Source organism: Roseovarius sp. (genome assembly GCF_030373445.1).
Taxonomy (GTDB): Bacteria; Pseudomonadota; Alphaproteobacteria; order Rhodobacterales; family Rhodobacteraceae; genus Roseovarius.
On record NZ_JAUCYU010000007.1, the window covers coordinates 164,487 to 219,259 of the forward strand.

Consider the following 54,773-nt stretch of genomic DNA (forward strand, 5'->3'; position numbering starts at 1 on the left):
TGGTGGTCTCTTCGGATGGCGAGGCGGCCGAGGGCATCCTGTCAGAGCGCGACATCGTCCGCTCGCTGGCCGCCCGCGGCGCCAAGTGCCTGCAGGAGACCGTCGACCAGATGATGACCCCGGACCCGGTCTGCTGCTCCAAGCAGGACAGTTCCGACGCCGTGCTCACCCGCATGACCGAAGGCCGCTTCCGGCACATGCCCGTTGTCGAGGATGGCAAGCTGGTCGGAATCGTCACCATCGGTGACGTGGTCAAGGCCCGGCTTCAGGAGCTTTCGATGGAGAAATCCGCCCTCGAAGGCATGATCATGGGCCACTGACGGCGGCTGACGGCGCTGGCCCTCACGGCTTCCGCCGCTTCGGCACGGCGCTGCCACCCTTCCCACGCACCCCGCCCCGGGGCTTGGCCGGCTTGCCCGGTTTCCCCGGCGGCGTGAACCGTTTCGAGGTATCCGAGGCATTGACCCTGGGCTTCGGCTTGCCCGCACCGACCTTCGCGTCAGGCTTCCCCACAGGCTTCCCTGCCGGCTTACCGGCCTTCGGCCCCTTGCTGCGCGGCTTGCGCGTATCCTGCGGCGCCGGTGCCCCGGCCTCCGCAGCCGGTTTCGGCCTGCGCGGCTCGTAGGGTTTCTTTGGCTTGCCGCCCGGCGCAGCCCTCTCGAACGCCTTCCCCGGTTTCTCCCTCGGCGCTTCCGCCTTCCGCTCAGGCCGGGGCCCACGCTCCGCCCGCTCCGCCGTCTCGCGCCGCTCGGGCTTCGGCCCCCTCGGCCGCGTATCCTTCTTCTCCTGCCACGGCTTGCCCCCGCCGCGCTTCGGCGCGCCGCCCGCCGGACGCGCCGGACGCTCGGACTGCTCGGGCCGCCCGAACTCCGGCACACCCTCGACGGCCCGCACGCTCACGCCCTTCTCCAGCACGCCGCCCTGCTCCAGCGACGCCATGAAATTCTCCGCCGCCCCTTCCGCGATTTCCACGAAGGTCTCCGTATCCTGCACCCGGATCGCGCCCACATCGGCCTTCTCCAGCGCCCCCGCCCGCAGCATCAGCGGCAACAGCCAGCGCGGCTCCGCCCCCTTGTCGCGCCCCACCGACAGCGAGACCCAGACGCTCGGCCCGAACTCCGGCCGCGGCTTGGGCTCCGGCCGCGACGCCACGTCCGACAGCTCCTCCGGCACCGAATGTCGCGCCCGGAAGAGGCGCAGATAGGCCGCCGCCACCGCCTCGGGCGACTGCTCCGCCAGAAGCCGCGCGGCAAACTCCGCCTCCGCCTCGCTGGCCGCCTCGCCCCACACCGGATCGGCCAGCAGCCGCTCCTCGTCGCGGCGCAGGATCTCCTCGGCGCCCGGCGGCACTGTCCACTCGGCCTGCACTTTCGCGCCCTTCAACAGCCGCTCGGCCTTCTTGCCCACTTTGGGCGGCACGATCAGCGCGGAAATCCCCTTCCGCCCCGCGCGCCCCGTCCGCCCCGACCGGTGCAGCAAGGTCTCCGAATTCGACGGCAGCTCGGCATGCACCACCAGCTCGAGGTTCGGCAGGTCGATCCCCCGCGCCGCCACGTCCGTCGCCACGCATACCCTTGCCCGCCCGTCGCGCATCGCCTGCAGCGCGTGGCTCCGCTCCGCCTGGCTCAGCTCGCCCGACAGGCACACGACCGAGAACCCCCGGTTCGCGAACCGTGCCGTCAGCCGGTTCACCGTCGCCCGCGTGTTGGCAAAGACGATGGCGTTCTGCGCCTCGTGGAACCGCAGCACGTTGATGATCGCGTTCTCGGCATCCTGCGGCGCCACGCGCAGCGCCTGGTAGGTAATATCCGCGTGCGGGCTCTTGTCCGACAGGGTCGTCACCCGCACGGCATCCCGCTGGTAATGCTTGGCCAGCGTCACGATCATCGGCGGCACCGTGGCCGAGAACAACAGCGTCCGCCGCTCTTCCGGCGCCTCGCCCAGCATGAACTCGAGGTCCTCGCGAAAGCCGAGGTCCAGCATCTCGTCCGCCTCGTCCAGCACCACCGCGCGCAACGCGCTCATGTCGAGCGACCCGCGCCGGATGTGATCGCTCAGCCGCCCCGGCGTGCCCACCACAATATGTGCGCCCCGCTCCAGCGCCCGGCGCTCGTCGCGCATGTCCATGCCGCCCACGCAGGAGGCGATCCGCGCGCCCGCCTTGGCATAAAGCCAGCCCAGCTCCCGCGTCACCTGCAAGGCCAGCTCCCGCGTCGGCGCGATGATCAGCCCCAGCGGCGCCGCTGCCGGCCCGAAGACGCCCGCCTCGTCCAGCAGCGTCGGCCCGATCGCTAGCCCGAACCCCACCGTCTTGCCCGAACCCGTCTGCGCCGAGACCAGCAGGTCGGCCCCCGCCAGCTCCGGCGCCGTCACCGCCTCCTGCACGGGGGTCAGAATGTCGTAACCGCGCTCGGCGAGCGCATCGGAGAGGGACTGGATCATCAGGAAAACCGTTCTGTTTGAGCACGCGGCGCCACCGGCACCGCCCCCTGTCGCGCGACAGGTCTGGAAGGCGCCCTCCTACCCTGCCTTGCGCGCCCTGTACACGGGAAAAAACACCGCTGCGGCCGTCGTGCAACCCCTGCTTCTTCTTGGTCACAAATATCCCTGCACCGCGCCCTCCGCCCGCGCAACGCCCCCGGCGGAACACCGAGCCTGCAAGACGCGTTAATCATGGCGCTTGTTCAATCGGTTAACCCCCGTATCATACCCTCCGGTCCCCAAGACAAAGGATGTCACCCCACGTGCCGCCAGAAGACTTCTTCGCGTTCAGCTCCTACCACATCGCCCTCGCCGTCGTCGGCGCCATCGTCATCCTCGCCCAGTGGCTGCCCCGGCTCGTGTCCGACCGCGAACCCGCCTCGGCGCCGCTGATGATCCTGTTCGGCGCAGGCGCGGCGCTGCTGGTGCCGAACCTGCCCACCCTGCCCGACCCGCGCGAGGCGCCGCGCATCTGGGAACTGGTCAGCGAACTGACGGTAATCATCGCGCTCTTCGGCACCGGCATGCGGATCGACGCGCTGCGCCCCTGGCGCCGCTGGACGCCGACTTTCCGCATGCTCGGCATTGCCATGCCGCTGACCATCCTCGCCGTGGCGCTGCTGGGCATCGGGCTCGAGGGGCTCACGGTCGCCGGGGCCATCCTGCTGGGCGCGGTGCTTGCGCCCACTGACCCGGTGCTCGCCGCCGACGTGCAGGTGGGGCCGCCACAGGAAGGCGTCGAGCATCCCGTCCGCTTCACGCTGACGACAGAGGCCGGGCTCAATGACGGGCTGGCCTTTCCCTTCGTCTATCTGGGCCTGCTCGCCGCCGCCGGCGGGCTGACGGCGGGCGAGTTGCTGATGGAATGGGTGCTGTTCGACGTAATGTATCGCATCGCCGTGGGCGCGGCGATGGGCTGGGCCGGGGCGCGGGTTCTGGGCTACGTCCTCTTCTCCGTCCCCAAAAGTGCGATCCTTGCCGAAACCGGCTCCGGCGTGGTGGCACTGGCAGGGGTCTTGCTCTGCTATGGCTCGACCGAGCTGGTCGAGGGCTACGGCTTCATTGCCGTCGCCGTCATGGGCCTTACCCTGCGCCGGGTCGAGCAGGACCACCATTTCCATCGCCGCCTGCACGATTTCTCGGAATCCATCGAACACGCCCTGACCGCGGTGCTTCTGGTCGGGCTTGGCACCGTGCTGCCGCTATTGCTGACCGATCTCAACTGGGTTCACGTGCTCTTCGCGCTGCTGCTGATCGTCGTGGTGCGGCCCCTGTCCGGCTGGATCGGCCTGCTGGGCAGTTCCATGCCATACCGCGACCGGGCCGTCGTATCGGTCTACGGCGTGCGCGGCATCGGCTCGATCTACTATCTGTGCTACGCCGGCAGCCACATGGAATTCACCAACGAAAGCCAGCTCTGGACGCTCGTGGGCCTCGTTATCCTGCTGTCCACCATCCTGCACGGGTTCAGCGTCGGCTGGGCGATGGAGCGGATCAAGGACGACTGAGCCGGGCCCGGCCTAGCCCCTCAGCGCCCGGTCGAGATCGTCCAGCAGGTCGCCCGCGTCCTCGATCCCGACCGACAGCCGCAGCAGGTTGCCGGGAATGCCCGTATGCGGCTCGATCGTCGCGCGATGCTCCACAAGGCTCTCGACCCCGCCGAGCGACGTCGCCCGGTGGATGAGCCGCAGCCGCCCGGCGACCGCCAGCGCCTCCTCGGTGCCGCCCCGGACCAGCACCGACATCAGGTAGCCGAAGCCGCCCGTCATCTGGGCCCTGGCCAGCGAATGCGCCGGATGCTCCAGCAGGCCCGGGTAGAGGACGCCCTCGACGCGCTCATGCGCGTCCAGCGCCTCGGCCAGCACCTGCGCGCTGCGGCACATCCGCTCCATCCTGAGCGGCAGCGTGCGCATCCCCCGCAGCAGAAGCCATGCCTCGAACGCTCCCAGGATCGCGCCTGCCTCCATGCGGTCGGCGCAGATCGCCTGCCAGACATCGCTGTCGGCATCCCGGCACGACAGCACCCCGGCCAGAACATCCGTGTGCCCGTTGATCGCCTTCGTCGCCGAGTGCATCGAGATATCCGCGCCGAGATCCAGCGCCTTCGTCAGCACCGGTGTCGCCGCCGTCCCGTCGACCGCCAGCAACCCGCCGCTGTCATGGGTCAGCTTGGCAATCGCCCCGATATCGGCCACCTTCAGCCAGGGGTTCGACGGCACCTCGATCCAGACAAGGTCCACCTTCTCCACCAGCGCCTTGCGGATGGCCAGCGGGTCGGCGGCGTCGATCTCCTCCAGGCGGATGTTGCGCCGCGCGCAGAACTTCCGCACCCAGGCCAGCACGCCCCAGTAGATACCCGACTGCATGACCACGCGCGCGCCGTCCGGCAGGGTCCGGAACAGCGCCGCCACCGCCGCCATGCCCGAGGGGAACAACCGCGTCTGCGCCGCGCCTTCCAGCTGGCGCAGCACCTCTTCGGCCTGTGCCACGTTGGCATTGTGGTCCCGGCCATAGCTGCCGCCCGACTGCAGCGCATAGCTTTCATCCCGCCGGAAGGTCGTGGTCGGCTGCACGCCGGGCACCACGCCGCCGTGCGCATCATCCACGGCCCCCGCCGCCCGTGCGGCGATCGTCGCGGGGTCGAGAGGTTTCTCTGCACTCATGGCTGGTCCTCCTTGTCTAGCGCCGCATCCACGGCCTGCAACAACAGCGCGTTGCCCCGCGGCCCCAGATGTACGTTGTCGATGAAAAGCGGCACGCCGCCCTGCGCATGATGACAGGTCTTGTCGTCGCAGAAAAGCTCCGCCGGTGCGACATGCACCGCGCCATTTTCCTCCGCCGCCGCACGCACGGCCTCCACCGTCCGGCCCGTCCGCGCCTCGAACTGCGCCACCGTCAGGTTGAGCGGCGCCGACCCGAACCGCATCGTCCTCAGCATCGACTTCGGCACCGAGCTGGAGAATTCCGGCACGTGGTTGATCACGACCACCCGGTGTTTCTCCGCCAGCTTCGCCACCGCCGCCCCAAGGCTGTCGGCAAACAGCGGGAAGTTCTCCTCCGCCGCTGTCCCGTCGGGCGCCAGCAGGGCCACCTGCCCCGGCCTGTCGCCCCGGTGGCCATAGCCTTCCGCATAGAAAGACCACCGGGCGAACAGGAACACGTCCATCGGCGGTGCGCCGGCGAGATACTCGAAAATCCTGTCATTGAAGGCGATGCAATCAGGCTTGGTCCCGGCGCCCATAAGCGGGGCGCAGGCTGCCTTGGTGATCATGTAACCGGCTTCGCCCCGGTCCTTGCCATATTGATCGAACGCCTCGAAAGCCGAATTCGCCATGCTGTCGCCCCAGAGCACGTAAGCAGGCTCTTCGGCCTCAACCCCCAGCTTGCAGAACGTCTCGGGGCTGTCCTGCCCCCAGCACGCATCCCACCCCGGGTGCACGTTCATCACCTCGGCCTTCAGCGCCTCCAGCCGCGCATCCTCGCCCGCGCCCGCCTTGCCGGGCTGGTACAACAGGTAGACGGCGAGCCCGAGCAGCACCAGCGCCTGCCCCGCAAACAGCATGTAAAGCCGCCGCTTCCCCTCGCCCCGCACGGAGATCCGCCGTACCGGCATCTCGACGAGATGATAGGACAGCGCCCCGAGGCCCAGCGACACCAGCACCAGCACCGCCCGGATCTCGTCGGTCAGGGTCACGCCGTAATAGAGCGCCCCGACGATCACCGGCCAATGCCACAGGTAGGTGCCATAGGAAATCCGCCCGATATAGGCCATGGGCCTGACCGCCAGCGCCTTTGCCACCCAACTATGCCCCGGTGCGGCAAACGCGATCAGGATCACCGTGCCCAGCACCGGCAGCACCGTCGCCCAGCCGGGATAGAGGTAACTGGCATCGAGCACTCCCACTGGCACGATCACCAGCGCCAGCCCCACCAGCGGCGCCAACGGCAATTTCGCCGGAATGAGCCGGTGATAGGTTACCAGGAAGATCAAGCCGCCCGCCGCCAACTCCCACACCCGGAAGCTCGACGCGAAGAACCGCTGCTCCCGGTCATAGATCAGGTCGCCCGAAAACAGCGTCAGCCCCAGCGACACCACGAACAACATCCCCAGCAGCCACGCGAACACCGCCCGGTTGCGCCGCGTGAGAAGGATGAGCATCGGCAGCACGATGTAGAACTGCTCCTCGATCGACAGCGACCAGGTGTGCAGGAACGGGTTTTCGTGCGCAGGGGTTGAGAAATAGCCTACCGAATTCAAAAGGTTGTAGTTGTTCGCGAAGGTGATCGAGCCCAAGAACCCATCCGCCACCACGGCCATCTCGGATCTCAGGAAGAACGCATTCGCCAGAAGCGCGGTCACGAGGAAACACAAGGCATAGGCCGTCGACAGCCGCCTGATCCGCCGCGCAAAGAACTCGGTCACCGAATAGGTGCCCTGCTCCAGCCGCATATAGGTCTGCCCACAGATCAGGTAGCCGGACAGCACGAAGAAGATGTCGACGCCGACATAGCCGCCCGTCATGTCCGGATACCCGACATGGAACAGCACCACGCTCAGCACGGCAATGGCGCGCACGCCGTCGAGTTCCCTGCGGTAGGCGAGATCGCTCATCCCGGTAATCTCACGCAGCTTCGCGGCCAAAGAGCCGCCCCGGCCCCCAGCCCACCGCCGGCTGCCCCGCCAGCGTCAATAGCCGCCACATCAGCGCGGAATTCGAGCTGATCACCGGAATGCCCAGCTCCGCCTCCGCCGCACCGAGTATCCCGAAGGTCCGCAGATTGGTGCAGCTGGTGAACACCGCCTCGACGCCAGGCTTCCGCGCCGCCTCGACAATCGCCCGCCGCGTACTCGCCTCGGTGATCCGCGCCACCGTCCGGTCTTCTTTCTGGCCGAAGCTGAATTCGCTCACCGTCTCGACACCATGCGCCGCCAGCGCCGCGCGCATCGGCCCGGTCACCTCTTCCACGTAGGGCGTCACCATCGCGATCCGGCTCATTCCCAATTCACCCAACGCGGCCACCACTGCGCTCAGCGGATTGGTCACCGGCACACCCGGATGCGCCATCTGCACCAGCGCTTCGACCCTGTCCGGCCCGATGATCGTGGCCCCCGACGTACAGGCATAGGCCACCCCGTCCAGCCCTTGCGGCAACAGCGCGGCTGTCGCCGTCATCTCGCCCGCCATGGTCGCCAGGTCCTCGGGCGTCACATCCGCCCGCGCCGGAATGCGCGTGTGCAGAAGGTTCACCTCCCGCCCGGCAAGCACCTGCCGCGCCTCGTATTCCAGCGTCTCGTCCGTGCTCAGCAGGATCAGCCCCAGCCGCAGCCCCGCCCCGGCCCCCTGGTCAAGCTCATACGTCATCCCATCCCCTTCGACCGGCTAATTCGTGCCCTCCGGCCGGCTGATCGTGCCGCCGCACACCGCCGCGCGCACCCCCGTCGTGCCCGGGCCCGAGGTCGGCCGCCCCCGCGCCACGCGCACCGCGAGATAGGCAAACGCCTGCGCCTCCAGCATGTCGCCGTCCAGCCCGGCCGCCTCGACCGGCTCCACCGGGCAATCGAGCGCCACCCGCAACATTTCCATTAGCACCGGATTATGCCGCCCGCCACCCGTGACAAGCAAGCGCTCGGGCGGCTCCGGGCAATGCTCCATCCCCCGTAGCACCGCCGCGGCACTCATCCCCGTGAGCGTTGCCACCGCATCGGCATCGCTCAACTCGTTGACCAAACCGATCATGTCGGAAAACTCGTTCCGGTCCAAAGACTTGGGCGGCATTCTCGAGAAATAGGCGTCGTCAAGGAACAGCTCCAGCGCACCGTCCTCGACCTGCCCCCGCCGCGCCAACGCGCCATCCTTGTCATAGGGCAGCCCAAGCCGCCGCATCATCACGTCATTGATCGGCGCATTCGCGGGACCGGTATCGAAGGCCAGCAAGGCCCCCTCTGCCTCAGGCCTGTCTTTGCGCGGGTCCACCCATGTCAGGTTCCCCACGCCCCCGAGGTTCAGGAAACACAAGGGCCTCTCCGCCCCGATCCACTTCGCACAGGCGAAATGGAAAAACGGCGCCAGCGGCGCCCCCTCGCCGCCCAGCTCCACATCGGCCGACCGGAAATCCCACACCACCGGCACGCCCAACGCCTCCGCCAAGGCCGCGCCATCACCGATCTGGTAGGTCCCCCGCCCCCGCGGCTCATGCGCCAGCGTCTGCCCGTGAAAGCCCACCAACTGCGCCCCCTCGAACCGCGACAGCAACTCGGCATGGGCCATCTGCACCACCGCCTCGGCCTCGGCCACGTCGTCTCCCGGCCACTTGCCCAACGCACCCGCCAGAACCGCCTGCTCGCCCTCCGAATATCCCCGGTAATCCGACGCCCCGAAGGCGAATATCTCCTCGCCATCGGTCTCGACCATCGCCGCGTCGACCCCGTCAAGCGACGTTCCCGACATCGCCCCGAGCGCCCATATGCGCCCCGCCTTCAACATGCTCTTTTCCTTCGCCCGAACCATGCCTATACATGCCGCGCGAAAAACCCGGGAACAAGCGATATGACCTACCACCCCAAATCGGACTTCATGACCGTCATGATCGAGCGCGGCTTCCTCGCCGACTGCACCGATTACCAGGGCCTCGACGAGGCGCTGAGCACGGGCGTGGTTCCGGCCTATATCGGGTTTGACGCGACCGCGCGCTCGCTCCACGTGGGCTCGCTCATCCAGATCATGATGCTGCGCTGGCTGCAGAAGACCGGCCACAAGCCGCTCACGCTGATGGGCGGCGGCACCACGAAGGTGGGCGACCCCTCCTTCCGCGCCGACGAACGCCCGCTGCTCGACGATGCCGCCATCCAGGCCAATATCGACGGTATCCAGCAGGTCTTCGCCGCCTATGTCGACTACAACGACAGCCCCACCGGCGCGCTGATGCTCAACAACGACGAATGGCTCAGCGGCCTGCAATACATCACCTTCCTGCGGGATATCGGGCGGCATTTCTCGGTCAACCGGATGCTCAGCTTCGAATCGGTGAAATCCCGGCTCGACCGCGAACAGTCGCTCAGCTTCCTCGAATTCAACTACATGATCCTGCAGGCCTACGACTTCCTCGAGCTGAACCGCCGCTACGGCTGTCTGCTGCAGATGGGCGGTTCCGATCAGTGGGGCAACATCGTCAACGGCATCGACCTCACCCGCCGGGTGATCGACACCGAGGTCTTTGGCCTCACCTCGCCGCTCCTGACCACGGCCGACGGCCGCAAGATGGGCAAAAGCGCCGATGGCGCGATCTGGCTCAATGCCGAGATGTGCTCGCCCTACCAGTTCTGGCAGTTCTGGCGGAACACGATGGATGCCGACGTGGGCCGCTTCCTCAAGCTCTACACCGAGCTGCCGATCGAGGAATGCGACCGCCTCGGCGCGCTGGCGGGGTCCGAGATCAACGACGCCAAAATCATCCTCGCCAACGAGGTGACGACCCTGCTGCACGGGCGCGAGGCCGCGCAGGCCGCAGAGGCCACCTCGCGCGAGGTGTTCGAAAAGGGCGGCGTGGGTGACGACCTGCCCACCGTGACGCTCACCGCTGCCGATATCGGCGAGGGCATCGCCAACACGGCGCTCTTCGTGAAGGCCGGGCTCAGCCCGTCCGGCAAGGAAGCCAAGCGCCTCTTCGCCAGCGGCGGCGCCAGCATCAATGACGAGGTGGTGAAGGAGCCGCGCCTGATGACACCCGACGAGTTTGCGGGAGACCTCAAGCTTTCCGCCGGCAAGAAGCGCCACGCCTTGGTGAAGATCGCCGGCTAACCAACGGCATTGCCCCGGAAAATTCGAATTTTCCGGGGCGTTTTCTTCCAAGAAAACGTCTGCCTTACCAATGAGGCCCCTGCGGAATTTTCGAAAATTCCGAGCCGGATAATTCCAATTTTCCGCACGTCAACTTCCCCGTTGACTCCTTCTCTATATATCAATATTTCACGATATATGGATAAGACTCACGCCCTCACCGCCTTCTCGGCCCTGTCACAGCCCACACGGCTCGACGTCTTCCGCCTGCTCCTGAAGGCCGGCGAGACCGGCATGGCCGCCGGTGAAATCTCCGACGCGCTGAACGTCCGCCAGAACACCATGTCCGCCAACCTTTCCGTCCTCCACCAGGCCGGCCTCGTCCGGAATGAACGGCAAGGCCGCTCCATCCGCTACTTCGCCGATCTCGACGGCACCAGCGGTCTGCTCGCCTTCCTGATGGAGGATTGCTGCGGCGGAAACCCCGACCTCTGCCAGCCCCTGATCTCGAAACTCGCCTGCGCCTGCTAAAGGAGGCCCCTCCCATGCCCGACGACCGCAAGAACGTTCTCTTCCTCTGCACCGGCAACTCCGCCCGGTCGCTCATGGCCGAAGCCATCATCGAACGCGAAGGTCTCGGCAAGTTCCGCGGCTTCTCCGCCGGCTCCCAGCCCAAGGACGCGCCCCACCCGCGCACCTTGGAGCTTCTCAAGCACCTCAACCACGACACGTCGCAGATCCGCTCCAAAAGCTGGGAAGAATTCGCAGGCCCCGACGCCCCGCAAATGGATTTCGTCTTCACCGTCTGCGATCAGGCCGCATCCGAGCCCTGCCCCATCTGGCCCGGCCAGCCGATGAGCGCCCATTGGGGCGTCCCCGACCCGGCCGCCGCCACCGGCACCGAGGCCGAGATTGCCTTCGCCTTTTCAGATGCCTACCGGATGCTCCGCAACCGCATCTCGATCTTCGTCAACCTGCCCATGGCCCAGCTCGACCGGCTCTCCCTCCAGAAAGAGCTCGACCGCATCGGCCAGACCCAGAACGACACAACCCCCGCCTGATCCACCCCGCCTGACCCGCAAGGACACGACATGACCGACACGAACCTCTCCGCCAAGGACAGCGGCCTTGGCGTCTTCGAACGCTACCTCTCCGTCTGGATCGCGCTCGCCATCGTGCTGGGCATCGGCATCGGCGCCATCGCCCCCGGCCTTGTCGAGGCCGTCGCGGCGGCCGAGGTCGCTTCGGTCAACCTCGTCGTCGCCGTCCTGATCTGGGCGATGATCTATCCGATGATGGTCGGAGTCGATTTTTCCACCATCTCGGGCGTCGCCAGACAGCCCAGGGGCCTGATCGTCACGCTCATCGTCAACTGGCTGATCAAACCCTTCACCATGGCCTTCCTCGCCGTGCTCTTCTTCGAGTACATCTTCGCGCCCTGGATCTCTCCCGAAGACGCCGCGCAATACACCGCCGGCCTCATCCTGCTGGGCGCCGCCCCCTGTACGGCGATGGTCTTCGTCTGGTCGCAGCTCACCCGCGGCGACGCCACCTACACCCTCATCCAGGTCTCGGTGAACGACATCATCATGGTCTTCGCCTTCGCCCCCATCGTGGCCTTCCTTCTCGGCGTCACCGACATCACCGTGCCGTGGCAGACGCTCGTTACCGCCACCATCCTCTACGTGGTCCTGCCGCTCGCCGCGGGCCTCCTCACCCGCCGCGCCCTCGGCTCCAAGCAGGCCATCGACGCCTTCACCGCCCGCGTCAAACCGTGGTCGATCATCGGCCTCATCGCCACCGTGGTCATCCTCTTCGGGCTCCAGGGCGAGCTGATCCTCGCCAACCCCTTCGTCATCGCGCTCATCGCCGTGCCCATCCTGATCCAGAGCTACGGCATCTTCGCGCTGGCCTATGGCGCGGCCTACGCCATGCGCGTGCCCCACCGCATCGCCGCGCCCTGCGCGATGATCGGCACGTCGAACTTCTTCGAACTGGCCGTCGCGGTGGCCATCAGCCTCTTCGGTCTCAACTCCGGCGCCGCGCTCGCCACCGTAGTCGGCGTGCTGGTCGAGGTACCGGTGATGCTCTCGCTCGTGGCCTTCGCCAACCGCACGCGTGCGAAGTTCGCCTGACCGCCATGGCCGTCGTCATCCACCACAACCCCGCCTGCGGGACGTCGCGCAATGTCCTGCAGATCATCCGCGACGCAGGTTACCAGCCCACCGTGATCGACTATCTCGAGACCGGCTGGACCCGCCCACAGCTCCTCGCCCTCTTCGCGGCAGCAGACCTCACCCCGCGCACCGCGCTGCGCACCACCAAGTCCCCGGCCGAGGAACTCGGCCTCCTCGACCCCTTCACCAGCGACGAGACCCTCCTCGACGCCATGCTCACCCACCCGGTACTGGTCAACCGCCCCATCGTCTGCACGCCCAGGGGCGTCCGCCTCTGCCGCCCCTCGGAAACCGTGCTCGACCTGCTGGAAACCTGGCCGCAGGGCCCCTACACCAAGGAAGACGGAGAGCTCATCCTGACCACCAAAGGAACCCGCGTTGCCTGACACTACCACCCCGAACCTCGTGAACTCCGCCTTCGAACCCATTGACGAGAATAAACTCTTCCCAACCGATCACCCCACCCATGCGCCCCGTATCCTGCTCCTTTACGGCTCCCTGCGCAAACACTCCTACTCCCGCTTCGCCGCCGAGGAAGCCGCCCGTATCCTCACCCGCCTCGGCGCCGAGTGCCGCACCTTCAACCCTTCCGGCCTGCCGCTGCCCGACGACGCCGACACCACCCACGCCAAGGTGGCCGAGCTGCGCGATCTCGTGATGTGGTCCGAGGGCATGGTCTGGTCCACCCCCGAACGCCACGGCGCCATGACCGGCATCATGAAAACGCAAGTCGACTGGATCCCGCTCGCCCCCATCGGCGGCATCCGCCCCACTCAAGGTAAAACGCTGGCGGTGATGCAGGTCTCCGGCGGCTCGCAAAGCTTCAACGCGGTCAACCAGTTGCGCATCCTCGGCCGCTGGATGCGCCTTCTCACAATCCCCAACCAATCCTCGGTCGCGAAAGCCTGGGACGAGTTCGACGAAAACGGCCGCATGAAACCCGGGCCTTTCTACAACCGCCTCGTCGACGTGATGGAAGAACTGATGAAATTCACCCTGCTGACACGCGGGCAAAGCGCCTATCTCACCGACCGCTATTCCGAACGGGTGGAAAGCCTCGAAGAGCTCTCGAAACGGGTTAACATGCCCAAGGCAACCGGCGGCTAGCGCGCGTCCAACACCTCCTGCAGCAGCCCGCGCACCATGTCGCGGTCCACATCCGAAGTCACGAACGCCTCGCCGATCCCGCGCGCCAGGATGAACCGCAGCTTGCCGTCCACCACCTTCTTGTCCTGCGCCATCAGGTCGAGCAATCCATCCGCATCCGGCAATTCCCCCGGAATATCAGACAGATCGACCTTCATCTTCATGTCGCGCAAATGCGCACGAACCCGGCTCGGCTCCTCCTGCGAACACAGCCCAATCCGCGCCGACAGCTCGAACGCCAGCGCACAGCCAATCACCACGCCCTCGCCATGCAGCAAGCTATCGGAATACCCCGTAGCCGCCTCCAGCGCGTGACAGAACGTATGGCCGAGGTTCAACAAAGCCCGGTCGCCCTGTTCCGTCTCGTCCCGCACGACAATCTCGGCCTTCATCTCGACCGACCGCCGCACCGCGTGAATCCGCGCCGCCTGGTCCCCTCCGGCAGCAGATGAACCCTGCGCCTCAAGCCATTGAAAGAACTCCGAATCCCCCAACAGCCCGTATTTTACCACCTCGCCGTACCCGGCCAGGTAATCCCGCTCCGTCAGGGTCGACAGCACATCCGTATCCGCCAGAACCAACGATGGCTGGTGAAACGCCCCGATCAGGTTCTTGCCCTGCGGCGCATTGATCCCGGTCTTGCCGCCGACCGAGCTGTCGACCTGCGCCAGCAGGCTCGTCGGCACCTGCACGAACCGCACCCCCCGGCGCAGCACGGCGGCCGCAAAGCCAACCAAATCGCCGATCACCCCGCCGCCCAATGCAACGACCACGTCGCGCCGCTCGACCTTCTGCTCCAGCAGCCATTCCACCGTCCTCTCGAACTGTGGCCAGCCCTTCGTGCTCTCCCCGGCCGGCAATGTCAGCGAAACGGCGGAAATCCCCTCCGCCGCCAGACCGGATTCCAGCGCCTTCAAATGCAGCGGCCCCACGTTCTCATCCGTGACGATCGCCACCCGCTTCCGCGCCAGCAAGGGCGCCACCATGGCCCCCGACCGCGCCAGCAGCCCGCTCCCGATGTGAACGTCATAGGCCCGCTCGCCCAGGGGCACATGCACGGTCTCGCTCATTCGCTCTCCTCCAGCACGTCCGGCCGTGTCAGCAGCGTCTCGATCACCTTTTCCGCCATGGTCTCGATCGCGTAATCCGACTGCGCCTTCACCGACAGATCCGCCGTCGCATAAACCGGCACCCGCGCCTCGTAGAGCGCCTTCAGCGTCGCATGAGGTTTATCCGTGCGCAGTAACGGCCTGGTATCCTTGTGTTTTACCCGGTTCCAAAGGATCGACAGCTCTGCATCCAGCCACACCGAAACCCCCTTCCGCGAAATCAGCTCCCGGTTGCGCTCGGCCAGGAACGCCCCGCCGCCGGTCGACAGCACCCCGCGCTTGTTCTCCAGCAGACGGTTGATCACCTGCGTTTCGCGGTCGCGAAAGAACGCCTCTCCGTCGCGGGCGAAAATCTCGGCGATCGACATGTTCGCCGCCTGCTCGATCTCCGCATCCGAATCGAGAAACGGCACCCCGAGCCGCGCCGCAAGCGCTTTTCCCACGGCGGTCTTGCCAGCCCCCATCATGCCCACCAGAACCACGGTCTTGTGTAGTTTCCAATGCCTTACGGCGGCCAATGTTCGGCGCTCCCATGCCAATTGCCAAATCGTTTGCACTGAATGACGTGATCTTGTTCAAAAGGCCAGCTATAAAGTCGGTAACGAACAAACCTACGAGCAAGAGGCAATATGGCGCGCCTGATCAAGTGGCTTTTCTACCTGGCCGTGTTGGCCTTCCTGGCTCTCGTGGCCTATGCCTATGTCGGGCCGTTCTTCGGCGCGGATTTCTCCCCGCCCGAGGAAGAGATTCGGCAGGATATCCTTCTTGAGACCGAATAGGCTCTCCCTCGCCGCCCTGCTGGTGCCGGGCATGGCCTTCGCCGAGGAACCGCTGTCGGCCATCGACTGGCTCAACCAGCCTGCCCCCGTCAGCGTGGCCCAGCCGCTGGTCCAGCCACTGGCCAACCCGCCGGTGACCGAAGGGGTAACCGTACCCTCCGTCACGGTCATGCCGCTCGACGACGTGCGGCCCGACGCGGTGGGCCTGCTGCCGTCGTCGACCACCGGCCTGCCCCGCTCGCTCTGGTCGGCCAGCGAGACCGACACGCTGGTGGCCCAGCTCTCGCGCCTCGGCGACGCGCCCCTGCCGGCGATCCAGGCGCTCTATTACACGCTGCTCCTGGCCGAGGCCGACCCGCCCTCCGACGCCGCCGACAATGCCCGCTTCCTGCGCGCCCGGGTCGATGTCCTGCGCCGCTACGGCGCGGTCGACGCGGCGCTGGCGCTGCTCGAACGCGCGGGCGCCGGCACGCCGCTCCTCTTCGACGAATGGCTCGACCTCGCCCTGCTCAAGGGCACCGAGGACGACCCCTGCCAGGCCCTGGCCGACACGCCCGACCTGTCGGAAAGCTACGCCGCACGCATCTTCTGCATCGCCCGCGCCGGCGACTGGTCGACCGCGGCACTGACCTATGACACCGCCAACGCCCTGGGCTCGCTCGACGCCCATGAATCGCAGCTTCTGGCCCGCTTCCTCGACCCCGAAACCGCCGACGGGGCCGACCTGCCCCCGCCGCGGCACATGACCCCGCTGATCTTCCGCCTGTTCGAGGCGAACGGCATGCCCCTGCCCACCCGCAACCTGCCGCGCGAATACGCCGTGGCGGACCTGCGCGGCACCATGGGCTGGAAGGCCGAGGTCGAGGCCGCCGAACGCCTCGCCCGCACAGGCGCCCTGCCCGCCAACCGCCTGCTCGGCCTCTATACAGACCGTGAACCGGCCGCTTCAGGCGGCGTCTGGGAACGGGTCCGCGCGGTGCAGGCCTTCGAGGCCGCCCTCGCCTCGGGCGACGACGATGCCATCGCCCGCGCCCTCCGCGACGCCTGGCAACTGATGCGCGAGAACGGCCTCGCCGTGGCCTTCGCTGCCCTCTACGGCGCCGATCTTGCGGAACTCGACGACCCGTCCGGTCTGGCCCACGAAGTGGCGCTCCTCTCGCCCGTCTACGAAAGCGCCGCCAGGGCCCCCGGCGAACAGACCCGCCGCCTGAACTTCCTCGAAGGGCTGGCAAGGGGCGCACCCGAAGCCTCGCTCGCCGCGAATGCCACGGAATCCGCCATCGCCCGCGCCTTCGCCGCCCGCAAGGTGCCGCCGGACCATGCCGGCCCCCTGAACGAAGGCCGGCTGGGCCAGGGCATCCTCGCGGCGGGAATGCAGCTTCAGGGCGCCACCCCCGGCCAGACCCGCGATCTCGAAGCGGCGCTCGCCACCCTGCGGGTCGTCGGGCTGGAAGACGTGGCCCGCCAGGCCGCGCTCCAGATCCTCCTGCTGGCGGAGGCGGAATGACCCCCGGCCGCGGCTGGATCGAGCCCTTTCTCGAGGCCCGCGCGGCGGAACTGGGGGCGGCGGCCAACACGCTCGCTGCCTATCGCCGCGACCTCGACGATTACGCCGGCTGGCTCGACGGCAAGGCGCTCTCCCTCGACGGCGCCACCCAGGCCGATATCGAGGCCTACCTCGTCGACCTCGATGCGCAAGGGCTGGCCACCGCCACCCGGGCCCGGCGCCTTTCGGCGATCCGACAGCTTTACGTCTTCGCCTTCGAGGAACGCCTGCGCGACGACAACCCCGCCGCCCGCATCCGCGGCCCGGGCCGCACCAAGCGCCTGCCCAAGACCCTGTCGGAGGCGGATGTCGACCGCCTGCTCGCCGCCGCCCGCGATGTCGGCCGCAATGCCGCCGACCGCGGCCGCAACACCTGCCTGATGGAACTGCTCTATGCCACTGGCATGCGCGTCAGCGAACTGGTCACGCTGCCGGTCGCGGCCGCCCGCGGCAAGCCCGAGATGCTGCTCGTCCGCGGCAAGGGCGGCAAGGAACGCATGGTCCCGCTCTCCACCCCCGCCCGCGCGGCGCTGGCCGACTGGCTCGCACTGCGCGACCGCGCCGAGGAGGCCGGGCGCGCCGAGGGCAAGCCGCCCTCGCCCTTCCTCTTCCCCTCGCGCGGCAAGCTGGGCCACCTGACCCGCAACCGCTTCTACCTGCTGGTCAAGGAAATGGCCGTTGCCGCCGGCGTCTCGCCGGCAAGCGTCACGCCCCACACGCTGCGCCATGCCTTCGCCACGCACCTGCTGGCCCACGGCGCCGACCTGCGCGCCATCCAGGTGCTGCTGGGTCATGCCGATGTCGCCACGACCGAGATCTACACCCACGTGCTCGACGAACGCCTGCGCGCACTGGTCGAAGATCATCACCCGCTGGCGCGCGCCGCCGCGGCCCGCGGCACACCCGGCGCCTCGGGCGAGGACTGACCGCACCATACCGCACATTCCGCGCCGATGATCCCTTGATCGCCGCCCCCCGAGACCCCATAACCCGAGGGGCTGAAAGGATAACGACCTGAATGGAACCCTCATCTTCGCTGCTCGACGCCGCCTTCTGGATCACGGGCGGTGCCATCCTCCTGCTTCTCGTGCTCTCGGCCTTCTTCTCGGGCAGTGAAACCGCGCTCACCGCCGCCTCCCGCGGCAAGCTCCGCGCCCGCGCCGACAAGGGCGAAAAGGGCGCCGCCAAGGCGCTCGAGATCACCGAGGACAACGAGCGCCTGATCGGCTCCGTCCTTCTGGGCAACAACCTCGTCAACATCCTCGCGGCGTCGCTTGCCACGGCTCTCTTCACCCGCATCTTCGGCGAAAGCGGCGTGGCGCTCGCGACCCTGGTGATGACCCTCCTCGTGCTGATCTTCGCCGAGGTGCTGCCCAAGACCTACGCCATCACCAATGCCGAGGCCGCCGCAGCCCGCACCGCGCCGCTGATCACGCTGGTGATCAGCATATTCTCTCCCGTCGTGTCGGCAGTGCGCGTCTTCGTGCGGATGGTGCTGCGCCTCTTCGGCGTCCGGATCGACCCCGACAGCCATATCCTCGCCGTGCGCGAGGAAATCGCTGGTGCGCTCTATCTCGGCCATTCCGAGGGCGTCGTCGAAAAGGAGGACCGGGACCGGATCCTCGGCGCGCTCGACCTCGGCGACCGCGCGGTCGAGGAGATCATGCTCCACCGCTCCGGCATCGAGATGATCGACGCCGAGCTGGAACCCCAGGCGATCCTCGACCAGTGCCTCAAGAGCAGCCACACCCGCCTGCCCGTCTACCGCGACGACCCCGACAACATCATCGGCGTGGTCCACGCCAAGGACCTGCTGCGCGCCATGTACAAGCTGGTCAGCGAAGGCGGGCTCTCCGACGAGGTGCTGAAGAATTTCGACATCGCCGACGTGGCAATGAAGCCCTATTTCGTGCCCGAGACCACCACGCTCGACGACCAGATGCGCCAGTTCCTGCGCCTGCGCACCCATTTCGCGCTGGTGGTCGACGAATACGGCGTTCTGCAGGGGCTGATCACGCTCGAGGACATCCTCGAGGAAATCGTGGGCGAGATCGCCGACGAGTTCGACCCCGACGCCGACCACCCGATCCGCCGCAGCGACGACAACCAGTTCCTCGTCGACGGCGCCATGACCCTGCGCGACCTCAACCGCGCCACCGACTGGAACCTCCCCGACGACGAGGCCAACACCGTCGCGGGGCTCGTCATCCACGAGGCCCAGATCATCCCCGAGGTGAACCAGGTCTTCAACCTCCATGGCTTCCGCTTCGAGGTCATGGCGAAAGACGGCAACCGCATCACCAAGCTGAAGATCCGGAAGTTGTAGGCCCGCGTAGGCCGGGCTTCAGCCCGGCATCCGTCGATCATCGCTTGTTGGCCGAAAAGCGATTGCCAGCGTTCTCGCGTCGCTTCGCCTTTGAGCGCGAAAAAAGGGTCATAGCCCCCGAAACCTCTATGCCGTCAACGTCTTGCAAGGGGTATGGGGGCCATGTGGGGAATGGCGGAGGGGATGGGTCTCAGATCCAACCTTCTCTGCCCTAAGATATTGCATAGATTGATACTGAGTCGCGGCAATCGAGCCGTTCGCCACGCATCTCATAGATCACCGAGGAGCGGACGAACCTTTAGCACCTTGCTGAGGGCACTGCGCATCGCCCGACTGCTGCTCGTATTCCTATGTGCACTCATGACGTCTCGGCCGCACCTACCCTTAGGCCCGAACCGGGGAGCGGCCACACCCGGCCCTCCCCCGTCTTTGCTTTTCTTTACATCGCTTAACTCGCCGTGCGGATCGAAGTGGGTCATCCTTCCCTAAGGTCACCACTTGCCCCGATGGCACAGGAAAATCCGATGTCTGAGAGCACATTCCCATCTCCCCTGCACGCCTCGCGGCGCGAAGTCCTCATGGCCGGAGGCCTGGGCTTTGCCGCGCTGACGTTGCCGACCCGCCCGTTTGCTTCCACCGATCTTTCCAACAACCCCGAAGGACGCCGCATCATGTCATTTGTCGAAACTCAGGACGGTACCCTCATCTTCTTCAAGGACTGGGGACCGCGCAATGCGCAGCCCATCGTCTTCCACCACGGCTGGCCGCTCTCGGCCGACGACTGGGATGCCCAGATGATGTTCTTCCTCGATCAGGGCTTTCGCGTGATCGCTCACGACCGGCGCGGTCACGGTCGCTCGACCCAGACTTGGGAGGGCAACGAGATGGACACTTACGCCGCCGATGTCGCCGCGCTGACCGACCATCTCGACCTCCGGGACGCAATCCATGTCGGGCATTCGACCGGTGGCGGAGAGGTGGCGCACTACGTGGCGCGAGCAAAGTCCGGCCGCGTCGCCAAGGCGGTGCTGATCGGGGCTGTGCCGCCGATCATGGTGAAAAGCGACAGCAACCCCGGCGGCCTGCCCATAGAAGTCTTTGACAGCTTCCGGGCCGCGCTTGTCGCCAACCGAGCGCAGTTCTTTCTAGACGTTCCTACCGGCCCGTTCTACGGGTTCAACCGGCCCGGCGTGACGGCAAGCAAAGGCGTGATCCAGAACTGGTGGCGCCAGGGAATGGCCGGCGGGGCCAAGGCACATTACGACTGCATCAAGGCCTTCTCGGAAACCGATTTCACCGAGGATTTGCAGTCCATCGCCCAACCGACGCTGGTGATGCATGGCGACGACGACCAGATCGTGCCCTATGCCGACTCCGCGCCGTTGTCGGTGGAGCTTCTGCAGAATGGGTTTCTAAAGACCTACAAGGGCCTGCCGCACGGCCTGTGCACGACGCATCCCGAGATCGTCAACGCCGACCTCCTCGACTTCATCCGAGGTTGACCTTCCCAGGGCGGCGTTTGCGCCCCGCTTCTTCCGGCGGCATCGAACCACTTGAACCGAGGGCACTTTCCCATGCCCAAGACGCATCTGCCCTACGCGAACGGCACGCCCGTTGCCGACAGACTGAACATCCAGACCCCAGGTCCGCACGGTCCAGGGTCTCGCAAACCCCGCCAAAACGGAACGCCAACAACTTCACCCAAGCAAAGGAAATAGCCATGCTGAAGACGCTCAACCGGCCCGACGCCCTGAATGCGACGACGCAGTTCGTCGAAACCAAAGGCCGCACGCTGGCCTATCGCTCCATCGGCGAAGGCATCCCGATCCTGCTCTGCACCCGATTCCGGGCAACGCTCGACGACTGGGATCCGGCCTTTCTGGACGCGCTTGCACAGAACGGTTTTCGCGTGATCACCTTCGACTACTCCGGGCTGGGCAGGTCCACAGGCACCATGAGCTACGACCCGGCTGCGATGCTCTCCGATCCGCTTGATCTGATCCGTGCGCTTGACCTTGAGGACGTGGTCCTCGGCGGATGGTCAATCGGCGGTATGGCCACGCAACTGTTGCTGACCCTCCATCCCGAGCGGATCCGGGCCATGATCCTGATCGGAACCACACCGCCAGGCGATCTGGTCAAAATGGCGGAGCAACTCTTCTACGACCTCGCTGGCCGGGAGAGTTACAGTCTCGAGGATACGGCCGCGCTCTTCTTCGAACCGGCTTCCGAGGCCAGTCGTGCCGCCGCGGCCCGGTCGCAGTCCCGGATCAACGCCCGCACCAGTGACAAAAGCCCGCCGGTGCCGATCGAGTTTGCCCGCGCCCGCCTCGTCGGCGGGCCAGTCAACCCGGTCTTTCCGGCGCCGAACGTCATGGAGATGCTGATGTCGACGCCTGTGCCGATCCTGCACATCGGTGGAGATCACGACATCATCTTTCCGGTGGAGAACTGGTACGCGCTGAACGGGCTACTGCCGACGACAACACTGGTGACCTTCCCGGCCGCGGGTCACGGCCCCCAGCACCAGCATCCCGAACTCTCGGCGGCGATCATTGCGGGTTTTGTCGCGGACCACTGATCCCGGTTTCCCAACAGATCGGCGCGCCTTCCCCCAGACCGGGCCGATCTTCGGCGGCGCGCGCTTCCCGGCGCGCCGCCCCCACTCAAACCAAGGACGCACCCAATGACGCAGAACCTGTCCCATACCTACCTGGAAGATCGCTACCGCCGGTCCGACGGCGCGCGGATCTTCTACCGGTCGTGGCGCCCCACGGCGGCCATTCGGGCAACCGTGGTTATCTGTCACGGGTTCAACTCCCACAGCGGTCAATACGGTGAGACCGCCGAGGCGCTCGTCGGCGCCGGTTTCCAGGTCTACGCGCTCGACCTGCGCGGCCGCGGTCGGTCGGAAGGCCCGCGTTTTCGGGTCCGGGACGTGGCCGAATATGTCGGCGATCTGGACGGTGTCATCGCCATCGCCCGGTCACGCGATCCCGCCCTGCCAGTCTTCCTGCTCGGCCACAGTGCGGGCGGCGTGGTCTCGACCAGCTACGCGCTGGATCACGGGCAGGTGCTTGCCGGTCTGATCTGCGAAAGCTTCGCCTTCCGCGTCCCCGCGCCCAGGGTCGCGCTTGCACTGATCCGGGTCATCGCCCGCGTGTTCCCGTCCCTGCCGGCCGTGAAGCTGAGGAACCGCGATTTCACGCGCGATGCCCAGGCGCTTGCCCGGCTTGATGCCGACCCGATGATCCGGAACGAGACCCAACCAGCAATCACCGTTGCCGCCATGCTTCGTGCGAACGACCGGCTGGAGCGCGATTTCGGCAGCATCACCCTGCCCGTGTTGATCCTGCATGGGACTGCAGACAAGGCGACTCTTCCCGCCGGCAGCGAGTTCTTCGACCGGCACGCCGGATCCTCCGACAGGACCCTGAAACTCTACGACCGCCACTACCACGACCTTCTGGCCGACCTCGGAAAGGAGGCGGTGCTGAAGGACATCATCGACTGGATCAACCCACGCATTCCCACTGATCCCACATCCCGAAGGAGCCCAACATGAGACTACCCCTTAAGTTCGCCCGCCTTGTCGGCGTCACGTTCCTGTTTGCCCTGCCGTTCCAGACACTCTCCGCCGCGGAGACGTCCAAGACCAGCGTCTTGCCCACCGGCGGCGGACAGGCCCTTTTTGATCCCTCCGACGCGGTCATCCTGCTGCTTGATCATCAGACCGGCCTGTTCCAGACCGTGCAGGACATCGACGTGGACGATCTGCGCCGCAATGTCGTGATGCTGACAAAGCTGGCAACGCTGCTCGACATCCCGGTGATCACGACAGCGTCGGAACCAAACGGGCCAAACGGTCCGCTCATGGCCGAGATCGACGCCAATGCTCCGCAGGCACAGTACGTGCCGCGTCAGGGAGAGGTAAATGCCTGGGACAATGCCGATTTCGTGGCCGCCGTCGAGGCCACGGGACGGAAGACCCTGATCATGGCCGGCGTCTGGACCAGCGTCTGCGTGATGTTCCCGGCGCTCGACGCCAAGGCCGCTGGATACGAGGTCTATGCCGTGCTCGACGCGTCTGGCGATCCCAGCGAAATGGCCTCCCGCGTCTCGGTAGCCCGCTTCGCCCAGGCGGGCGTGGTTCCGACAACCACCAATGCGGTTCTCTCAGAAGCGCACCGAACCTGGAACCGCCCCGAAGCGGCCGATCTGGCCCAGCTCTACGGATTGGTCGCACCCAACTACGCAGCCGTGATGGAAAGCTACGTCCGCGCGCAAGCTTCTGTCACGGTGGACTGATCGCCCGGTTGAAATGAAGACCCGGCGGCCGATGCGGTTGCCGGGCGCACGCCTCCGGAAGCTGGATTGTCGGAGGGTTTCAAACGGTCCGCGCGCGTGATTTGAGCAGAACCCGCGCCTCCTCGATATCCGGATCGTCAAGACCCTCGGTCAGGCGGCCAAGGGTTCTTTTCAGCCAGTCGGCCGCCTCCGCCTGCGTAATGTCGAGGGCAAGGCATGCGGCCGCGGCGCGGAGTTCAAGGATCAGGGAGGACTGGCTGCTTGCCAGAGACCGCGCGTCCTGCAGGAGCGACAGCGCCTCGGAAGACCTGGGAATCTTCTGGGCCATCGTCTCGCCCTTGCAGCGCAACAGTTCGGGCAGCCACCATGCATCGCCGGATTGCCGTGCCCTGCCGATTGCAAGGTCAAGGACGGCGAGCGCCTCGTCCTCTCTGTCAGATCGGGCGAGGCCCATGGCCAGCACCCAGTCGTACCAGGACATCAGCGACAGAAACCGGGCCGCCCTGAGTTGGCGAAGAGATGCCTCGAAAGCGCCGATGCGTCCGTCACCCTTCAGGATTTCGATCGCCATCGTCGCGCATTCAGCCGAACTGCGCCGGATGGCCATGGCCTGCCGTCCCGATGCCTCGACAAGCTCCGCAGCCACCGCAAATGCGCGATCCCACTGCCGGCGCTGACACAGCATGGGTATCATCACCTCGTTCAGGCAATAGCAGTGATAGAGCCCATGCTCAGGCGTCTTCAGGGCGGGCTCGATCTCGTCGAACAGTTTCCCGGCCTGGTCGGGAAGCCCGAGCATCCACAGGGTCTTTATTGCGAAGACGCGCGAGAATATGCCTGGATCGCTGCCAATTCGCATGTATCGCCCGGTATCGACCAGCGGTTGACGGCGTTCCACATCGCGCAGCAGACGCGACGACTGGGCCTGATCGCCGATGAAAGTGCTGGCGGATGCAATGCAATTGGCGGCGATCAGATCGCCACTCGGGTCCGCGGCATCGATGCCGGTGGTTTCCAGTTGCCGTGCGATCGAGACGGCTTCGACCGGTTCACCGCGATAGACATAGAGCCAGAACAAGGCGGAGCGCGCCAGCCGGATGAAGGCGGCCTCGCCGAGATTCTGCGCGGCCTCATGTGCCTCCTCCATGGCGCGCCGAGACGCCTCGACCGGGCCGCACGTCCCGAGCATGGCCGCGCCGCGATAGGCGAGAAGCTTCGTGCGTTCGGCATAGTAGGTACTTTCCTTGCCCTCGATCCGTGCAAGCCCGGCAGAGGCCCAGAACTCGCTTTCGGCCAGAAGCGAAAGCTGCATGAAAAGTGGAACCGACGCCGTTGCGAGAGCGACCGCATGCGAGACCTCGGCATCGTCCCCGAACGCCCACCGCAGCGCGCTGCGCAGGTTGGGCAGATTGGGCGCAACCGGCCCGAACCAGGAGACCGCTGCGGGAGCCTCGCCCTCGATGCGCGAACTGGCCGCCCGGTCGCACATGTACCGCACAAGGCGTCCCTGGAACTCCGGTTTCATCCCGCTTTCGGAAAGCCGCTCGCGGGCGAAGGCCCGCGTCGTGTCGAGCAGACGAAACCCGTTGCGTTCATCGGCACGTTCGATCTTCAGCAGGGATTTGCGGTGCAGCGCGGCCAGCAGGACGATGATTTCGGACTCGGGCAAGTCCGTGTGACGCGTCACGTTCAGGATGGCGTCGAGCGATGCAGCTCCTTCGAAGACGGAAAGCCGCTCAATCATAGCTTTCTCCCGATTGGACAATCGGTCGTAGCTCCACGCCAGCATGTCGTGAAGCGTGGCATGACGCGGGGTGGCCCTGCGATTGGGGTCCGGCGCCAGAGGCAGATGCGCCGACAGAGCCATTTCCAGGTCCGAAAGCCCCAGAACACTGGTCTGCGCGGCCGCCAGTTCGATGGCGAGCGGGATGCCGTCCAGCTTGGCACAGATCCTCGATACGGTCGCAACGTTGGTCTCCGTCAGGACAAGATCGCTGACCTCGGCACCTCTGTTGACGAAGAGTTCAATGGCGGGAAAATCTAGGGCGGTTTCGAGCGTGATGCGTTTTGAAGAGGCGCCCATATCCAGCGGAGGAAGTTCGAAGATCTGCTCCCCGCGAGCGCCAATGACTTCGCGGCTTGTGGTGAGTATCGCGATCGTCGGAACCGCCTCAAGGAGTCGGTCAACGATGTTGCGCACTGACTCCACGACCGGTTCGCAGCAGTCGAGAATGAGAACGGCATCCTTTCCGCCAAGCCATGTCGCGATCTCCGCGACCGGATCGGAAGTGGCAAGGGTCCGCCCGAGCGCCGCCGAGATCTGCGCTACGGTGCCTTTAAAGTCCGCCGCGGCCGTCAAGTCGATCCAGACCGTTTCGCTGGTCCAGTCGTCCTCGACAATGGAGGCAAGCTCCCGCGCAACGGTCGTCTTCCCCATTCCGCCCGTTGCGACAATGCTTACAAGCCGGCCGGGGGCCAGCATTTCCGTGAGCTCCCGAAGTACGACGTCTCGCCCGAAGACCACCGCTCCACTTCCGCTGCCTCGGCTGCGGGATACGTCCATCTTGCGTTGCCTTGACAGGTGGACAGCACAAGTAAGGACGTAACCCCTACCGGCGACGTTCTTGACGAGCGAGTTCCCAGGTTTTCTATCGCCCAGAACCTTCCGAAGCTCCGCAATATGGACTCTCAAGCTGGCGTCGCCAACGTGGACGGCGGGCCAGACTCGATCCATCAATTCGGCGGTCGAGACGATCTGACCGTGATGCTGGAGCAGTACGAACAGGATATCGAACGCTCGGGCACCTATGCGAAGATCAATCCCGTTCCGAGCCAATCGGCGTTCATTTGGCATCATTTCGAAGTCGGAAAACCGAATAGTACCGATCGATAGTTGCACCCCAGAGGTCGAGTGATCACCCATTCCAGTTGCACGGCGTCAAGCAGATTTTTCCCTCGACATCTTTACGCCTGCTTGAGAGCAACACCAAAGGCTTTTTGAAGTCGAGCGGCGACGGGCCGCATGACCGGCCTCTGGTCCATCTGGTCGATACTTTCCGGTGCAAGTGGCGGAGAGACAGGGATTCGAACCCTGGAGACGGTTTCCCGCCTACACGCGTTCCAGGCGTGCGCCTTCGACCACTCGGCCACCTCTCCGTGCGGCTCTCTTTAGCCGCGGGGGCGCAGGCAGTTCAAGGGAATTCTTGGGGTTGGCGCGCCCGGGCGTCAGTCTTGCAGGTGCAGGCTCACCCGGCGGTTCTGGCGGCCCTTCTTCTCGATCTTGCCAAGGCGCACCCGGCCGATCTCACCCGTCCGGGCGACATGGGTGCCGCCGCAGGGTTGCAGGTCGACCTGGTCGGCGCCCTCGCCGATACGGACGAGGCGGATCTGCCCGGCCCCGCGCGGCGGTTGAACCGACATGGTCTTGACCAGTTCAGGCCGTGCGTCGAGCTCCGCCTCGGTGATCCAGTCCTGGCTTACCGCCAGGTCGCGGGCGATCAGCGTGTTCAACGCCTCTTCCAGCTCCGCCTTGTCCCCGGGTGCGTCGGGCATGTCGAAATCGAGCCGGCCCTTGACCTCGGTAATCGATCCGCCCGTCACCGGGCGCGGTATGACGACCGACAGCAGGTGCAGCGCGGTGTGCATGCGCATATGCGCATGGCGCCGGTCCCAGTCGAGCACCTGTTCGACCCGCGCGCCCACCGGCGGCAGCGTGACCTCCTCGGCGGGCACGAGCGCGATGTCGCCGTCCCCGGCCTTCACCGCGGTCGCGATATGAGCATGGCCGCCCTCCCACGAAATGCGGCCGCCGTCCCCCGGCTGTCCGCCCCCGGTGGCATAGAAGACCGAGGCGTCGAGCACGATCCCGCCTTCGGGCGTGTGGCCGGTCACGGTGGCCTCCGCCTCGGTCCGGTAGGCATCCTTGAGGAAGAGAGGTTCAGTCATCGCGCGTCCGCGTCCCCGTCGGACCCGTCAGCCTCGCCGTCGGTCTCGCCGGTGCGGGCGTCCTCGATATCCTTACCGGTCAGGTGTGCGCGCGCATCCTCGACATCGCCGGTCGTGCTTGGCGCGCCGGGTTCGGATTCGGGCGGGGATTCGCCGCGCAGCACCTCGGGGTTGCGCAGCCAGACGTCGCGCTGGGCGAAGGGGATCTCGATCCCCTCCTCGGTGAAGCGCCGGGCGATCTCGTGGTTCATGTCGGAATGCACGGCCAGCACCCAGTTCACGTCACGCAGGATGGCGCGGATCTCGAAATCGAGCGAATCCGCCCCGAAGCCCCTGAAGACGATGAAGGGCGGGGTCGACATCAGCACCATCGGGTGCGCCTCGGCCACCTCCTTCAGGATGCCCTCGACCTTGCGCGTGTCGGTGCCATAGGCCACGCCCACCGGCACGATCACCCGGCCCACGGTGTTGCCGCGGGTATAGTTGGTGACGGTGCCGCTGATCAGGTCCGAATTGGGCACGATCACGTCGGAGCGGTCGAAGGTCTCGATCACCGTCGAGCGCACCGAGATGTCGCGCACCACGCCGTGCGTGCCGCCCACCTCGATCCAGTCGCCCTCGGAGATCGGCCGCTCGATCAGCAGGATGATGCCCGACACGAAGTTGGACACCACGTTCTGCAGGCCGAAACCGATGCCGACCGACAGTGCGCCCGCGACATAGCCAAGCGCGGTCAGGTCGATACCGGCGCTGGTGATGGCGATGATCGCGGCCAGGAAGATCCCAACGTAGCCGATGCCCGAGACGATGGCGTTCTGACCGCCCTGGTCGAGCTTCGTCTTGGGCAGCACGGTGTTCTTGAGCGTCCCCTGCAGCAGCCGGGTCGCCATGTAGCCGATCACGAAGACGATCACGAGCGTGAGGAAGATCGCCGGCGAAATCTGCGTGCCGCCGATGTCGAACCCCTGCAGGAGCCGGGAATAGATTTCCTTGAGGTCCGCCACCCGCGCGCCCCAGGCCAGCGCGAAGAACGGGATCGACATCAGCACCAGCACGAAACCGATCAGGATCGGGATCAGCGATTCCGCTGCGCCGTCCCGGTTGCCGGTCACCAGCACGTAGACCTCGGTCACCAGCCTTTGCAGGATCAGCAGGATCGCCAGAAGCTCGAGCGAGGCCAGCGACGGGAACATCAGGAAATGCGCCAGCGTGAAATACCCCACCGACGCGAGAACCGGCGAGATCAGCGACAGCAGGTTGAGCGCCAGCACGAGGAACCGGGTCAGCCGCGTGCGGTAGTTCTCGCTGCCTTCCAGTTCGACCTGGTTGCGCGTATGGGCCCGCAGCAGCCGCGCCAGCCGCAGCACCAGCAGCCCGGTCAGCACCAGCAGCGGGAAGAGCAGCGTGTTGGTCGTGGCCTCGCTCCAGCGTGACAGCTCGGCGGTGTTCCGCACCAGCGCATAGGCCGCCACGACAAGGCCGAGCGCCGCCCCGGTCCAGCGCCCGCTGAAGCGCTGCGCGTCGTCCAGCACCAGCGGCAGGGTCCGTGCCTCCTTGGCAGGGAAGATTCGCGTGGCCAGCCAGCGCGCCATAAGGAAGACGAAGGCCGAGGGCAGCAGTGCCTCGACGAATTGCTCGGCCCGCAGGCCCAGGAGGCCGGTCTTGCTGACCGCCTCGATCAGCAGCGCGACGCCGATGAAGGGGAGGATCAGGCTGCCCAGCGACAGCGCGAACCCTGCAAGCCAGCGCCCCGCGCCCGGATGATCGCCCAGCACCCACGCCGTCAGGCCGCGCGACCATCTCCGCCCGCGCACCACCAGCACGATCCCCAGTACGAGAAAAACAAGGACAGCCGGCAGGTTGTCGCGGGTTTCATCCTGCCGGACCGGGTTGTTCCACCCGTTCCGCACCTCGCCGACCAGTTGCGTGGCGGTGGTGCCGACCGCCTGCAAGGCCGGCAGCCAATGGACCGGGTTCAGCGGCGAGGGCCCGAATTCCAGCAGTTCCTCGGCCTGCCTGTCACGGATGATCCGGTCGACGCCGCGAATGAGCCCGTCGGCGCGGCTATAGGCCAGCTCGGCCCGTTTCACCGGTGCCTGCAACTCGGCCAGACGGGCAGTCAGTGCCTGCCTCTGGGCCGCGATATCTTCCGACTCCGTGCCGTCTTCCGGTGCGTCGCCGAGCGCGGCGAGCTGTTGGCGCACCGTCGCGATGGTGCTGGCATTCTCGGATTGCGCGGCCAGGAAACGGTCGCGCCATTCCGCGAGATCCTCGCGCAGCGCCTCCAGCGCGGGGGTCGAGGCCCGGTTGTTCTCGACCGCCTCCTCCGCCCGGTCCGCGGTGCGCTCCCATGCCTCGTAGTCGACCGCCTGCCCGGCCGCCTGGGCCACGGCCTGCGGGACGATGACAAGCCCCGCCCCGGCACCGCCCACCAGCAGCGCCAGGAGAAGGCAAAGCGCCCGCAGAAGCCCCGTCACTCGACGAAGACCCCGGGAATGCTGCGCGGCGAGCCGTCAAGCCACCCGGGCACCGGCAGGTTCTTCTCGCGCAGGAATTGCGGGTTGAACAGTTTCGACTGGTAGCGGTTGCCGTAATCGCAGAGCACCGTCACGATGGTGTGCCCCGGCCCCATCTCCTTGGCCATGCGGATCGCGCCCGCCACGTTGATGCCGGACGAGCCGCCAAGGCAGAGCCCCTCGTGCTCGAGCAGGTCGAACACCACCGGAAGCGCCTCCTCGTCGGGGACCTGGTAGAGCATGTCGGGCGTGAAGCCTTCGAGGTTGGCGGTGATCCGCCCCTGCCCGATCCCCTCGGTGATCGAGTTGCCGGTCGCGTTGGCCTCGCCGTCCTTGTAGAGCGTGTACATCCCCGACCCCATCGGATCGGCCAGCGCCACCTTCACGCCCTTGGGCTGGAGCGCCTCGCCGACGCCGGCCAGCGTGCCGCCCGATCCCACGGCGCAGACGAAGCCGTCGACCTTGCCGCCGGTCTGTTCCCATATCTCGGGTCCGGTCGTCTCGACATGGGCCTGCCGGTTGGCGACGTTGTCGAACTGGTTGGCCCAGATCGCACCCTCGTTCGAATGCCGCGCCATCTCCTCGGCCAGACGGCCGGAGTAGCGCACGTAGTTGTTCGGGTTCTTGTAGGGCGCCGCGGGTACCTGCACCAGGTCGGCCCCGGCCAGGCGGATGAAATCCTTCTTCTCCTGGCTTTGCGTCTCGGGGATGACGATCACCGTCTTGAACCCCATCGACGCCCCCACCAGCGCCAGCCCGATGCCGGTATTGCCCGCCGTTCCCTCGACGATGGTGCCGCCGGGCAGAAGCGCGCCCCGTTTCACCGCATCGCGAATGATGTAGAGCGCCGCCCGGTCCTTGACCGACTGGCCGGGATTGAGGAACTCGGCCTTGCCGTAAATGTCACAGCCGGTGTCCTCGCTGGCCTTGCGCAACCGGATAAGCGGCGTGTTTCCAACGGCCTCGGCCAGATCCTTCGCGACGCGCATGCCCTGCTCCCTCATCTTGCATTGCCCCGAAAGGATTAGAACCTGTGCCCCGGAAACTCAAGAAGCAGAACGCAGGCGCGGCCGTTCCCGCTGAAGCCAGAGCAGCATCAGCACCAGCGGGCCGACATTGGCCTCGCCGCTTTCGACAAGCGCCATCGCCTGATCGAAACCCAGCACATGGGTGCGGATATCCTCGTTCTCGGTCTCCAGCCCACCCCGGCCCCGAGTCATCTCGGGCAGGTCGGCCAGGCCGAGATAACAGTGGTAGAACTCGGTCGAACAGCCGGGCGAGCAGTAGTGGCTGGTCATGTGCTCCAATCCGTGAAGCGTAAGCCCCGCCTCCTCCCACGCCTCGCGGTGGGCGGTGGTTTCGGGTGTCTCGCCGGCATCGACGCGGCCCGCCACCGGCTCCAGCACGAAGGGACGCGGGTCACCCCGGCCAAAGGGCCCCATGCGGAACTGTTCGACCAGCAGAAGCCGGTCGCGCACCGGGTCGTAGGGCAGCACGATCGCCGCGTCGGTCGCTACGAACACCTCGCGCCGCAGGACCGGGCTTTCATGCCCGTCGAAGGCGGGGTGCCGAAGCTCGTAGGTATGTGTCAGGAAGAACCCGGCATGGGTGGCCTCGCGACCGGTGACGTCGACCTGCGACGCCGGCGTGCCGCTGCGCAGGGTCGCGGGCGGGGCGTTTGCCGCGCTCACGCGCGAGGCGGCGCGGGCGAGCAGCATCTGCAGATGCGCCGCCACGTCCCGCGCCGGCTTGCGGCCGAAATAACCCGCGATCTCGGCGGCCGCGGCCAGGGCGATGCCCCCCCAGCGCCCGGCCCAGGCGGCCTCGTCCCAAGGCGCTCCGGCCTTGGCCTCTCCGTCGCCGAGAAAGGCGATGGCGGCCCGCGCCTCGCCGTCCACCTCGATATGCTTGGGCACCGGCGTACAGCCCAGCACCGCGGCCACATACTCGATCCGGTCGAAGAGCAGCCGGTCCGGCAGGTCGACCAGCACGCCATCGGCCGCGCCGTCCTCGGCGGGGACAAGCATCGGAAAACAGGTATCACCGCCGACGTCGAGCGCCGCACCGGTCAGCCGCGCCGCGCGGGGCCGCCCGTCAAGCGGCTTGCCCGCCACGATCTCCAGCAGTGGCGGCCACGCCAGCGGCCCGGTGACGAAAACCTCCTGCATGGGCTCAGCGCAACCTGCGGGTAAGAAACTCGGCGATCAGGCCGATCCCCATCGCGCCCAGCACGAGGAACCAGATCAGCGGCCAGTAATAGATGTTCTGCGCATACTCGAAGGCGATCTCGAACATGCCCTGGATCGCCTCGACGGGCCCGTCATACCGCAGGTCGAGCGAGCGCTGGATCATGTCGTAGAAGGACAGCAGCAGGAATTCCCAGAACAGGTAGGCGCCCAGACCGGTCAGCCCGGCGCCCAGCGCCGCCATGTAGCCCCGCCCGATCCGCCGGCCCATGACCCACCAGCCCACCAGCAGCCCGAGAAGCGCCGTGAACAGGCTGAAATGGCCGAAGCTTTCCTCGATGGGCCAGATCGCCTTGACGGTCTGCGTGGCCTGCCAGCCCAGCGCCGCCAGCCCGAAGGCAGAAATCAGCTTGCCGACGGTGGGCATCCGGTCTGTTGGGCGCATGTGTTATCCGGGCCTTGCGATGGTGATCTGCGTCACGTCGCAGTTTCCCCCACGGAACGCCCCGGCACAAGAGGTCAGGTAGAAATTCCACATCCGGCGGAAGCGGTCGTCGAAACCCATGCGCGCGACCTCCTCCCACTTCTCGTTGAAGGTGTCGTGCCAGCGGCGAAGGGTCTGGCTGTAGCTTTCCCCGAACTCGATCGAGCGCAGCACCTGGAGGCCTGCCCGTTCCACCTCGGCCCGCAGTACCGAGGGGCTGGGAAGCATGCCGCCGGGGAAGATGTATTTCTGGATGAAGTCGACCGTGTTGCGATAGGCCTCGAAGCGGTGGTCTTCGACGGTGATGACCTGCAGCGTCGCCCGCCCGCCGGGGTTCAGCCGGTCGCGCACCGTGCCGAAATAGGTGGGCCAGTACTGCTCGCCCACCGCCTCGAACATCTCGATACTGGCGATCCCGTCATAGGAGCCGCGCTCGTCGCGGTAATCCTGCAGCTTGAAGGTCACCTGCTCCTGCAGGCCGGCCCGGGCGATCCGCTCCTGCGCGAAAGCGAACTGCTCCCGGCTGATGGTGAGGCCGGTCACCCTGAGCCCCCGCTCCTTCGCGGCATATTCGGCGAACCCGCCCCAGCCACAGCCGATCTCAAGCACATGGTCGCCGGGCTTCGCGCCCAGCTGATCCACCATGCTGGCATATTTCTGCGTCTGGGCGGCTTCCAAGCTCTCCTGCCCCGTCCGGAACAGCGCGCTGGAATAAGTCATCGTGTCGTCGAGCCACAGGCGGTAGAACTCGTTGCCGAGGTCGTAATGGTGGCTGATGTTCCGCTTGGCCTGCGACCGCGAATTCCGCTTGAGCCAGTGGCGCAGCCGTTCGTACATCCGCACCAGCCCCATGCCGGGAAAACCGTCATAGACGTCCCAGTTGTCCTCGTGCACGAAATCCATCAGCGCCTGCAGGTCCGGCGTGCTCCACCAGCCTTCGAGATAAGCATCGCAGAAGCCGAGGTCGCCCTCGCGGATGAGCCGCGCGAAACAGTCGGGGTTGTGGATGTCGAGTTCCGCCACGGGCCCGGGCGTCCTGCCCTCCACGCGAAAGCACCGCCCGTCTGGCAGCACGAAGTCGAGCCGCCCGCAGTTGATCTTCTGCACCGTCTCGAAGGCCTGCGCGAAATAGCGCGGCAGGTCCCTCTGGCCGGTCGTATCGGTCAGGATCATCCGGTTCCCCCAAGTTTGCACCCCGAGGCTAGGCCGCTGTTGCGGCCGGCAGCAAGGGGTTTTGCCAATGTTTTCAAAAGTCCCGCGCCTCGTAGGCCTCCAGCGCCTTCTTTCTGCCCTCTTTCATGCCCACCACCGGCTCCTCCGGATAGGCATCGTCGGGCGACAGGTTCCAGCTTCGCGGGATGGCGTCGAAATAGGATAGCGCCGTCTTGGTGGGCCGCGATTGCCCCTCGGCGATCCAGCGGCGGCGATAGGTGCCGTCGCGGTCGAACTTCTCGGCCTGCGTCTCGGGGTTGAACACGCGGAAATAGGGTGCCGCATCCGGGCCGCTTCCGGCCGTCCACTGCCAGCCCAGCGCGTTCGACGCCGGGTCCCAGTCGGTCAGGCACTCCTCGAACCAGCGCTTGCCGATGTCCCAATGGGTCATCATGTGCTTGGTCAGGTAGCTCGCCACGATCATCCGGGCGCGGTTGTGCATCTTGCCGGTCACGTACATCTCGCGCATGGCGGCATCGACGAAGGGCACACCGGTGCGCCCCTGCTTCCAGCGCAGCACGCTCTTGCGGTCTTCCTTCTCCTCCCACGGGAAGCGATCCCACCCTTCGCGCCAGTTGCGTTCGGTGATCCGCGGCGTGTGGTACATGAGGTGATAGGCGAACTCGCGCCAGACCAGCTCCTTCACCCATGTCTCTGCCCCCTCGGCGCCCTGCTTCACGGCCCGCCAGCCGGCGTGCCAGCACTGGCGGGGGGAAATCTCGCCATAGGTCAGGTTCTCCGACATGCCGGAACAGCCTTCCTCGGCCACCATGTTGCGGCCCGTCTTGTAATCGCCGATGGCATGGCCCGCGAACCAGCCCAGCCGGCCCTGTGCCGCCTCCTCGCCCACGCGCTGGTGCGGCAGGCACACGGCGGCACCCCGGTTCATCGCGGCGCCAAGCGTCCAGTCGTCCAGCTTATCCGACTTGGGCCATTTTTCCGGCGCAGGTATCTTCGACGGCGTCGGCAGCGCCTCGGGCACCTCGCGATCCTTCACCGCGCGCCACATCGGCGAATAGACCTTGTAGTAGCTTCCCTCCCCTGTCTCGACTGTCCACGGCTCGAACAGCACATGCCCCTCGAAGCTTTCGGCCTCGACGCCGTCATCCTTGAGCAGCGATTTCACGTCCGAATCCCGCTCGATCGCCTCTGGATCGTAAAGCCTTGACCAGTAGACGGCCACTGCCCCGGTCTCCTTCACCAGATCCCGCAGAACCTCCCTTGCGGGCCCGGCGCGAAAGATCAGCCGGCTGCCCTTGTCCTTCAGCCGCTGCGCCAGGTCCTCCAGCGACAGGCCCAGCCGCCAGCGCGGCGCGGCGCCCAGCCGGTCGATGCTGGCATCGCGGATGAAGATCGGGATGACCGGCCCGCCCCGCTTCACCGCCGCGGTCAGCGCCGGGTGGTCGCTCAGCCGCAGGTCACGCCGCAGCCACAGGATCGTCGGTCTGGTGTCGCTCATGCCCGCCTCTTGCCGTTGTACTCTTTACGCAAGAGGCGACGTAGCGGATCAGATCACGTCGTCCAGCGCGGTCAGCAACTGGTCGATCTCGGCCTTGGTGGTGTAATGCACGAAGCTCAGCCGCAGCACGCCCTTCTTCAGGTCCACCCCCATCGCCTGCAACGGGCGCGAGCCGTAGAAATCGCCGCCACCGGCCATGATGCCATGCTCGGCCAGCTTCGCCGCCGCCTCCGCCCCCGGCCCGGGCAGTTCCACCGCCACGGTCGGCGCCTTCGCCGCGGCCTCGCGCGGGCCGATCAGCCGGACGGAATTGCGGTCCGACAGGAAGTCGAGCACCGGCTGCAACAGTTCGGTTTCATGCGCCCGGAAAAGGTCATGCACCCCGCTGGTCCGCGCCGCCGCATCGCCGCCTAGCCCATGATGCCCGGCCAGGGCATCGTAGTAATCCGCCATCCCCGCGCTCGCGGCCACCTGTGCATGGTCCGGCCCCGCCGGCGTGAACCGCTTGTAAAGCGTGTCGGCGTTGAACCAGTGCGCCTGGTTGGGCAGCAGCCGCCCCAGCTCCTCGCGGATCACCATCACCCCCTGGTGCGGCCCGAAGGTCTTGTAGGCAGAGAAGAGGTAAATATCCGGGCGCATCTCGCCCACGTTCGGAAAGCCGTGCGGCGCGTAGCTGACCCCGTCGACACAGACGAAGGCGCCAGAGGCATGGGCGGCCGCGGTGATCTCGGCCACCGGGTTCACGGCGCCCACGATGTTCGAGCAATGCGGGAAACAGACCAGCCGCACCTTGTCGTCCAGCAGGGTCTCGAGGTCATCGAGCCGCAAAAGCCCGGTTTCCCGGTCGATCCGCCACTCCCGCACCTCGATCCCCGCATCGGCCAGCCGGCGCCAGGGGCCGGAATTGGCCTCGTGATCCTGGTCGGTCACCACGATCGCGTCGCCCTCGTTCAGCCATTCGCGGAAGGCCTGTGCCAGCACGTAGGTGTTCTGCGTGGTCGAAGGCCCGAAGCTCAGCTCCTGCGTCTCGACCCCCAGCATCGCGGCCAGCCGGGTGCGGGCCTCGTCCATTTCCTCGCCCGCAAGGCGGCTGGCCTCGTAGGGCGCATAGGGCTGCACCTTGCGCTGGCGGTAATAACGCTCCAGCCGGTCGATCACCGGCCCGCAGGTATAGGAGCCCCCGGCATTCTCGAAAAACGCCTGTCCCTTCAGGCTTTCCTCGGTAAAGGCGGGAAACTGCGCCCGCACGAAATCGATATCCAGTGTCGTTGGCATGTCGCCCCCCATGTCGCCCAACTCACCGGCAAGAAACAACAAAGCCCCCCGGGCTGCAACACCCGGGAGGCTTCCTTGTCTGAAAACGTCGCGTGATCAGGTCAGGCGCGTTTCTCGCTCATCAGGCCCTTGGTGATGCCGATGCAGAGCACGATCAGGATGATGGTGAACGGCAGGCCGGTGGAGATCACCATCGCCTGCAGCGCCCCCAGTCCGCCGCCGACCAGCAGCGCGATCGCGACGAGACCCTCGAAGGTGCACCAGAACACCCGCTGGGGCACCGGCGCGTCGACCTTGCCGCCTGCCGTGATCGTGTCGATCACCAGCGAGCCCGAGTCCGACGACGTCACGAAGAACACGATCACGAGGATGACCCCGATGGTCGAGGTGATCGCCGTCAGCGGAAGGCTTTCAAGCATCGCGAAGAGCGAAAGCTCGGGCGCGTAGCTGTCGATCACGTTCGCCTTGACCGCCGACGCATCGGGGTTCGCGATCATGTCGTTGATCGCCGAGCCGCCGAAGACCGCCATCCAGAAGATGCAGACCAGCGACGGGATGATCAGCACGCAGGTGATGAACTCCCGCACGGTGCGGCCGCGGCTGACGCGGGCGATGAACATGCCCACGAACGGTGACCAGGAAATCCACCAGGCCCAGTAGAACGCCGTCCAGCCCTGCATGTAGCCGGTATCTTCACGCCCATGCGGGTTCGACAGCGGTATGACCTCCTGCACGTATGCGCCCAGCGTCGAGATGAAGTCGGTGAAGATCCCGACCGCCCCTGCGGTGAACAGCACGAAGAGCAGCAGAACCATGGCGACGACCATGTTGATCTCCGACAGCACTTTCACGCCACCGTCGAGCCCGCGCAGCACCGAGACCAGCGCCACCGCGGTGATCCCGCAGATCAGCAGCACCTGGACGGTCATGTTGTTGGGCACGCCGTAGACGTAGTTGATGCCGGCATTGGCCTGTTGCGCGCCGATCCCGAGCGAGGTGGCCAGGCCGAACAGCGTGGCGAACACCGCCAGCGTATCGATGATATGGCCGGTCCAGCCCCAGACCCGTTCGCCGAAAATCGGGTAGAAGGCCGAGCGGATCGAAAGCGGCAGACCCTTGTTGTAGGAAAACAGCGCCAGCGCGAGTGCCACCACGGCGTAGATCGCCCAGGGGTGAAGCGCCCAGTGGAACGAGGTCGCGGCAAGCGCCATCCGCCGGGCCTCTGCCACGTTCTCCTGGATCAGCGCACCGTTGTCGTCGAACGGCCGGACCGTGCCAAGCGGGGCATCCCCCCAGGGTGTGCCGAAGTAATAGGCCGGTTCCAGCACGCCGAAGAACATCAGGCCGATGCCCATGCCGGCCGCGAACAGCATCGCGAACCAACCCGGATAGCCGTAGTCCGGCGTCGCCTCGGTTCCGCCCAGCTTGACCGAGCCCCACGGGCTGACGATGAGGAACAGGCAGAAGACGACGAAGATGTTGGCGCCCCAGAGGAAGAACCAGTCGAAGGTCTGGGTCAGGTATTTCCGCAGGCCGAGCGCACAGAAGTTCCCGGCTTCGCATCCCTCGACATCTTCCGGGTTCACGCCGTTGAAAAGCGCGTTCGCCGTGTCGGCCGCGAACAGCGCAAATGCGACGAAGGCAATGATCACGAGGCCCGAGATCACGAAAACCGGGTTGTGGATGTCGAGGCCGAACGGCCCCACCTTCGTCTGGATGTTGTCCTGTCCGATCTCGTAATCGGTCTGAATGAGATCGGCCGAGCCTTCCGGCGCCGGTATCCCCTGATCTACTGATTCATCGGCCATGCAAGGCTCCCTGTTGTGTGTTGTTCCGTCCTGTCCCGTCCGTACGAAGCCTAGCTCCGCACCACCATCACGCTGCAATCGACATGCTCGGCCACGCTGCCGCCGTTCGACGGCCAGATGATGTCGAGCACGCTGGGCACGTGGCTGGCCATGATCACAAGGTCGGCGCCGGTGTCCTTGGCGGCCTTGATGATCGCGTCGTCCACGTCCGTCGAGGGGTCGTGGCAGACCTGTGTCTTCGAGGAAACCTTGATGCCGTTCTCGCTGCCCTGCGCCTCGGCGAAGGCCTTGAGCTTGGCGTCGAATTCCTCGGGGTTGTGGGCGGTCGAACTCGGTGCGGCGGCGGTGACGCCGACATAGACGACTTCCGCGCCGTAGTGCTTGGCCAGGTCGGCCGCGCAGGCCAGCGCTTTCTGAAGATCGCCCTTATGCGCCAGGTCGACCGGCGTCATGATCTTGTTGAACACGAATTCCCTCCTGATTGGACACTTGGGAACCGGCGGGCAGTCCGCCGCGGCGCCAAGGTGCCTCGTTTTGCCCGTTTTTTCAGCATCGGCGTGAAAATGCCCACGCTTGGGGGGCAAGGCTAACCCGATTCCGAGGCATTTTACAAATGCCGGCGACGGTTTTTGTACGTTACGCGACACGAAGCGGTTGCAACCGGGGGGTGAAATGCCTTCGGTTCAAGGAAATCCGCGCCGGACGGATTTCTCGGATTCGCGCCATCTCGCCCCTTTCAAAAGGCCGCGCAACCGCCTATGTTCATGATGTTCCTTCGGGAACTATGGGCATAAACGCGCTCGTAATAAGCGGATCGGACCCGGGGGCGGTACCCGGCGGCTCCACCAAATACCTTTCGTTGGAGGGATCTGGGGCCGAAACAGGATCGACGAACGTGTAAAGGAGTGGCTTTGTCCCGGTGAGGTACCACCGTTATCGGTCCGAACAAGCATAATTGCCAACGACAATAATGCTCCGGTTGCAGTTGCCGCGTAAGCGGTAACAAGACCGAAATTGAAGCCCTTGCCTCTAGCAAGGTAAGGCGGGGTTCGCAGGCACCTGGCAACAGAAGCCTGCACTCTATTTTCCGAGTGTTAAGCGCCTGTATTCCCATCATTTCTGCTTTCCATTTTTCAGCGGTTTTACAATTTCGTCTGCGTTTCGTTCCTGCAGCTCCCTCAAAACAGCCTGCCCGCTGGCCTTCCTGTCAGCATGTCGGCAGTAGTGCTCGACCATCTCCACGGACATTCCCACCATGTCGGAAATCTGCAGCGCGGAGTAACCTGCACCCCTCAGCCGTATGACCGCGTTTGCCCGCAGGCCATGCGGAACTGCGCCGTCCAGGATCGCGTGTTTCCGGCGTTCCCGATCAAAGGCCTTCCACATTTGATTCGGACTGAACGGCTTGCCGGTGCTCTTCCCTTCTTCCTGCAACAGGTACGGACCGGGGCGGCGCTCCCATGTCGCCATCTCTGCCTCGAGCTCAGGAAAAATCGGGCACCATGGTCTCACGCCGGTCTTCTTCTGCGGCAGGCTGAAACCGCCCTCATCCTCGTCGTTGGGATTTAGGCGCACCACGTCGCTTATCCGCTGACCGGTGTAGCGGCTCAGGAAGTAGAAACGCCGTAGCATGCCCGTAAAGGTCTGCTCCGCAAACGCCAGTTGCTCGGGCGACCAGGGCCGGTGCCCCTCCCCCTTCGCGAAACGCTCGACGCCCTTTGTCGGATCGTGCTGCAAGAGCTCAACCGGACCATTGGCCCAGGTCACCATCGCCTTGAGCGCGTCCAGAACATTGTTCGCCGCGCCGGGTTTCTCGGCGCCGATCTTGCGAATGAGCGCATCGACATGACGCGGTCGAAGCTCCCTCGCCGGCAGGTCGCCCCAAGCCTTGCGTGCAGGCTTGAGGTTGCGCCTGTACTGGTCCTGTGTCCCTTTGCTCATCTTGCGCTGGCGAGTTGCCCAGGACAGCTCGAAAGCGTCTATGAGAGCGCCCACCGTGTCGGTTGGCGTCGGTCCGAATGTGCCTTGCGCCTGTCTGACAGCGTTCCAGAATTCCGGGGTTTGAGGGTCGTCAGGAAGGCGGATGCGCTCGCCTGCATGGGGCGTTCCCCTGCCCTCCTGATAGTAGAAGTATTCTCGGCCGCGGGACAGCACACGATGGACATGGCGCGGCAGAGACACCTTAGACATTGCTCACTCCAGCCATGAACGGATCTTCTCCGCTGGATGCCTGAGAGCTCAGGGCGCTGGACACATCGGCCCAGCTCCATCGCACCGAGCCACCCACTCGAATTGGCTTCGGCAGAAGGCCGCGCTGCACGTAGGAGTCGACCGTGCTTTCGCTCATGTCGAGTTCTGCAGCCAGCGTGGCTTTCGACATGAACGAAGGCGGGCGATCCCCTACTATGGCGCGGCGGGCTGTCATCAGTCCTGCGGGCTCCCTTCTGTTCCGCGATCCATGATCGAGAGCGTACGCAGAGCCCATTTCGCAACCAGCGCGCCAAGCGGAAAAATCACGATGCTGCCCTGCTTCATATCACGCTCAGCAACTTCCCTCAGCGTGCTATGAGACAAAAACCCATCGGTATCGTCATATTCTCGAACTGAGCTGTGATCACCTACGGAAGTCCTCACCCTAATCAGGCCGGTCCTCGTTGAAAAAGCGACTTCGTCCAAAAACCTCAGTTCGGTGTCTTCCTTCAGATCCATGATCCAGTTGATGCGGCCTGAAACCAATTCAGCGGCCTTTTTAGGGCCGAAGTGCCAGGCAAATTCCGTCATCATCCCAGCCGCGATTACGCCAGAGCCGGTATACATGAGGCGGCCATTTTTCTCCCAACCACCTCCCCACAGGACACCGTCTTTTCTCCAAGTGTTCAACGATGTCTGCTTTTCGTTGATCGCCTCAGCGACAACTGGCTGAGGATACTTGTAGGACTGATCGTCATCGAGGAAGTCCCTCACCCATTTCTTTACTTCCGGTGTCATCACATTCTCCAAATATGGATTTCCATATACCGAAATAAATATGGAAATCCATATTGTGTCAACCCTGTTGCTGCTTACCCCTCCACTCGATGCCACCTAGTCCGCCAGCTTCTCCACAAATCTCTCGAGATCGGACACGCGCCAAACGGTCGATCCATCCCATTGCACCGGCTTCGGTGCGTTCCCCTTGGTCACACGCGCGTAAAGCGTGCTGCGGCTGATACCGAGCATTCTGGCGGCTTCTGGGGCGCGAACGAGAAGGGGGCGGATACTGGTCATGATGCACCTCTGCGATCTTCGAGCTTCTCGAGTTCGTTTGCGATGGCCTCGGCGCGAAGACGCATGTCTTCAAAGATCGCCGGCATCGCGTTTTGCGCCAACTTGGCCAGCGGGTCATCATCCGCACCATGCCTCGCCTTTTCGAACAGCACCTCTCCCCCTCCGATCAGGCCGGCCAGGAAAACTGCATCAAGCTGCAGGTCGCTTATTGTCTTGGTCATGCTGCACCGCCTTTCATTTTCCAGCCGTCACCGGTGTGGCTGTAATCGGCATAAGGCTGGCCAGGCTTGTAGCCCGGCGGTAAGGCCACGGCGCCAACCCCGCCTTTGACGATGAAAGCTTGGTCGAAGGCTTTCATCCCCTCGGGCTTTGTCTTGTTGAGCAGGAAAATGATCTCCTTGGCGTAGTGAGCAATTTTCTCGTCGTCGTTCTTGGGCTCGACCTCGCCAACGGCCTCGTACAGCGCTTCCAACTGCTCTTTCCTCACCACCGAATAGCGGTCCGCGGCGCCGAGGTACGGTGTCGCGTTGGCCCGAAGGTCGTTGATCAGGTCTTTCAGGTGCGACGGCACCTCGATCGTCGCTTCGGTGACGGGTGCCTGGTGGGCCAGTGCAGCTGCGGGGATTGCTGCGGTTGCAGCGGTGAGAGATGCGGACTTGATAAATCCGCGACGTGTGGTAACGTCCATGACTGAACCTTTCGTATCATGGTTAGTTTCAGGTAAGGCCGGTTGGAGTGGCTTCTCCGCCGGCCTTCACTTTTGGTAAGGGATCAGCCCCCGGTGTGTTCTCTGATGAAGTCGTGAACAAACGCCTCCGCCGATTTCGGGAAATAGCTAAAACCGACTGAGCGCATCATTTCAGACCACGACTCCGGGATTTCGAGACTATCCTCCTCGAATAGCTCTCTTGCGCATTCCATCACCTCTGGCGGAACCTCCAACGCAGATACGGCCAAGTTTGTGTGCATCTGAGCTGCTTCAATATTGCGTTGATCGTCCGGATGGTCCTCGGCCTTCTCGCGCCGCCATTCGGCCTGTCGAATGAACTCGTCGTGCAGATCGTTTCGGTCCATGTTCCGATACTCCGTCTACTATTGTCTATTTAGATATTTTTGAGCTATAAGTATCATCAGTAGCTCAGTCAAGCTAAAAGGCTCAAAATGGTCCGAATAGACTACATCGATGGAAGAGTAATTGCCGCCGCTCGTGCATTGACCGGCATGTCACAGAAGAGCTTGGCTGATGCCGCGAATATTTCCGTTTCTACGTTGAAGCGAATGGAGAGCACTGGCGCTCTTGGCTTTCCTGGGAATCTTCCAAACAACGTCAACGCCGTGCTTTCGGTTTTAGAAAAGGCCGGCATTGAGTTCATAGAGGAAAATGGCAACGGGCAAGGTTTAAGACTGAGGAAATAGAATGAAACCTGAGACAAGAACAGTAGTTGCTGCTATTGGAGCAGCGATACTAAATCAGCAAAAAGTCACTTCGATATACAGTCACTCGGAGCGTGGATACGTCAGCATTGATGCCGAGTTGATCGACAATAGGGTTAAAGCCTACGATCATTCACGGGGCTGCTTTATCGAGGGTGATCTACCCTCGAGCGTCTATCACTACGGAGATGGTAGCTATTTGGAGTTCAAATTGATCGATCAGAAGATCGACGGCTACGACTATGAAACCGGATCATTCTTTGAGATTAAGGTCCAAGGGAAAAATGTAGAGGTCTATGACTTTGGCGATGGAGGGTATCACAGCTACTCTGTATAGCCGTGAAACTAGCCGCTCACCCCACCGCCAGATCGAACAGCTTCGGCGTGATCGCCTGATCTGATCGCGGCGGCAGGGCCTTCGCGCCCTCCGGCACCCGCCCTCTGTCATAGGTGTGCTGCATCCAGATACGGTCCATCTCGACCAGGATCGCCACGTGGCGGGGTTCCAGCGGCAGGCGCATCAGCCGCATCCAGCATTCGATCTCTGAGGGCTGTATCGGGTTCGGCCCCGCCTGCCCTATGGTCCGGGTCCGCGACAGGCTGGTGAAGACGCTCCAGAGTACCGAACTCCCCTCCGGCAGGCGCAGAGGTTCCCCGTCAAGGTGCGCTTCCAAGGCGCGTGTGAGCTGTTTGCGCAGGCGTTCGGTCATGTCGCAAATCCGAGGATCTTGGTGGTGGTGCCCGGCGCGCTGGCCGGAATGTCGGTCGCCTCGAGCTCCTCGAGCGCCTCGGTGATCGCCGTGGTGGTGGTCCGCTGCACCCAATAGGTGCCGGCAATGGACGGCAGGGCCGAGGCGGCGACGGTCTTGCCGTTGATGCCAAAGACCCCGCCTTCATAGTCAGCGACGAAGTAAGGCGCACGGCACACGCCAGCAGGGATATAATCCGCGAACCAAGGCTTTCCGGGGATCAGCATCATCTTTGCTGACAGGCTGACATACTGCTCGCCCGACGCATTGGCCTGATAAGGCGGGCTGCCCTTCAGTATCTTGAACCAGACCGGCTCCTGGGTCAGAGGGTCGCGGAAGATAAACCGATTGATCCCATGATTGAGGTCCGTCTTGTACCACTCCTTGAAGATCGCGTACTGCTCCCGGGTCAGCACCCGAAAGGAAACGTCGAACACCTCCGGCACGCCCGTTGTCAGCGGCCTTTCCATCGGCGCGCCTATGTCACCTTGGAACGATGCCCGGTTGTCCATGAACCCGCCGGAGTAGCTGGTGAGTGGTTTCTGGGGGAGTGATGTAGGCCAGTATGCTAGGCTCATCTTGCGACCTTTCTCGATTTTGCGCCGTATCGGCTGCCAAAGGAACTGTCCATCTCGCCGCGCGAGACCGCGGAATTGACCTCGGCAATCAGGATTTCGCGTCCATCCGGGCCACGCTCTCGGCGCTGCTCCACCGAAGTATCCGTGCCCCGGTTATTGACCACCCGGAACTCGATGGAAGGGCCGTCGCCCGAACCCTGAGCCCCGTTCGGAATGACTCGTTCCCCGCGTTCCAGGATGGCAGGAACCTCGTTCGCCCTCAGGCCGGCGCCCATTGTTCCATTGTGGTATCGAGGCGCACCGGCGAACACCGAAGGTGAAACTGTGCGTCGGTGACCACCATGACCGACAATTCCACCCTCGTGGTGGATCGCTGCCGCGATGCCCCCGCCCCCACCGCCTCTTGCGCCACCGAACAGACTGCCACCAAACGAGCCGAACAGATTACCAAAGAGGCCGCTGAGAGCCGCTTCCAGCGCAAGGTCTGCGAGCCTTGCGATCAGTCGACTGATGGCTTCCTCGGCGCTTGCCGCGCCGGTGATGAAGTCCGCGAAGGCACTCTGGGCCGCGTCCCGGAATTCCTCCTGCATGTCCTCGGCCTCTTGCATCCGGTCCCTGATGGCATCAACGCCATTCGCGGCATCCACATATTCCGCGGCGAGGGCCTCGATCTGGGCAACCAACTCCGGCGTGATCTCGATCCCGGCCAATTGGGCTTCGTGCAGCAGCTCCGCCTTCTTCGCGGCATAGTCCATCGCATCACCCACGTTGCGCCCGCTCTCGGCCACGGACGCCAGGGCTAGGGCCTCCTGCTCCAATGCTGCTATATCCGCACGTGTCTCCTGAATCTCCTTCTGGAAATCGTCGAGGGTCTGCGAGCCGCCGCCGGTAGTCGCACCGGGAACCCCGAAGCTGGCATCCACACTCGGCAGCCGCGGGCGCAGCGAGGTCTTCGGCGCGTAGGGGTTCGGCGGCCTGTTGTTCGGACGGCCGTTGCGAGGGCCGTATTCGACGCCGGTTTCGGTGTCGCCCTCGGGCAGGTTTGCGCGAAGCGCCGCGGCGTTCTGGGCGGCCGTCCGGAGGGCCTCGGCAATCCCGCCAATAGCTCCGATCACGTTGCCGAAACGCTGGGCATCCACGTCGCTCAGGCCCTGCACGAGTTCTTCGGATTCCTCCACCAGGTCGGCCACCGCGCCCTCGAAGTCGCCGGCGCTCGTGGCCCCGTTCTGGAAGGCGCGCATTTCCGCATCGATCTCTTGCAGAATCGCGGCCAGCTCGTGCGCCTCGTCGATATCGGCCACGTCCATCAGACGGATACCATCCGGCCCGGTGGCCCTGTTGATGGCCCGGTACAGCTCTTCGTAGGTGTCCACGAGGTCTTCGACGCCGGCCTTCTGATCTTCGGTCAGTGCGGCCGCATCCTTCAGGGCGCGGTAATTGGCCTCGCCCATCATCGCGATAGCGCGCTCGGCCGATCCGAATATGTCGTCGACGTCGAAGCTGAAGGCTTCTTCCAGCGCGCCCGCGAGGTTCACCACGACGGTCTTCGAGAGTGTTGCCACCCGCGCCTGAACTTCGGCGAACTTGCGATCCAGCTCGGCGGCGCGTTCCACCGCCTCTTCATCGATCACGATGCCCAGTTCGTTAGCTCTCGCCGTGAGCTGGCGGATACCCCGTTCGCCCTGGTCGAGCAGCTCCACGAACCGCTCGCCCGCCGTACCGCCGAACACCTCGTCGGCCACGCGGATTTGCGCGGCACTGTCGAGATCCTCCATCCGCCCGATGATATCGGCGAAGAGTTCCTCCGGCTCCTCCAGGCGGCGCTTCAGGTCGCTGGCGCCGTAACCCAGGCGTCGGAACGCCTCGGCCGCCGGTCCCTGGCCGGTGACGATGAATTCATCGGCGCGTAGTTGCAGCTCCTTCAGCCCGTCGATCAGGGCGTCCACCTCGATCCGATTTTGCTCGCCGACAAATTTCAATTCCTGAAAGGCCGTGATGCTCATCCCGGATCGCTCGGCTTGTCGGCCGAGTTCGGCCAAGCTGCGAACCGCATCGGTGGAAGCTTTCGTGATCGCGGCCATGCCGGCAGCGATAGCCGTCGCCGCAAACGCCTTGCCGAACGATCCGATGCGCGTCGATGTGGAGGCCAGAGCCTGGTTGATCCGGTTTGTGGAGGTGAGCATGTCACGCTCCATCGCGTTGGTCGTGACCTTCGACCCGCGGCGCAGGGCATTGTAGGAATTCGTGCCCCGCTTCTCGGCCTTGAGCATGTTCTTCTCGAAATCCCGGATGCGGGCTTCGAGGGCAACGATTAGGCGCTCTTCGTCCATACCAATCTCCTTTACGCGGTCCACATGTCGTCAGTGAACCAGCCCGCCGAGGTTACGAGCCCGCCCTCATCCGCAGCACAACGCGACACCGCCATTGCCGCGGCCACGGCCCCGTCGATCGACAGCCACTTCTGCGATTTGGTGAACTTGGCGACATGCCCGTGATCGTTCCGCTTCACTGCCACGTTCGCGAAGCAGTGGCGCAACACCGGGTGCGCGCCGTGATGGAGCTCCCCGCCGAGGATGGCCCGTTCCAGTTCCTGGTAGGCCGGCATCATCAGCGACGGCACCTGGCGCATGTCGATGGCAGGAAGTCCCTTGTCGAGGATACGCGGCTGGACCTGCCGGGCCATGTGCGGATCGAAGGCGATCTCGCGCACGTTGAAGCGTTCGCACAGCTCGACAATTTGGCTCTCGATTTCGAGGTAATCGATCACGTTGCCTTCGGTGGCGGTGATCAATCCCTGCTCATGCCATTCCACGTAATTCGCGCCAGAGGCATCCTCACGGGCGCGTAGCGTGTCCTCGGGGCAGAAGAACCACGGGTGCAGGAAATACCCCTCCGCCACACGCCAGCACGCCACGATAACGCTAAGGTCGATCGTCGACGAAAGGTCCACCGCCAGCCAGCAATCCGCCTCCTCGAGCGTATCGAGTTCGAAGCCCTTTCGCCCGGCGTCGTAGATTTCCATGTCCACGAACGGGTCGGTTGCCGTGTCGAGCCAGATGTTCAGCTTCAACTGCTTCAGGGATTGCCGTTCACCGATGCTGCGCTCCGCACGCTGGGCATGGCGCCGGAACCCGGCAAGGCTCGGATAGCCGTGGCGCAGACCCGGATTGACGCGGTGCCAGAAGTCTTCATCACGCCAGTCCACGTCCCGCGCGGCCTCGAAGAGAATGGGCAAAATCGACGGGTCTTCGACCTCGCCACGCGCCACGCGCCGGGCATCCTCGATCACCTCGTGTGCGAGGTTGTCGTTCCCTCGCCCGGCTGTCGTCGCGACCACGAGCAGCGAGTCGTCAACCTTGTCGAGGCCGGTTGTCAGTGCCTCCCATAGGTAGCGGTTCGGCCATAGGTGGATCTCGTCGGCCAAAACGAAATTCGGGGTCGAGCCGTGCTGCGGTCCAGCATCGCCGCTGACCACCTGCATGGCCGCGCCGTCCTTCCGGTAAATCACCTTCTTCGGGGCATTGTGCGCGTCATACGCTTTGACGGCAGCCTCGATGCGCTTGTCTTCCCGGATGATACCCATCGCCTCTCGGAAGGCGATGCCCGCCTGTGTGCGGTCGAGAGCGGCGAAAATGGCCTCTCCCGAGGGCACCCGTTCTGGCCCGATTGTGTGCAGAAGGGCCAGCGCCGCGGACAGGCTGGTCTTTCTGTTCCCACGCGGCAGGAGAAGAACGGCAGTCGTGACGATCCGCCGGCCGTGTTCATCGCGTGGCCCATAGATGCGCCGCACGATCCGCTCCTGCCAGGGATCGAGCTGAAAAGCCCGGCGGGGCAGCTTGGATTTCGGGTGTCGCAACGCCCGCAGAAACTTCACCGCCCGCTCGCCGTAGCCGAACGGGTCAGGGATTTCGGTGTCGTCGTAGATCCAATGTGGGAAAGTATCAGGCGACTTCGAGCGGATTGTCATCGTCGTCCTCCGGGTCGTCGTCGCGGATGGCCGGACGCGATCGCGAGACGGGCGTCAGGCCCAGCTCGGCGGCTAGAAGGCGGGCACGGGTCATCGCGTCCGACTGGATACCCACGGCCGGGTTGCGCTTCATTTTCCCTTCAAGGTCCACGATCACGCGGCCATGCGTCTGCAGATGCTCTTCCATCTCGCGCACCGTGCCGATCGCGACACAGTAATTCTCCAGGCTTCCAAGGTCAGCGTCGGTCAGGATGCGCCGTTCAGTCAGGATCGGCATGACTCGCCGCCATTCCTTCGCGGACTCCTCGGCCAGCCAATCGGGCGCTGGCACATCCGCGATCGCGTCCGGGTCGGTGATCAGGTGCGGTTTCGTGCCTCTCATGGCATCACCTCCCGACAACGAAACTCCAAGCCCTTCCGGCGGCCGATGCGCGTGATCTCTTCAATATCGTACGCCGCGCCGTCGAAACTCACGCGGTCCTCATCGGTCACCCCGTCGAGGTGTCGCGTGCGAAACACGACAGTTGTCTCGCTGGTCTCCCCCGCATTGCGGAGGAATTCCTCGGTCGAGCGCTCCACCAGCTCGGCACGCAGGGTCGCAACCTTCCCCCAGGTCGAGGATGGCGTGCCGGCATCGTTCACCGTCACGCTGGCGCGCTGGATCTCGATGACGTGCACAAGTTTGCCGGATCTCATGGCGCCACCTCTTCGACAAGGCAGTCGATGGTCATCACGCCGTGCGAGCTTTCCCCGTCCGGGTCGGACAGCGCGCGCATGCTCGAAACGCGCCAGTCGGCGCAGTGGTAGCCGGGGCCGAGGTCGAGCCGTCCTGTGCGGATCGCGGCGCGGATCGCCGCCATGATCTCTTTCACGCCCTCGCGCGAGGGCTCGGTCTTCCACACATGAACCGTGTGATAGACGCGGCTGCGGGTGCGCGCGATGCTTCGGCCCTCGTCGATCACTTGCGCATCGCCGATGACAATGCCGGGCCGTGGCGCCGGCCGGGCGTTCCGGTCGAGGATGGAGCTTGCAGGCACGAGGTCCGTGACCGCTGGCGTGGCCACGAGACGCGCCCGGATGGCTTTCTGTACTGCAAGATCAACGCTCATTTCGCCTCCCTGATGGCCTTGGCGAGCGCGCGCTTGATGCGCCGTTCCGCCCGCGGCTTGGCCAGACGAAAGCCCGGCCAGAAGAACGGCTGCGCCGGATGATGCTTGGTGCCGTATTCCTGCAGGTGCGGGTAGCGCACATCGGCGTTGCCGGCCGTGATGGCCACCTGGTTCTCCGGCACAACATGCGAGCCGCCCGGTTGCGAGTAAGGCGGCGTGGCATGTCCGGAGAGGGTCACCGCGATGGAGCCGATCAGATCGCCTTCATCCTCTGGCGCCAGGCTCTCCATCGCCTCTGCAATCTCGTAACCGCCCTGGGCAAGCGCGGGCTCCGCACCGACCTTGCCGGCCTGGATCATGGCCCGAATGCGCCTCTGGAACTTGGAAAGGCCACCGTCATCTGCCATTAGAAGGAAAACTCCCGATACGCGGTCACCAGCTCTTGCACGCCATAAGGAACCTCGGCGACGCTCGTGCCGGTCAGGGCCGTCTCGCGCTGTTCATACCACCAGGCCGCAAGCTGCAGCACGGCCTCGATCAGGGCCGGCGGGATCGGTTCCTGGTCTTCACCGCCGAAGCATTCCTCGATCTGGAACCCCAGCATGCGCTCGATGTGGTTGTGAGCCGCGTCGAGCTTCTGCTGGAGAAGGCCATCATCCTCCGGACCGATATCATCGGTGAAGGAAAGCTGGGCCTTCAGGTCATCGAGTTCCGCGATCGCCATGGGCCACCTTACGCCTCGGCTGCGTCAACGCGCACGACGTTGGAGTTCACCCAAAGCGTGGCGTTCAATTTCATGACGTTGTTCGCGCTATCGAACTGTTCCGAGGCGCCGCCCACGATGGCCGCGAACATGCGTTCGGAGGCGGTGCCGCCCTCGGGGGCATCATCGAAGACCAGCCGGAATGCGTAGTTGTCGTCGGTCTTTTCAGCGGTATGAACCGCGATCTGCCCCGCGTCGGCGTAATCTATGCCGCAGACGACTTCCATCGTGCCGGCGCTGCGCTGACCCTTGAGCCGTTTCGTGCGGCGGGTGCCGATGGCATCAAAGGCGATTTCCTGGGCCGTGTCGCCGAGCGAACCCAGCGATTCCAGTTCCTTGATCTCGACCCACGTTTCGCCGGAGAAGTCGGTATCCTCCAGGTCGTCGTCGGCCAGGCTGATGGCACCGCCGATGTAGAGCTTGGCGCCTGCGGTTGCGAAGATAGGCATGATCAGTTCTTCCTTAAGCTGCGGCGCTCTTCACGTTGCTTTGCGCCTGAATGACAGGGGGTGCAGAGGGGTTGCCAATTGGCCTGATCCCAGAACAGTGTCTGGTCACCCCTGTGCGGTGTGATGTGGTCCACCACGGTGGCCTTCGCCCCGCAGCGGGCGCAGCGCGGCTTGCGCCTGAGAAACGCCTTGCGGGCTTTCTCCCATGCGCCAGTGTAGCCGCGCTGGCTGGAATTCGGCCGGGTCTTGTCGAACCGGGCTTTCCGCTCGGCATCCCGTTTTTGCTGACAGGGGCAGCGAACGCCATGAGCAACGCGACGTCCGCATGAACACAAAGAAGGAGGACTTTGCGGCATGGTGCTGCCCCTGCCGTCACGGTCAGGTCACCGGCGCGTCGGCGGGGTGGCCCTTCACGATCGTCACCCCGGCGGCGATGGATGTGCCGCTGTTCTTGGTGAGGACCATGCGGACGTACCGCCGATAACCGATGTACCCGACCTTGACCGTGGCGTTGGCTTCGAGGCTGGCGGGGAAGCTCCCGGACAAGTGTGCCGCGGCAACGTCCGCCCAGCCGGTCGATCCGTCCTCGCTCTCCTGCAGCTTCGCGGTGAAGTCGCCGGAAGAGACTATGGCCCCGGTGTTGATGACCACCGTCGCCGCGTTGAACCCGATCAGGTCGATCGGGTCAGCGGTGTTGGTGGCGGAGAGGACGGCAGGCGCAACCGCTTGAACCACCCCGATATTCGATGCTTGATCTCGCATTGTTAAGTCTCCTCAGCTCGTGGCCATTTTCAATTTCCGGAACCGCGCGGCCTGCAAGACGCGACCACCGACACGGCGGGTGGCGTGAATGCGGGTGACGCCTTTGCGGGCCTGTGTGTACGGATCGGACAGGATCGACATGGCGAGGCGGTCCACGATCCGATACGCGCTGAAATCGCCGTAGAGGATCGGGAAGGCATCGGCTTCAAGATCGGGCATGTCCACCGCCTCGACCACCGGGCGGCCAAGGATCGTCTCGGGCTGGCCGGCTTGGTAGGACGGTTGCCAGAGGAACCGGCCATCGCCATCCTTCAGGGTGCGCACGATGCCCAGCGTGGTGCCGTTCATCATCCAGGTACCGTTGTTCCGGTATGCGGCCGGCAGGTCATACATCAGCTTGACCAGCTGATCCGCGGAGAGGTTCGTGGCGTGGCCGTTGAGCCATTCCCCGATGCCGGCATGGGTCATCAGGCCCTCGGGCTGTCCAGCGCCGGTGCCGTTGACGAAGGCAACGCCCTCCTTTTGACCGAAGTCCTCGGCCAGAGCCATGCGCACTTCCGCCTCGGCGGTGCCGCCACTGTCGGAGAGAAGCTCGTTGCTGATGTCGACGAACGTGGTCAGCTTGTGCGGCACAACTTCGAGCTGGCCGAAAGTGACCGTCGATTCTTCGGCCTCCTCGGTCTCGCCTTCCCACTGCGCGTTGGTAATGCCGGCTCTCTTGGGATACTTGATCGAAGGTCCGGTGATGCCGCGAACGCTGGCCACAGACCGGATCGGCGAAAACTCCACGAGGTCGCGCACGAACTCCGTCGACATTTCGGCCGGCGCCAGGTAGCCCGCCTGCGGGTCGCTCGAAACGGTGAGCGCCTTGACCTCTTCATCCGGCGTCTCACGGCCCCGGCTCAGGTAAACCGCGAACGCCTTGCGCTCGATTTCCGCCTGCTCGTCGGGGTCGTCGTCACCGCCCTTGGCGCGGTTTGACTTCGCCTCTATCTTGTCGAGCCGCTCCTCGATCCTGGTCGTGTCGGTCTTCTTCTCGATCTCCTCGAGCCGCTTGTTCACGGTCTCGGTCAGATCGCCGATGGCCTTCGTGACGATATCGTTCGGATCGTCCTCGCCGCCATCCTTGAGGGTGAGCACCGTGCTGCCCAGCAGCTCGGCCTTTTTCAGATGTCGCATGTCAGTTTCCTTTTGCGAGCTGCGCCGCGGCGCGTTGAAGGGATGCCGCCAGCGTCAGCGCGCGGACGGCGGTTTTTGCAGAGGTCACCCGTGCGCCGGGGTGCATCGGGATCGTGACCAGCGAAGCTTCCATGAGTTCCAGCTCGTTGATCGTCCGGCCGCCGCGGGCGCGGGGCGTGGCCTTCTTTGTTCGGAAGCCGATCGAGATACCTCGTACGGCGCCGGCGCGGACCAGGGCACGCACTTCGCGGGCACGCGCTACGTCATCGATGAGCAAGCGCCCCTTCAGGCGCAGCCCCTCGGCATCGTCTTCAGCGGTGTCCCACGTGCCCACTGGGTCATTCTGGTCATGGCCGAAGAGCATCGGCAGGGGCAGCGAGGTGCCGGAGAATGCACCCTTCTGGATTATGTCGCCGATCCGGTCGGCCTCGGCATACTTCCAGGCCAGCCCCTCGATGGTACCGTCATCCGTCGCGTCGAGCTTGGTTTCGAGGTACACACGTTCCATCAGTTGGCGTCCTTCCGGAAATGCACTCGGGAAGAGGCGAAGGCGTCGACTTCGGCCTGAAGCCAGTTCGAAGCCCTGAGGACGCGCACCGCATTGGCGTGCGTCAGGGGCAGCGGTTCATCACCCTCCGAGATCTCCCAGTCGAGAATGCAGCGGGCGAGGCTGTCGAGACGGGCGCGTTCCCGCGCCTCGGCAGACACCCGGCCTTCGGCATCGGCCACCTCCGACAGGTCGTCGGCGAGGCGGAGGCGGGCACGGTTCTGCGTTTCACTGTCAGGCCCGGCCAGCTTGAAGCGAATACCCGTCGACCGGCCGGTCACGGGGTCGAGAAGATCGAGCCAGGCGCCGCGCTCCTGGTCGGCCGAGAAGGCGCGGATATCGTCAAGCTGCATCGGGTGTCTCCTCGTCCTCGGCATCCGCGTCGTCGCTCTTGGAAGCGGCTGCCGTGATGTTCGGGTTCATGAACTGGTCACCGCCCTCGCGCGGCGGCAAGCCCAGCCACTGCCGGCCCTCATTGGGGTTGATCACCTGCGACGAAATCAGCGAGTTGATCACGGTCGAGCGTGTGTCGAGATCGGCGCGGGTGAGATCATCGCGATCAAACCGGATGACGTACTGGCCGCGCCGCTCGTCGGTGAAGAGCGCGCGGCGCAGCGCGCCCTCGGTGGCCCTCAGCCACGGCTCCAAGGTGTAGCTCAGGAACTCGCGCCCCTGCTGCTCCCCGTTGCTCCACGTCGCGCGCTCAAGGTCGAACAGCATCGGCGGAGGCACGCGAAAGCACCGGGCGATTTCGAGGATCTGGAACTTGCGGTTTTCGAGGAACTGCGCGTCCGTCGAGTTGAAGGTGAAGGGCTCGAACTCCACGCCATCGTAGAGGATGGCAGTCTCCCCCTGGCCGTCATTGCTTTCGTGCGTGGCGCGCCACGCAGCGCGGGCTTTCCTCACAGATTCTTCAGGCATAGCCTTCGGGAACTTCAGAGCACCTGAGGGGCGGGCACCGCGCCCGAACAGCTTTGCCGCGTGGTGGTCGAGAGCAATGGCCGTGCCGATGGCCTCGCGGGCCAGCGACAGCGGCGCACGTCCGAACGGGCTCCGGAGGTGGATAAGGTTGGCAGCAGGCACCGGCCGAGCGTCGATCTTGTAGCTGGGCTCGCCGGTCGTCTGATCGAACTGGACGTCAATGACGCCGCGGCGATACCGGATAATCTCGGCAATGCGGCCGTCGCCCAGGCGATTGACGTAGGCCGTGCCGCCCCGGTCGTCGGAGAGCGCGTCAATCACGAGGTCGCGCAGGAGCTCAAAGCCGGAGGTCCAGTCATTGGCGCTGTCGCGAAGGAAGGCCAGGGCCGGATGGTTCGGCTCTGAGACCTCGGTGCCATCCTCCTCGATGCGCTTCACGGACACATCGAGCGTGGCCACGGCCTCCGAAATGACGCGGATTGCAGAGCCAACCGCCGGCACCCGCAGTGCCGC

The 54,773-nt window shown here is 65.0% G+C and carries 59 protein-coding genes, 1 tRNA gene, 1 other RNA gene and 1 pseudogene (2 of these 62 cut by a window edge); 19 read left to right on the plus strand and 43 right to left on the minus strand.

Annotated elements, in window-relative coordinates; translation table 11 throughout:
- Window positions 1–320, plus strand: the 3' portion of a protein-coding gene (locus QUV18_RS14250) for a CBS domain-containing protein (protein ID WP_300894652.1). 115 nt of this gene lie to the left of the window's left edge; the window shows 320 of its 435 coding nt (coding positions 116–435); its start codon lies off the left edge, out of view; it ends in the stop codon at window positions 318–320.
- Window positions 321–342: 22 nt separating this feature from the next.
- Here QUV18_RS14250 and QUV18_RS14255 read toward each other — a convergent pair whose 3' ends face one another.
- On the minus strand, window positions 343–2,442 hold the full coding sequence (locus tag QUV18_RS14255; RefSeq protein ID WP_300894653.1) for a DEAD/DEAH box helicase: 2,100 nt from the start codon (window positions 2,440–2,442) through the stop codon (window positions 343–345).
- 302 nt (window positions 2,443–2,744) lie between these two features.
- On the opposite strand from QUV18_RS14255, the gene QUV18_RS14260 reads away from it, so the two are divergent.
- Entirely contained in the window at window positions 2,745–3,989 is a 1,245-nt protein-coding gene (locus QUV18_RS14260) for a cation:proton antiporter (RefSeq protein WP_300894654.1), read from the plus strand.
- Between the two features lie 12 nt (window positions 3,990–4,001).
- On the opposite strand, the gene QUV18_RS14265 is transcribed toward QUV18_RS14260, so the two are convergent.
- Genes QUV18_RS14265 through QUV18_RS14280 form a run of 4 tightly spaced genes read right to left on the minus strand, consistent with a single transcriptional unit; the run spans window position 4,002 to window position 8,966 of the window.
- The gene (locus tag QUV18_RS14265; RefSeq protein ID WP_300894655.1) at window positions 4,002–5,144 is read right to left on the minus strand and encodes a PLP-dependent transferase; all 1,143 of its coding nucleotides are present in this window, start codon (window positions 5,142–5,144) and stop codon (window positions 4,002–4,004) included.
- A complete protein-coding gene (locus tag QUV18_RS14270; protein WP_300894656.1) occupies window positions 5,141–7,093 on the minus strand; it encodes an acyltransferase family protein in 1,953 nt (650 codons plus the stop codon). Before QUV18_RS14270 ends, QUV18_RS14265 begins: the two co-directional genes overlap by 4 nt.
- A 10-nt stretch (window positions 7,094–7,103) precedes the next feature.
- Complete coding sequence (locus QUV18_RS14275) at window positions 7,104–7,844, minus strand: aspartate/glutamate racemase family protein (RefSeq protein ID WP_300894657.1); 741 nt, start codon at window positions 7,842–7,844, stop codon at window positions 7,104–7,106.
- A gap of 18 nt (window positions 7,845–7,862) precedes the next feature.
- On the minus strand, window positions 7,863–8,966 hold the full coding sequence (locus QUV18_RS14280) for an anhydro-N-acetylmuramic acid kinase (RefSeq protein WP_300894658.1): 1,104 nt from the start codon (window positions 8,964–8,966) through the stop codon (window positions 7,863–7,865).
- A gap of 63 nt (window positions 8,967–9,029) precedes the next feature.
- On the opposite strand from QUV18_RS14280, the gene tyrS reads away from it, so the two are divergent.
- From tyrS to arsH, 6 genes are all read left to right on the plus strand, one after another.
- On the plus strand, window positions 9,030–10,280 hold the full coding sequence (gene tyrS / locus QUV18_RS14285; protein WP_300894659.1) for a tyrosine--tRNA ligase: 1,251 nt from the start codon (window positions 9,030–9,032) through the stop codon (window positions 10,278–10,280).
- A gap of 177 nt (window positions 10,281–10,457) precedes the next feature.
- The gene (locus QUV18_RS14290) at window positions 10,458–10,790 is read left to right on the plus strand and encodes a metalloregulator ArsR/SmtB family transcription factor (RefSeq protein ID WP_300894660.1); all 333 of its coding nucleotides are present in this window, start codon (window positions 10,458–10,460) and stop codon (window positions 10,788–10,790) included.
- A gap of 14 nt (window positions 10,791–10,804) precedes the next feature.
- Window positions 10,805–11,320, plus strand: coding sequence for an arsenate reductase ArsC (locus QUV18_RS14295; RefSeq protein ID WP_300894661.1), 516 nt, complete (start codon window positions 10,805–10,807; stop codon window positions 11,318–11,320).
- Between the two features lie 30 nt (window positions 11,321–11,350).
- Window positions 11,351–12,394, plus strand: coding sequence for an ACR3 family arsenite efflux transporter (arsB, locus tag QUV18_RS14300; RefSeq protein WP_300894662.1), 1,044 nt, complete (start codon window positions 11,351–11,353; stop codon window positions 12,392–12,394).
- Window positions 12,395–12,399: 5 nt separating this feature from the next.
- A complete protein-coding gene (arsC, locus tag QUV18_RS14305) occupies window positions 12,400–12,822 on the plus strand; it encodes an arsenate reductase (glutaredoxin) (RefSeq protein ID WP_300894663.1) in 423 nt (140 codons plus the stop codon).
- Complete coding sequence (gene arsH, locus QUV18_RS14310; protein ID WP_300894664.1) at window positions 12,815–13,543, plus strand: arsenical resistance protein ArsH; 729 nt, start codon at window positions 12,815–12,817, stop codon at window positions 13,541–13,543. Before arsC ends, arsH begins: the two co-directional genes overlap by 8 nt.
- Here arsH and aroB read toward each other — a convergent pair.
- Window positions 13,540–14,652, minus strand: coding sequence for a 3-dehydroquinate synthase (gene aroB / locus QUV18_RS14315; protein ID WP_300894665.1), 1,113 nt, complete (start codon window positions 14,650–14,652; stop codon window positions 13,540–13,542). The genes arsH and aroB overlap by 4 nt on opposite strands.
- Window positions 14,649–15,158 carry a shikimate kinase gene (locus QUV18_RS14320; protein ID WP_300894762.1) on the minus strand — a complete coding sequence of 170 codons (510 nt, stop codon included), beginning with the start codon at window positions 15,156–15,158 and terminating at the stop codon, window positions 14,649–14,651. The genes aroB and QUV18_RS14320 overlap by 4 nt, the downstream gene beginning before the upstream one ends.
- Before the next feature lie 162 nt (window positions 15,159–15,320).
- Here QUV18_RS14320 and QUV18_RS14325 point away from each other — a divergent pair, with 162 nt between their 5' ends.
- The 8 genes from QUV18_RS14325 to QUV18_RS14360 all read left to right on the plus strand — a co-directional run bounded on the left by QUV18_RS14325 (window position 15,321) and on the right by QUV18_RS14360 (window position 23,650).
- Window positions 15,321–15,470 carry a hypothetical protein gene (locus QUV18_RS14325; RefSeq protein ID WP_300894666.1) on the plus strand — a complete coding sequence of 50 codons (150 nt, stop codon included), beginning with the start codon at window positions 15,321–15,323 and terminating at the stop codon, window positions 15,468–15,470.
- Window positions 15,457–16,977 carry a hypothetical protein gene (locus tag QUV18_RS14330; protein WP_300894668.1) on the plus strand — a complete coding sequence of 507 codons (1,521 nt, stop codon included), beginning with the start codon at window positions 15,457–15,459 and terminating at the stop codon, window positions 16,975–16,977. Before QUV18_RS14325 ends, QUV18_RS14330 begins: the two co-directional genes overlap by 14 nt.
- Window positions 16,974–17,942, plus strand: coding sequence for a site-specific tyrosine recombinase XerD (locus tag QUV18_RS14335; protein WP_300894670.1), 969 nt, complete (start codon window positions 16,974–16,976; stop codon window positions 17,940–17,942). Before QUV18_RS14330 ends, QUV18_RS14335 begins: the two co-directional genes overlap by 4 nt.
- A 92-nt stretch (window positions 17,943–18,034) precedes the next feature.
- A complete protein-coding gene (locus QUV18_RS14340) occupies window positions 18,035–19,342 on the plus strand; it encodes an HlyC/CorC family transporter (RefSeq protein WP_300894671.1) in 1,308 nt (435 codons plus the stop codon).
- 671 nt (window positions 19,343–20,013) lie between these two features.
- The gene (locus tag QUV18_RS14345) at window positions 20,014–20,844 is read left to right on the plus strand and encodes an alpha/beta hydrolase (protein WP_366914664.1); all 831 of its coding nucleotides are present in this window, start codon (window positions 20,014–20,016) and stop codon (window positions 20,842–20,844) included.
- A 218-nt stretch (window positions 20,845–21,062) separates the two neighbouring features.
- The gene (locus tag QUV18_RS14350; protein ID WP_300894674.1) at window positions 21,063–21,923 is read left to right on the plus strand and encodes an alpha/beta hydrolase; all 861 of its coding nucleotides are present in this window, start codon (window positions 21,063–21,065) and stop codon (window positions 21,921–21,923) included.
- 105 nt (window positions 21,924–22,028) lie between these two features.
- Window positions 22,029–22,907, plus strand: a complete 879-nt coding sequence (locus tag QUV18_RS14355) for an alpha/beta hydrolase (RefSeq protein ID WP_300894675.1) — start codon at window positions 22,029–22,031, stop codon at window positions 22,905–22,907.
- Complete coding sequence (locus QUV18_RS14360) at window positions 22,904–23,650, plus strand: isochorismatase family protein (protein ID WP_300894676.1); 747 nt, start codon at window positions 22,904–22,906, stop codon at window positions 23,648–23,650. Before QUV18_RS14355 ends, QUV18_RS14360 begins: the two co-directional genes overlap by 4 nt.
- Before the next feature lie 79 nt (window positions 23,651–23,729).
- On the opposite strand, the gene QUV18_RS14365 is transcribed toward QUV18_RS14360, so the two are convergent.
- The 13 genes and pseudogenes from QUV18_RS14365 to QUV18_RS14425 form a co-directional block, all read right to left on the minus strand.
- Entirely contained in the window at window positions 23,730–26,087 is a 2,358-nt protein-coding gene (locus tag QUV18_RS14365) for a hypothetical protein (protein WP_300894677.1), read from the minus strand.
- A 219-nt stretch (window positions 26,088–26,306) separates the two neighbouring features.
- Window positions 26,307–26,573: pseudogene (locus QUV18_RS23585) on the minus strand (winged helix-turn-helix domain-containing protein); the annotation flags it as partial.
- Between the two features lie 143 nt (window positions 26,574–26,716).
- A tRNA-Ser gene (locus tag QUV18_RS14375) sits at window positions 26,717–26,806 on the minus strand.
- Between the two features lie 69 nt (window positions 26,807–26,875).
- Window positions 26,876–27,595, minus strand: coding sequence for an alanyl-tRNA editing protein (locus QUV18_RS14380; protein ID WP_300894679.1), 720 nt, complete (start codon window positions 27,593–27,595; stop codon window positions 26,876–26,878).
- Window positions 27,592–30,072: a DUF3772 domain-containing protein gene (locus tag QUV18_RS14385; protein WP_300894681.1), complete on the minus strand. Its 2,481-nt coding sequence runs from the start codon at window positions 30,070–30,072 to the stop codon at window positions 27,592–27,594. The genes QUV18_RS14380 and QUV18_RS14385 overlap by 4 nt, the downstream gene beginning before the upstream one ends.
- A complete protein-coding gene (locus QUV18_RS14390; protein ID WP_300894683.1) occupies window positions 30,069–31,100 on the minus strand; it encodes a cysteine synthase A in 1,032 nt (343 codons plus the stop codon). Before QUV18_RS14390 ends, QUV18_RS14385 begins: the two co-directional genes overlap by 4 nt.
- A 57-nt stretch (window positions 31,101–31,157) precedes the next feature.
- Window positions 31,158–32,279, minus strand: a complete 1,122-nt coding sequence (locus QUV18_RS14395) for an NUDIX domain-containing protein (protein ID WP_300894684.1) — start codon at window positions 32,277–32,279, stop codon at window positions 31,158–31,160.
- 4 nt (window positions 32,280–32,283) lie between these two features.
- Entirely contained in the window at window positions 32,284–32,742 is a 459-nt protein-coding gene (locus tag QUV18_RS14400) for a TrgA family protein (protein WP_300894685.1), read from the minus strand.
- A 3-nt stretch (window positions 32,743–32,745) separates the two neighbouring features.
- Window positions 32,746–33,954, minus strand: a complete 1,209-nt coding sequence (locus QUV18_RS14405) for a cyclopropane-fatty-acyl-phospholipid synthase family protein (RefSeq protein ID WP_300894686.1) — start codon at window positions 33,952–33,954, stop codon at window positions 32,746–32,748.
- Between the two features lie 73 nt (window positions 33,955–34,027).
- On the minus strand, window positions 34,028–35,452 hold the full coding sequence (locus tag QUV18_RS14410) for a deoxyribodipyrimidine photo-lyase (protein ID WP_300894687.1): 1,425 nt from the start codon (window positions 35,450–35,452) through the stop codon (window positions 34,028–34,030).
- Window positions 35,453–35,500: 48 nt separating this feature from the next.
- The gene (locus QUV18_RS14415; protein WP_300894688.1) at window positions 35,501–36,727 is read right to left on the minus strand and encodes an aminotransferase class V-fold PLP-dependent enzyme; all 1,227 of its coding nucleotides are present in this window, start codon (window positions 36,725–36,727) and stop codon (window positions 35,501–35,503) included.
- A gap of 101 nt (window positions 36,728–36,828) precedes the next feature.
- On the minus strand, window positions 36,829–38,535 hold the full coding sequence (locus QUV18_RS14420; protein ID WP_300894689.1) for a BCCT family transporter: 1,707 nt from the start codon (window positions 38,533–38,535) through the stop codon (window positions 36,829–36,831).
- 50 nt (window positions 38,536–38,585) lie between these two features.
- Window positions 38,586–39,002, minus strand: coding sequence for a universal stress protein (locus QUV18_RS14425; RefSeq protein WP_300894690.1), 417 nt, complete (start codon window positions 39,000–39,002; stop codon window positions 38,586–38,588).
- A 263-nt stretch (window positions 39,003–39,265) separates the two neighbouring features.
- On the opposite strand from QUV18_RS14425, the gene ssrA reads away from it, so the two are divergent.
- Window positions 39,266–39,615, plus strand: a transfer-messenger RNA (tmRNA) gene (gene ssrA / locus QUV18_RS14430).
- Between the two features lie 33 nt (window positions 39,616–39,648).
- Here the strand turns inward: ssrA and QUV18_RS14435 are convergent.
- The 7 genes from QUV18_RS14435 to QUV18_RS14460 all read right to left on the minus strand — a co-directional run bounded on the left by QUV18_RS14435 (window position 39,649) and on the right by QUV18_RS14460 (window position 42,876).
- The gene (locus tag QUV18_RS14435) at window positions 39,649–40,725 is read right to left on the minus strand and encodes an integrase (RefSeq protein ID WP_300894691.1); all 1,077 of its coding nucleotides are present in this window, start codon (window positions 40,723–40,725) and stop codon (window positions 39,649–39,651) included.
- Window positions 40,718–40,915 (minus strand): transcriptional regulator, encoded by a 198-nt coding sequence (locus QUV18_RS14440; protein ID WP_300894693.1) that lies wholly within the window; start codon window positions 40,913–40,915, stop codon window positions 40,718–40,720. The genes QUV18_RS14435 and QUV18_RS14440 overlap by 8 nt, the downstream gene beginning before the upstream one ends.
- Before the next feature lie 44 nt (window positions 40,916–40,959).
- Entirely contained in the window at window positions 40,960–41,523 is a 564-nt protein-coding gene (locus QUV18_RS14445; RefSeq protein WP_300894694.1) for a hypothetical protein, read from the minus strand.
- A 96-nt stretch (window positions 41,524–41,619) separates the two neighbouring features.
- Window positions 41,620–41,802 carry a helix-turn-helix domain-containing protein gene (locus QUV18_RS23590; RefSeq protein WP_366914662.1) on the minus strand — a complete coding sequence of 61 codons (183 nt, stop codon included), beginning with the start codon at window positions 41,800–41,802 and terminating at the stop codon, window positions 41,620–41,622.
- The gene (locus QUV18_RS14450; RefSeq protein ID WP_300894695.1) at window positions 41,799–42,023 is read right to left on the minus strand and encodes a hypothetical protein; all 225 of its coding nucleotides are present in this window, start codon (window positions 42,021–42,023) and stop codon (window positions 41,799–41,801) included. Before QUV18_RS14450 ends, QUV18_RS23590 begins: the two co-directional genes overlap by 4 nt.
- Window positions 42,020–42,490, minus strand: a complete 471-nt coding sequence (locus tag QUV18_RS14455; RefSeq protein WP_300894696.1) for a twin-arginine translocation signal domain-containing protein — start codon at window positions 42,488–42,490, stop codon at window positions 42,020–42,022. The genes QUV18_RS14450 and QUV18_RS14455 overlap by 4 nt, the downstream gene beginning before the upstream one ends.
- An 83-nt stretch (window positions 42,491–42,573) precedes the next feature.
- Window positions 42,574–42,876 (minus strand): hypothetical protein, encoded by a 303-nt coding sequence (locus QUV18_RS14460; protein ID WP_300894698.1) that lies wholly within the window; start codon window positions 42,874–42,876, stop codon window positions 42,574–42,576.
- 87 nt (window positions 42,877–42,963) lie between these two features.
- Here QUV18_RS14460 and QUV18_RS14465 point away from each other — a divergent pair, with 87 nt between their 5' ends.
- Entirely contained in the window at window positions 42,964–43,218 is a 255-nt protein-coding gene (locus QUV18_RS14465) for a helix-turn-helix domain-containing protein (protein WP_300894699.1), read from the plus strand.
- Window position 43,219: 1 nt separating this feature from the next.
- Window positions 43,220–43,573, plus strand: a complete 354-nt coding sequence (locus QUV18_RS14470; protein ID WP_300894700.1) for a hypothetical protein — start codon at window positions 43,220–43,222, stop codon at window positions 43,571–43,573.
- A 16-nt stretch (window positions 43,574–43,589) separates the two neighbouring features.
- Here the strand turns inward: QUV18_RS14470 and QUV18_RS14475 are convergent, their stop codons facing one another.
- The 16 genes in view from QUV18_RS14475 to QUV18_RS14550 are tightly spaced (at most 47 nt apart) and all read right to left on the minus strand, a layout consistent with a single transcriptional unit that may run on beyond the window.
- Complete coding sequence (locus tag QUV18_RS14475; protein WP_300894701.1) at window positions 43,590–43,946, minus strand: hypothetical protein; 357 nt, start codon at window positions 43,944–43,946, stop codon at window positions 43,590–43,592.
- Window positions 43,943–44,563 (minus strand): hypothetical protein, encoded by a 621-nt coding sequence (locus tag QUV18_RS14480; protein WP_300894703.1) that lies wholly within the window; start codon window positions 44,561–44,563, stop codon window positions 43,943–43,945. Before QUV18_RS14480 ends, QUV18_RS14475 begins: the two co-directional genes overlap by 4 nt.
- Window positions 44,560–46,893, minus strand: a complete 2,334-nt coding sequence (locus tag QUV18_RS14485) for a hypothetical protein (RefSeq protein ID WP_300894704.1) — start codon at window positions 46,891–46,893, stop codon at window positions 44,560–44,562. The genes QUV18_RS14480 and QUV18_RS14485 overlap by 4 nt, the downstream gene beginning before the upstream one ends.
- An 11-nt stretch (window positions 46,894–46,904) precedes the next feature.
- Window positions 46,905–48,530 carry a terminase TerL endonuclease subunit gene (locus QUV18_RS14490; RefSeq protein WP_300894705.1) on the minus strand — a complete coding sequence of 542 codons (1,626 nt, stop codon included), beginning with the start codon at window positions 48,528–48,530 and terminating at the stop codon, window positions 46,905–46,907.
- Entirely contained in the window at window positions 48,505–48,912 is a 408-nt protein-coding gene (locus QUV18_RS14495) for a phage terminase small subunit P27 family (RefSeq protein WP_300894706.1), read from the minus strand. Before QUV18_RS14495 ends, QUV18_RS14490 begins: the two co-directional genes overlap by 26 nt.
- Window positions 48,909–49,226 (minus strand): phage head closure protein, encoded by a 318-nt coding sequence (locus QUV18_RS14500; RefSeq protein ID WP_300894707.1) that lies wholly within the window; start codon window positions 49,224–49,226, stop codon window positions 48,909–48,911. The genes QUV18_RS14495 and QUV18_RS14500 overlap by 4 nt, the downstream gene beginning before the upstream one ends.
- Entirely contained in the window at window positions 49,223–49,639 is a 417-nt protein-coding gene (locus QUV18_RS14505; protein WP_300894709.1) for a DUF3168 domain-containing protein, read from the minus strand. The genes QUV18_RS14500 and QUV18_RS14505 overlap by 4 nt, the downstream gene beginning before the upstream one ends.
- Window positions 49,636–49,998, minus strand: coding sequence for an HK97-gp10 family putative phage morphogenesis protein (locus QUV18_RS14510; RefSeq protein WP_300894710.1), 363 nt, complete (start codon window positions 49,996–49,998; stop codon window positions 49,636–49,638). Before QUV18_RS14510 ends, QUV18_RS14505 begins: the two co-directional genes overlap by 4 nt.
- A 47-nt stretch (window positions 49,999–50,045) precedes the next feature.
- Window positions 50,046–50,363, minus strand: a complete 318-nt coding sequence (locus tag QUV18_RS14515) for a head-tail connector protein (RefSeq protein ID WP_300894712.1) — start codon at window positions 50,361–50,363, stop codon at window positions 50,046–50,048.
- An 8-nt stretch (window positions 50,364–50,371) separates the two neighbouring features.
- Window positions 50,372–50,851 (minus strand): hypothetical protein, encoded by a 480-nt coding sequence (locus QUV18_RS14520; RefSeq protein WP_300894714.1) that lies wholly within the window; start codon window positions 50,849–50,851, stop codon window positions 50,372–50,374.
- A gap of 2 nt (window positions 50,852–50,853) precedes the next feature.
- Window positions 50,854–51,207: an HNH endonuclease signature motif containing protein gene (locus tag QUV18_RS14525; protein ID WP_300894716.1), complete on the minus strand. Its 354-nt coding sequence runs from the start codon at window positions 51,205–51,207 to the stop codon at window positions 50,854–50,856.
- A gap of 22 nt (window positions 51,208–51,229) precedes the next feature.
- Window positions 51,230–51,613 (minus strand): hypothetical protein, encoded by a 384-nt coding sequence (locus QUV18_RS14530; RefSeq protein WP_300894718.1) that lies wholly within the window; start codon window positions 51,611–51,613, stop codon window positions 51,230–51,232.
- 12 nt (window positions 51,614–51,625) lie between these two features.
- Window positions 51,626–52,792: a phage major capsid protein gene (locus tag QUV18_RS14535; protein WP_300894719.1), complete on the minus strand. Its 1,167-nt coding sequence runs from the start codon at window positions 52,790–52,792 to the stop codon at window positions 51,626–51,628.
- A 1-nt stretch (window position 52,793) separates the two neighbouring features.
- Window positions 52,794–53,300 (minus strand): HK97 family phage prohead protease, encoded by a 507-nt coding sequence (locus QUV18_RS14540; protein ID WP_300894721.1) that lies wholly within the window; start codon window positions 53,298–53,300, stop codon window positions 52,794–52,796.
- Entirely contained in the window at window positions 53,300–53,692 is a 393-nt protein-coding gene (locus QUV18_RS14545; protein ID WP_300894723.1) for a hypothetical protein, read from the minus strand. Before QUV18_RS14545 ends, QUV18_RS14540 begins: the two co-directional genes overlap by 1 nt.
- Window positions 53,682–54,773: the 3' portion of a phage portal protein gene (locus QUV18_RS14550; RefSeq protein ID WP_300894725.1), read on the minus strand. Its footprint extends 132 nt past the window's final position; only the last 1,092 of its 1,224 coding nucleotides appear in the window; its start codon lies off the right edge, out of view; the stop codon is at window positions 53,682–53,684. Before QUV18_RS14550 ends, QUV18_RS14545 begins: the two co-directional genes overlap by 11 nt.

Coding starts and splice junctions, on each gene's coding strand:
- QUV18_RS14255 (WP_300894653.1), bottom strand. CDS start 2,442: ATGATCCAGTCCCTCTCCGATGCGCTCGCCGAGCGCGGTTACGACATT.
- QUV18_RS14265 (WP_300894655.1), bottom strand. CDS start 5,144: ATGAGTGCAGAGAAACCTCTCGACCCCGCGACGATCGCCGCACGGGCG.
- QUV18_RS14270 (WP_300894656.1), bottom strand. CDS start 7,093: ATGAGCGATCTCGCCTACCGCAGGGAACTCGACGGCGTGCGCGCCATT.
- QUV18_RS14275 (WP_300894657.1), bottom strand. CDS start 7,844: ATGACGTATGAGCTTGACCAGGGGGCCGGGGCGGGGCTGCGGCTGGGG.
- QUV18_RS14280 (WP_300894658.1), bottom strand. CDS start 8,966: ATGTTGAAGGCGGGGCGCATATGGGCGCTCGGGGCGATGTCGGGAACG.
- tyrS (WP_300894659.1), top strand. CDS start 9,030: ATGACCTACCACCCCAAATCGGACTTCATGACCGTCATGATCGAGCGC.
- QUV18_RS14290 (WP_300894660.1), top strand. CDS start 10,458: ATGGATAAGACTCACGCCCTCACCGCCTTCTCGGCCCTGTCACAGCCC.
- QUV18_RS14295 (WP_300894661.1), top strand. CDS start 10,805: ATGCCCGACGACCGCAAGAACGTTCTCTTCCTCTGCACCGGCAACTCC.
- arsB (WP_300894662.1), top strand. CDS start 11,351: ATGACCGACACGAACCTCTCCGCCAAGGACAGCGGCCTTGGCGTCTTC.
- arsC (WP_300894663.1), top strand. CDS start 12,400: ATGGCCGTCGTCATCCACCACAACCCCGCCTGCGGGACGTCGCGCAAT.
- aroB (WP_300894665.1), bottom strand. CDS start 14,652: ATGAGCGAGACCGTGCATGTGCCCCTGGGCGAGCGGGCCTATGACGTT.
- QUV18_RS14320 (WP_300894762.1), bottom strand. CDS start 15,158: ATGATGGGGGCTGGCAAGACCGCCGTGGGAAAAGCGCTTGCGGCGCGG.
- QUV18_RS14325 (WP_300894666.1), top strand. CDS start 15,321: ATGGCGCGCCTGATCAAGTGGCTTTTCTACCTGGCCGTGTTGGCCTTC.
- QUV18_RS14335 (WP_300894670.1), top strand. CDS start 16,974: ATGACCCCCGGCCGCGGCTGGATCGAGCCCTTTCTCGAGGCCCGCGCG.
- QUV18_RS14340 (WP_300894671.1), top strand. CDS start 18,035: ATGGAACCCTCATCTTCGCTGCTCGACGCCGCCTTCTGGATCACGGGC.
- QUV18_RS14345 (WP_366914664.1), top strand. CDS start 20,014: ATGTCATTTGTCGAAACTCAGGACGGTACCCTCATCTTCTTCAAGGAC.
- QUV18_RS14350 (WP_300894674.1), top strand. CDS start 21,063: ATGCTGAAGACGCTCAACCGGCCCGACGCCCTGAATGCGACGACGCAG.
- QUV18_RS14355 (WP_300894675.1), top strand. CDS start 22,029: ATGACGCAGAACCTGTCCCATACCTACCTGGAAGATCGCTACCGCCGG.
- QUV18_RS14360 (WP_300894676.1), top strand. CDS start 22,904: ATGAGACTACCCCTTAAGTTCGCCCGCCTTGTCGGCGTCACGTTCCTG.
- QUV18_RS14365 (WP_300894677.1), bottom strand. CDS start 26,087: ATGGGGAAGACGACCGTTGCGCGGGAGCTTGCCTCCATTGTCGAGGAC.
- QUV18_RS14380 (WP_300894679.1), bottom strand. CDS start 27,595: ATGACTGAACCTCTCTTCCTCAAGGATGCCTACCGGACCGAGGCGGAG.
- QUV18_RS14390 (WP_300894683.1), bottom strand. CDS start 31,100: ATGCGCGTCGCGAAGGATCTGGCCGAGGCCGTTGGAAACACGCCGCTT.
- QUV18_RS14395 (WP_300894684.1), bottom strand. CDS start 32,279: ATGCAGGAGGTTTTCGTCACCGGGCCGCTGGCGTGGCCGCCACTGCTG.
- QUV18_RS14400 (WP_300894685.1), bottom strand. CDS start 32,742: ATGCGCCCAACAGACCGGATGCCCACCGTCGGCAAGCTGATTTCTGCC.
- QUV18_RS14405 (WP_300894686.1), bottom strand. CDS start 33,954: ATGATCCTGACCGATACGACCGGCCAGAGGGACCTGCCGCGCTATTTC.
- QUV18_RS14410 (WP_300894687.1), bottom strand. CDS start 35,452: ATGAGCGACACCAGACCGACGATCCTGTGGCTGCGGCGTGACCTGCGG.
- QUV18_RS14415 (WP_300894688.1), bottom strand. CDS start 36,727: ATGCCAACGACACTGGATATCGATTTCGTGCGGGCGCAGTTTCCCGCC.
- QUV18_RS14420 (WP_300894689.1), bottom strand. CDS start 38,535: ATGGCCGATGAATCAGTAGATCAGGGGATACCGGCGCCGGAAGGCTCG.
- QUV18_RS14435 (WP_300894691.1), bottom strand. CDS start 40,725: ATGTCTAAGGTGTCTCTGCCGCGCCATGTCCATCGTGTGCTGTCCCGC.
- QUV18_RS14440 (WP_300894693.1), bottom strand. CDS start 40,915: ATGTCGAAAGCCACGCTGGCTGCAGAACTCGACATGAGCGAAAGCACG.
- QUV18_RS14445 (WP_300894694.1), bottom strand. CDS start 41,523: ATGACACCGGAAGTAAAGAAATGGGTGAGGGACTTCCTCGATGACGAT.
- QUV18_RS23590 (WP_366914662.1), bottom strand. CDS start 41,802: ATGACCAGTATCCGCCCCCTTCTCGTTCGCGCCCCAGAAGCCGCCAGA.
- QUV18_RS14450 (WP_300894695.1), bottom strand. CDS start 42,023: ATGACCAAGACAATAAGCGACCTGCAGCTTGATGCAGTTTTCCTGGCC.
- QUV18_RS14455 (WP_300894696.1), bottom strand. CDS start 42,490: ATGGACGTTACCACACGTCGCGGATTTATCAAGTCCGCATCTCTCACC.
- QUV18_RS14460 (WP_300894698.1), bottom strand. CDS start 42,876: ATGGACCGAAACGATCTGCACGACGAGTTCATTCGACAGGCCGAATGG.
- QUV18_RS14465 (WP_300894699.1), top strand. CDS start 42,964: ATGGTCCGAATAGACTACATCGATGGAAGAGTAATTGCCGCCGCTCGT.
- QUV18_RS14470 (WP_300894700.1), top strand. CDS start 43,220: ATGAAACCTGAGACAAGAACAGTAGTTGCTGCTATTGGAGCAGCGATA.
- QUV18_RS14475 (WP_300894701.1), bottom strand. CDS start 43,946: ATGACCGAACGCCTGCGCAAACAGCTCACACGCGCCTTGGAAGCGCAC.
- QUV18_RS14480 (WP_300894703.1), bottom strand. CDS start 44,563: ATGAGCCTAGCATACTGGCCTACATCACTCCCCCAGAAACCACTCACC.
- QUV18_RS14485 (WP_300894704.1), bottom strand. CDS start 46,893: ATGGACGAAGAGCGCCTAATCGTTGCCCTCGAAGCCCGCATCCGGGAT.
- QUV18_RS14490 (WP_300894705.1), bottom strand. CDS start 48,530: ATGACAATCCGCTCGAAGTCGCCTGATACTTTCCCACATTGGATCTAC.
- QUV18_RS14495 (WP_300894706.1), bottom strand. CDS start 48,912: ATGAGAGGCACGAAACCGCACCTGATCACCGACCCGGACGCGATCGCG.
- QUV18_RS14500 (WP_300894707.1), bottom strand. CDS start 49,226: ATGAGATCCGGCAAACTTGTGCACGTCATCGAGATCCAGCGCGCCAGC.
- QUV18_RS14505 (WP_300894709.1), bottom strand. CDS start 49,639: ATGAGCGTTGATCTTGCAGTACAGAAAGCCATCCGGGCGCGTCTCGTG.
- QUV18_RS14510 (WP_300894710.1), bottom strand. CDS start 49,998: ATGATCCAGGCCGGCAAGGTCGGTGCGGAGCCCGCGCTTGCCCAGGGC.
- QUV18_RS14515 (WP_300894712.1), bottom strand. CDS start 50,363: ATGGCGATCGCGGAACTCGATGACCTGAAGGCCCAGCTTTCCTTCACC.
- QUV18_RS14520 (WP_300894714.1), bottom strand. CDS start 50,851: ATGCCTATCTTCGCAACCGCAGGCGCCAAGCTCTACATCGGCGGTGCC.
- QUV18_RS14525 (WP_300894716.1), bottom strand. CDS start 51,207: ATGCCGCAAAGTCCTCCTTCTTTGTGTTCATGCGGACGTCGCGTTGCT.
- QUV18_RS14530 (WP_300894718.1), bottom strand. CDS start 51,613: ATGCGAGATCAAGCATCGAATATCGGGGTGGTTCAAGCGGTTGCGCCT.
- QUV18_RS14535 (WP_300894719.1), bottom strand. CDS start 52,792: ATGCGACATCTGAAAAAGGCCGAGCTGCTGGGCAGCACGGTGCTCACC.
- QUV18_RS14540 (WP_300894721.1), bottom strand. CDS start 53,300: ATGGAACGTGTGTACCTCGAAACCAAGCTCGACGCGACGGATGACGGT.
- QUV18_RS14545 (WP_300894723.1), bottom strand. CDS start 53,692: ATGCAGCTTGACGATATCCGCGCCTTCTCGGCCGACCAGGAGCGCGGC.